The 57016-nt window shown below is 46.1% G+C and carries 57 protein-coding genes (2 of these 57 running past the window's edge); 36 read left to right on the top strand and 21 right to left on the bottom strand.

Annotated features, from left to right (window positions below; translation table 11 throughout):
* The 6 genes from sdhA to sucD form a co-directional block, all read left to right on the top strand.
* Positions 1 to 1550, top strand: partial view of a succinate dehydrogenase flavoprotein subunit gene (gene sdhA / locus CWE13_RS02605; RefSeq protein ID WP_126805772.1) — the 3' portion only. It extends 211 nt beyond the left edge of the window; 1550 of the gene's 1761 nt are visible here — the last part of the coding sequence; the start codon falls outside the window, past its left edge; it ends in the stop codon at positions 1548 to 1550.
* 12 nt (positions 1551 to 1562) lie between these two features.
* A complete protein-coding gene (locus CWE13_RS02600; protein WP_126805771.1) occupies positions 1563 to 2279 on the top strand; it encodes a succinate dehydrogenase iron-sulfur subunit in 717 nt (238 codons plus the stop codon).
* Positions 2280 to 2425: 146 nt separating this feature from the next.
* Entirely contained in the window at positions 2426 to 5230 is a 2805-nt protein-coding gene (locus CWE13_RS02595) for a 2-oxoglutarate dehydrogenase E1 component (protein WP_126805770.1), read from the top strand.
* A 16-nt stretch (positions 5231 to 5246) separates the two neighbouring features.
* Complete coding sequence (gene odhB, locus CWE13_RS02590) at positions 5247 to 6851, top strand: 2-oxoglutarate dehydrogenase complex dihydrolipoyllysine-residue succinyltransferase (protein ID WP_126805769.1); 1605 nt, start codon at positions 5247 to 5249, stop codon at positions 6849 to 6851.
* A 130-nt stretch (positions 6852 to 6981) separates the two neighbouring features.
* Positions 6982 to 8151 carry an ADP-forming succinate--CoA ligase subunit beta gene (gene sucC, locus CWE13_RS02585; protein WP_126805768.1) on the top strand — a complete coding sequence of 390 codons (1170 nt, stop codon included), beginning with the start codon at positions 6982 to 6984 and terminating at the stop codon, positions 8149 to 8151.
* Positions 8151 to 9023, top strand: a complete 873-nt coding sequence (gene sucD, locus CWE13_RS02580) for a succinate--CoA ligase subunit alpha (RefSeq protein ID WP_007420516.1) — start codon at positions 8151 to 8153, stop codon at positions 9021 to 9023. The genes sucC and sucD overlap by 1 nt, the downstream gene beginning before the upstream one ends.
* Positions 9024 to 9121: 98 nt before the next feature.
* Here sucD and CWE13_RS02575 read toward each other — a convergent pair whose 3' ends face one another.
* Entirely contained in the window at positions 9122 to 10096 is a 975-nt protein-coding gene (locus tag CWE13_RS02575) for a tetratricopeptide repeat protein (protein ID WP_126805767.1), read from the bottom strand.
* A 200-nt stretch (positions 10097 to 10296) separates the two neighbouring features.
* Here CWE13_RS02575 and CWE13_RS02570 point away from each other — a divergent pair, with 200 nt between their 5' ends.
* Complete coding sequence (locus tag CWE13_RS02570) at positions 10297 to 11619, top strand: YncE family protein (protein WP_126805766.1); 1323 nt, start codon at positions 10297 to 10299, stop codon at positions 11617 to 11619.
* A gap of 103 nt (positions 11620 to 11722) precedes the next feature.
* On the opposite strand, the gene CWE13_RS02565 is transcribed toward CWE13_RS02570, so the two are convergent.
* Entirely contained in the window at positions 11723 to 12634 is a 912-nt protein-coding gene (locus CWE13_RS02565; protein WP_126805765.1) for a LysR family transcriptional regulator, read from the bottom strand.
* Between the two features lie 80 nt (positions 12635 to 12714).
* On the opposite strand from CWE13_RS02565, the gene CWE13_RS02560 reads away from it, so the two are divergent.
* The 6 genes from CWE13_RS02560 (at position 12715) to CWE13_RS02535 (ending at position 18354) form a co-directional block, all read left to right on the top strand.
* Positions 12715 to 13944, top strand: coding sequence for an acyl-CoA dehydrogenase family protein (locus tag CWE13_RS02560; protein WP_126805764.1), 1230 nt, complete (start codon positions 12715 to 12717; stop codon positions 13942 to 13944).
* Positions 13941 to 15014, top strand: a complete 1074-nt coding sequence (locus CWE13_RS02555) for a phosphotransferase family protein (RefSeq protein ID WP_126805763.1) — start codon at positions 13941 to 13943, stop codon at positions 15012 to 15014. Before CWE13_RS02560 ends, CWE13_RS02555 begins: the two co-directional genes overlap by 4 nt.
* Before the next feature lies 1 nt (position 15015).
* Complete coding sequence (locus CWE13_RS02550) at positions 15016 to 15708, top strand: histidine phosphatase family protein (protein WP_126805762.1); 693 nt, start codon at positions 15016 to 15018, stop codon at positions 15706 to 15708.
* Between the two features lie 45 nt (positions 15709 to 15753).
* Entirely contained in the window at positions 15754 to 16506 is a 753-nt protein-coding gene (locus CWE13_RS02545; RefSeq protein ID WP_126805761.1) for an SDR family oxidoreductase, read from the top strand.
* 24 nt (positions 16507 to 16530) lie between these two features.
* The gene (locus CWE13_RS02540) at positions 16531 to 17331 is read left to right on the top strand and encodes a PhzF family phenazine biosynthesis protein (RefSeq protein WP_126805760.1); all 801 of its coding nucleotides are present in this window, start codon (positions 16531 to 16533) and stop codon (positions 17329 to 17331) included.
* 84 nt (positions 17332 to 17415) lie between these two features.
* Positions 17416 to 18354: an alpha/beta fold hydrolase gene (locus CWE13_RS02535; RefSeq protein ID WP_126805759.1), complete on the top strand. Its 939-nt coding sequence runs from the start codon at positions 17416 to 17418 to the stop codon at positions 18352 to 18354.
* Positions 18355 to 18432: 78 nt separating this feature from the next.
* On the opposite strand, the gene CWE13_RS02530 is transcribed toward CWE13_RS02535, so the two are convergent.
* Positions 18433 to 19131: an OmpW/AlkL family protein gene (locus CWE13_RS02530; RefSeq protein ID WP_126805758.1), complete on the bottom strand. Its 699-nt coding sequence runs from the start codon at positions 19129 to 19131 to the stop codon at positions 18433 to 18435.
* Positions 19132 to 19453: 322 nt separating this feature from the next.
* Here CWE13_RS02530 and CWE13_RS02525 point away from each other — a divergent pair, with 322 nt between their 5' ends.
* From CWE13_RS02525 to glnS, 5 genes are all read left to right on the top strand, one after another.
* Positions 19454 to 19855 (top strand): hypothetical protein, encoded by a 402-nt coding sequence (locus tag CWE13_RS02525; protein WP_126805757.1) that lies wholly within the window; start codon positions 19454 to 19456, stop codon positions 19853 to 19855.
* A complete protein-coding gene (locus CWE13_RS02520; RefSeq protein WP_126805756.1) occupies positions 19845 to 20594 on the top strand; it encodes a 5-oxoprolinase subunit PxpA in 750 nt (249 codons plus the stop codon). The genes CWE13_RS02525 and CWE13_RS02520 overlap by 11 nt, the downstream gene beginning before the upstream one ends.
* On the top strand, positions 20591 to 21457 hold the full coding sequence (locus tag CWE13_RS02515; RefSeq protein WP_126805755.1) for a 5-oxoprolinase subunit B family protein: 867 nt from the start codon (positions 20591 to 20593) through the stop codon (positions 21455 to 21457). The genes CWE13_RS02520 and CWE13_RS02515 overlap by 4 nt, the downstream gene beginning before the upstream one ends.
* Entirely contained in the window at positions 21454 to 22380 is a 927-nt protein-coding gene (locus CWE13_RS02510; RefSeq protein WP_126805754.1) for a 5-oxoprolinase subunit C family protein, read from the top strand. The genes CWE13_RS02515 and CWE13_RS02510 overlap by 4 nt, the downstream gene beginning before the upstream one ends.
* Before the next feature lie 117 nt (positions 22381 to 22497).
* Positions 22498 to 24165, top strand: coding sequence for a glutamine--tRNA ligase (glnS, locus tag CWE13_RS02505; protein ID WP_126805753.1), 1668 nt, complete (start codon positions 22498 to 22500; stop codon positions 24163 to 24165).
* Positions 24166 to 24270: 105 nt separating this feature from the next.
* Here glnS and CWE13_RS02500 read toward each other — a convergent pair whose 3' ends face one another.
* From CWE13_RS02500 to CWE13_RS02475, 6 genes are all read right to left on the bottom strand, one after another.
* A complete protein-coding gene (locus CWE13_RS02500) occupies positions 24271 to 25314 on the bottom strand; it encodes a saccharopine dehydrogenase family protein (protein WP_126805752.1) in 1044 nt (347 codons plus the stop codon).
* A complete protein-coding gene (gene fur / locus CWE13_RS02495) occupies positions 25311 to 25778 on the bottom strand; it encodes a ferric iron uptake transcriptional regulator (RefSeq protein ID WP_126805751.1) in 468 nt (155 codons plus the stop codon). Before fur ends, CWE13_RS02500 begins: the two co-directional genes overlap by 4 nt.
* Positions 25779 to 25941: 163 nt before the next feature.
* On the bottom strand, positions 25942 to 26466 hold the full coding sequence (fldA, locus tag CWE13_RS02490) for a flavodoxin FldA (protein WP_126805750.1): 525 nt from the start codon (positions 26464 to 26466) through the stop codon (positions 25942 to 25944).
* A 47-nt stretch (positions 26467 to 26513) separates the two neighbouring features.
* Positions 26514 to 26789 (bottom strand): LexA regulated protein, encoded by a 276-nt coding sequence (ybfE, locus tag CWE13_RS02485; RefSeq protein ID WP_126805749.1) that lies wholly within the window; start codon positions 26787 to 26789, stop codon positions 26514 to 26516.
* Between the two features lie 13 nt (positions 26790 to 26802).
* Positions 26803 to 27021 (bottom strand): DUF2788 domain-containing protein, encoded by a 219-nt coding sequence (locus CWE13_RS02480; protein WP_126805748.1) that lies wholly within the window; start codon positions 27019 to 27021, stop codon positions 26803 to 26805.
* Between the two features lie 151 nt (positions 27022 to 27172).
* The gene (locus tag CWE13_RS02475; RefSeq protein ID WP_126805747.1) at positions 27173 to 27976 is read right to left on the bottom strand and encodes an alpha/beta fold hydrolase; all 804 of its coding nucleotides are present in this window, start codon (positions 27974 to 27976) and stop codon (positions 27173 to 27175) included.
* Positions 27977 to 28248: 272 nt separating this feature from the next.
* Here CWE13_RS02475 and seqA point away from each other — a divergent pair, with 272 nt between their 5' ends.
* Positions 28249 to 28788: a replication initiation negative regulator SeqA gene (gene seqA, locus CWE13_RS02470; RefSeq protein WP_126805746.1), complete on the top strand. Its 540-nt coding sequence runs from the start codon at positions 28249 to 28251 to the stop codon at positions 28786 to 28788.
* Positions 28785 to 30422: a phosphoglucomutase (alpha-D-glucose-1,6-bisphosphate-dependent) gene (pgm, locus tag CWE13_RS02465; protein WP_126805745.1), complete on the top strand. Its 1638-nt coding sequence runs from the start codon at positions 28785 to 28787 to the stop codon at positions 30420 to 30422. Before seqA ends, pgm begins: the two co-directional genes overlap by 4 nt.
* Before the next feature lie 106 nt (positions 30423 to 30528).
* Here pgm and CWE13_RS02460 read toward each other — a convergent pair whose 3' ends face one another.
* Complete coding sequence (locus tag CWE13_RS02460; protein WP_126805744.1) at positions 30529 to 31824, bottom strand: MFS transporter; 1296 nt, start codon at positions 31822 to 31824, stop codon at positions 30529 to 30531.
* Positions 31825 to 31988: 164 nt separating this feature from the next.
* Here CWE13_RS02460 and CWE13_RS02455 point away from each other — a divergent pair, with 164 nt between their 5' ends.
* Both CWE13_RS02455 and hda read left to right on the top strand, forming a co-directional pair.
* Positions 31989 to 33140 (top strand): DUF2066 domain-containing protein, encoded by a 1152-nt coding sequence (locus tag CWE13_RS02455; RefSeq protein ID WP_126805743.1) that lies wholly within the window; start codon positions 31989 to 31991, stop codon positions 33138 to 33140.
* Positions 33128 to 33853, top strand: coding sequence for a DnaA regulatory inactivator Hda (gene hda / locus CWE13_RS02450; RefSeq protein ID WP_126805742.1), 726 nt, complete (start codon positions 33128 to 33130; stop codon positions 33851 to 33853). Before CWE13_RS02455 ends, hda begins: the two co-directional genes overlap by 13 nt.
* 40 nt (positions 33854 to 33893) lie before the next feature.
* Here the strand turns inward: hda and CWE13_RS02445 are convergent, their stop codons facing one another.
* From CWE13_RS02445 to bepA, 3 genes are read right to left on the bottom strand one after another with little or no spacing between them, the layout of a single operon-like run.
* The gene (locus CWE13_RS02445; protein ID WP_126805741.1) at positions 33894 to 34319 is read right to left on the bottom strand and encodes a DUF2069 domain-containing protein; all 426 of its coding nucleotides are present in this window, start codon (positions 34317 to 34319) and stop codon (positions 33894 to 33896) included.
* Entirely contained in the window at positions 34316 to 34672 is a 357-nt protein-coding gene (gene arsC, locus CWE13_RS02440) for an arsenate reductase (glutaredoxin) (protein WP_126805740.1), read from the bottom strand. The genes CWE13_RS02445 and arsC overlap by 4 nt, the downstream gene beginning before the upstream one ends.
* Before the next feature lie 44 nt (positions 34673 to 34716).
* Entirely contained in the window at positions 34717 to 36207 is a 1491-nt protein-coding gene (gene bepA, locus CWE13_RS02435; protein WP_126805739.1) for a beta-barrel assembly-enhancing protease, read from the bottom strand.
* Positions 36208 to 36469: 262 nt separating this feature from the next.
* On the opposite strand from bepA, the gene CWE13_RS02430 reads away from it, so the two are divergent.
* The gene (locus CWE13_RS02430) at positions 36470 to 37549 is read left to right on the top strand and encodes an AI-2E family transporter (RefSeq protein WP_126805738.1); all 1080 of its coding nucleotides are present in this window, start codon (positions 36470 to 36472) and stop codon (positions 37547 to 37549) included.
* Positions 37550 to 37628: 79 nt separating this feature from the next.
* On the opposite strand, the gene bcp is transcribed toward CWE13_RS02430, so the two are convergent.
* Positions 37629 to 38093, bottom strand: a complete 465-nt coding sequence (gene bcp, locus CWE13_RS02425) for a thioredoxin-dependent thiol peroxidase (protein ID WP_126805737.1) — start codon at positions 38091 to 38093, stop codon at positions 37629 to 37631.
* A gap of 220 nt (positions 38094 to 38313) precedes the next feature.
* Between bcp and dapA the strand changes: the two genes are divergently transcribed.
* Genes dapA through purC form a run of 3 tightly spaced genes read left to right on the top strand, consistent with a single transcriptional unit; the run spans position 38314 to position 41049 of the window.
* Positions 38314 to 39192: a 4-hydroxy-tetrahydrodipicolinate synthase gene (gene dapA, locus CWE13_RS02420; RefSeq protein ID WP_126805736.1), complete on the top strand. Its 879-nt coding sequence runs from the start codon at positions 38314 to 38316 to the stop codon at positions 39190 to 39192.
* Between the two features lie 10 nt (positions 39193 to 39202).
* Positions 39203 to 40321, top strand: a complete 1119-nt coding sequence (bamC, locus tag CWE13_RS02415) for an outer membrane protein assembly factor BamC (protein WP_157980923.1) — start codon at positions 39203 to 39205, stop codon at positions 40319 to 40321.
* Positions 40322 to 40335: 14 nt separating this feature from the next.
* A complete protein-coding gene (purC, locus tag CWE13_RS02410) occupies positions 40336 to 41049 on the top strand; it encodes a phosphoribosylaminoimidazolesuccinocarboxamide synthase (RefSeq protein ID WP_126805734.1) in 714 nt (237 codons plus the stop codon).
* 72 nt (positions 41050 to 41121) lie between these two features.
* Here the strand turns inward: purC and CWE13_RS02405 are convergent, their stop codons facing one another.
* The 4 genes from CWE13_RS02405 to CWE13_RS02390 are packed head-to-tail and all read right to left on the bottom strand — an operon-like array spanning position 41122 to position 43601.
* On the bottom strand, positions 41122 to 41373 hold the full coding sequence (locus tag CWE13_RS02405) for a DUF2897 family protein (protein ID WP_126805733.1): 252 nt from the start codon (positions 41371 to 41373) through the stop codon (positions 41122 to 41124).
* On the bottom strand, positions 41370 to 42086 hold the full coding sequence (locus CWE13_RS02400; protein ID WP_126805732.1) for a M15 family metallopeptidase: 717 nt from the start codon (positions 42084 to 42086) through the stop codon (positions 41370 to 41372). Before CWE13_RS02400 ends, CWE13_RS02405 begins: the two co-directional genes overlap by 4 nt.
* Before the next feature lie 20 nt (positions 42087 to 42106).
* Complete coding sequence (gene dapE, locus CWE13_RS02395) at positions 42107 to 43240, bottom strand: succinyl-diaminopimelate desuccinylase (protein ID WP_420837033.1); 1134 nt, start codon at positions 43238 to 43240, stop codon at positions 42107 to 42109.
* A 10-nt stretch (positions 43241 to 43250) separates the two neighbouring features.
* Positions 43251 to 43601, bottom strand: coding sequence for a Spx/MgsR family RNA polymerase-binding regulatory protein (locus CWE13_RS02390; protein ID WP_126805730.1), 351 nt, complete (start codon positions 43599 to 43601; stop codon positions 43251 to 43253).
* Positions 43602 to 43876: 275 nt separating this feature from the next.
* On the opposite strand from CWE13_RS02390, the gene yfbV reads away from it, so the two are divergent.
* Entirely contained in the window at positions 43877 to 44302 is a 426-nt protein-coding gene (yfbV, locus tag CWE13_RS02385) for a terminus macrodomain insulation protein YfbV (RefSeq protein WP_126805729.1), read from the top strand.
* Between the two features lie 71 nt (positions 44303 to 44373).
* Here the strand turns inward: yfbV and xthA are convergent, their stop codons facing one another.
* Positions 44374 to 45186 carry an exodeoxyribonuclease III gene (gene xthA / locus CWE13_RS02380; RefSeq protein WP_126805728.1) on the bottom strand — a complete coding sequence of 271 codons (813 nt, stop codon included), beginning with the start codon at positions 45184 to 45186 and terminating at the stop codon, positions 44374 to 44376.
* 231 nt (positions 45187 to 45417) lie between these two features.
* Between xthA and CWE13_RS02375 the strand changes: the two genes are divergently transcribed.
* The 5 genes from CWE13_RS02375 to CWE13_RS02355 all read left to right on the top strand — a co-directional run bounded on the left by CWE13_RS02375 (position 45418) and on the right by CWE13_RS02355 (position 49362).
* Positions 45418 to 45744, top strand: coding sequence for a DUF3392 domain-containing protein (locus CWE13_RS02375; protein WP_126805727.1), 327 nt, complete (start codon positions 45418 to 45420; stop codon positions 45742 to 45744).
* Positions 45745 to 45762: 18 nt separating this feature from the next.
* Positions 45763 to 46824: an alpha/beta hydrolase gene (locus CWE13_RS02370; RefSeq protein WP_126805726.1), complete on the top strand. Its 1062-nt coding sequence runs from the start codon at positions 45763 to 45765 to the stop codon at positions 46822 to 46824.
* 199 nt (positions 46825 to 47023) lie between these two features.
* Positions 47024 to 47230 carry a DUF3185 family protein gene (locus CWE13_RS02365; protein ID WP_126805725.1) on the top strand — a complete coding sequence of 69 codons (207 nt, stop codon included), beginning with the start codon at positions 47024 to 47026 and terminating at the stop codon, positions 47228 to 47230.
* Between the two features lie 87 nt (positions 47231 to 47317).
* Positions 47318 to 48190, top strand: a complete 873-nt coding sequence (locus tag CWE13_RS02360; RefSeq protein ID WP_126805724.1) for an AAA family ATPase — start codon at positions 47318 to 47320, stop codon at positions 48188 to 48190.
* A 5-nt stretch (positions 48191 to 48195) separates the two neighbouring features.
* Positions 48196 to 49362, top strand: coding sequence for a vWA domain-containing protein (locus CWE13_RS02355; RefSeq protein WP_126805723.1), 1167 nt, complete (start codon positions 48196 to 48198; stop codon positions 49360 to 49362).
* A gap of 25 nt (positions 49363 to 49387) precedes the next feature.
* Here CWE13_RS02355 and CWE13_RS02350 read toward each other — a convergent pair whose 3' ends face one another.
* Positions 49388 to 50197, bottom strand: coding sequence for a TlpA disulfide reductase family protein (locus CWE13_RS02350; RefSeq protein WP_126805722.1), 810 nt, complete (start codon positions 50195 to 50197; stop codon positions 49388 to 49390).
* Between the two features lie 41 nt (positions 50198 to 50238).
* Positions 50239 to 51111 carry an MBL fold metallo-hydrolase gene (locus CWE13_RS02345; RefSeq protein ID WP_126805721.1) on the bottom strand — a complete coding sequence of 291 codons (873 nt, stop codon included), beginning with the start codon at positions 51109 to 51111 and terminating at the stop codon, positions 50239 to 50241.
* Positions 51112 to 51297: 186 nt separating this feature from the next.
* Between CWE13_RS02345 and CWE13_RS02340 the strand changes: the two genes are divergently transcribed.
* The 4 genes in view from CWE13_RS02340 to CWE13_RS02325 are tightly spaced (each overlapping or abutting the next) and all read left to right on the top strand, a layout consistent with a single transcriptional unit that may run on beyond the window.
* Complete coding sequence (locus CWE13_RS02340; protein WP_126805720.1) at positions 51298 to 52701, top strand: cytochrome ubiquinol oxidase subunit I; 1404 nt, start codon at positions 51298 to 51300, stop codon at positions 52699 to 52701.
* The gene (gene cydB, locus CWE13_RS02335; protein WP_126805719.1) at positions 52698 to 53705 is read left to right on the top strand and encodes a cytochrome d ubiquinol oxidase subunit II; all 1008 of its coding nucleotides are present in this window, start codon (positions 52698 to 52700) and stop codon (positions 53703 to 53705) included. The genes CWE13_RS02340 and cydB overlap by 4 nt, the downstream gene beginning before the upstream one ends.
* Positions 53692 to 55383, top strand: a complete 1692-nt coding sequence (locus CWE13_RS02330) for an ABC transporter ATP-binding protein/permease (protein WP_126805718.1) — start codon at positions 53692 to 53694, stop codon at positions 55381 to 55383. Before cydB ends, CWE13_RS02330 begins: the two co-directional genes overlap by 14 nt.
* Positions 55373 to 57016 carry the 5' portion of an amino acid ABC transporter ATP-binding/permease protein gene (locus CWE13_RS02325; protein WP_198677877.1) on the top strand. 12 nt of this gene lie beyond the right edge of the window, so 1644 of the gene's 1656 nt are visible here — the first part of the coding sequence; it begins with the start codon at positions 55373 to 55375; the stop codon falls past the right edge of the window. Before CWE13_RS02330 ends, CWE13_RS02325 begins: the two co-directional genes overlap by 11 nt.

The raw sequence follows: 57016 nt of genomic DNA, 5'->3' as shown, positions 1-57016 counted from the left end.
TTAAAGGTTCTGATTACATCGGTGACCAAGATGCCATTGAATACATGTGTAAAACCGGCCCTGAAGCTATTTTAGAGCTTGAGAATATGGGTTTGCCATTCTCACGCTTTGAAGATGGCCGCGTATATCAGCGTCCGTTTGGTGGCCAATCAAAGAACTTTGGTGGTGAGCAAGCAGCGCGTACCGCAGCAGCAGCTGACCGTACCGGCCATGCGTTATTACACTTGTTGTATCAGCAAAACGTGAAAAACAAAACAACCGTTCTTTCTGAATGGTACGCCCTTGATTTGGTGAAAAACCAAGATGGTGCGGTTACTGGTGTAACTGCATTAGACATCGAGAGTGGCGAAGTTTTTCATATTAAAGCGAAAGCGGTAATTCTTGCTACCGGTGGTGCAGGCCGTATTTATGCCTCTACTACCAACGCGCACATCAATACCGGTGATGGTGTTGGTATGGCGCTACGTGCGGGTGTTCCTGTACAAGATATGGAAATGTGGCAATTCCATCCAACTGGCATCGCCGGTGCAGGTTCTTTGGTAACGGAAGGTTGCCGAGGCGAGGGTGGTTATCTACTGAATAAAGACGGTGAACGCTTCATGGAGCGTTACGCGCCGAATGCGAAAGATCTTGCCGGCCGTGATGTTGTGGCTCGTGCAATGATGACAGAAATTCGCGAAGGCCGTGGTTGTGATGGTCCTTGGGGTCCACATATTAAGTTAAAACTGGATCATTTAGGGCGTGAAACCCTTGAATCGCGCCTTCCTGGCGTGTGTGATTTAGCAAAAACCTTTGCTCACGTTGATCCAGCAGAAGAACCGATTCCAGTAATTCCAACCTGCCATTATATGATGGGTGGTATTCCTACTGATGTGAACGGCCAATGTTTACAGGTAGATGCAGCAGGTAAAACATCACCTATCCAAGGCTTGTTTGCTTGTGGTGAAATCGCGTGTGTATCGGTTCATGGTGCTAACCGCCTTGGTGGTAACTCGTTACTTGATTTGGTGGTGTTTGGCCGTGCAACAGGTTTGCATTTGGCGGACGCACTGGCTGCGAATACGGAAGCGCGTGAAGCTTCGGCCTCTGATGTTGATGCCGCGATGGCGCGCGTGAATCGTTGGAACAACACGCAGAAAGGCGAAGACCCGTTCAAAATCCGTAAAGACCTACAAAACTGCATGCAAATGAACTTCTCGGTATTCCGTGAAGGCGATGCAATGAAAGAGGGTTTACAAGAGCTTCGTGAAATTCGCGAACGTTTGAATCATGCCCGTTTAGACGACACCAGCATGGATTTCAACACCACGCGCATTGAATGTTTAGAGCTCGATAACTTAATGGAAACGGCATATTCAACTGCTGTTTCAGCAAGCTATCGTGAAGAGAGCCGCGGAGCTCATAGCCGTGCCGATTTCCCAGAGCGAGATGATGAGAAATGGTTGGTACACACCGTGTATCGCCCTGAATCAGAAAGCATGGTTAATCGTGAAGTGAATATGGCGCCTAAGCTGCGCGAGGCGTTCCCGCCAAAAGCGCGCACTTACTAAAAGGTTCAAACGATGAAAAAAATTACATTTTCGATCTATCGTTACAACCCTGAAGTGGATAAAAAGCCCCACATGAAGGATTACACGTTAGAGCTTAAGGACGACCAAGATTTAATGGTGCTTGAAGCACTTATTAAAATTAAGGAAGAAATCGATCCAAGCCTATCGTTCCGTCGTTCATGCCGTGAAGGTGTTTGTGGCTCAGATGGTTTTAATATTAATGGTAGAAATGGCTTAGCCTGTATTACCAGTTTATCTTCATTAAAATCAAACAAGATTGTAGTGCGCCCATTGCCTGGGTTGCCTGTAATTCGTGATTTGATTGTAGATATGACACAGTTCTACAAGCAATACGAAAAAGTGAAGCCGTATCTGATTAATGATGATAAAGCACCACCTGCACGTGAACGCTTACAGAGCCCGGAAGAGCGTGAAAAGTTAGATGGCCTGTACGAGTGTATTCTTTGTGCTTGTTGTTCAACATCATGCCCATCGTTCTGGTGGAATCCTGATAAGTTTGTAGGGCCTGCGGGTTTATTACATGCGTATCGATTCCTTGCGGATAGCCGTGATACGGCTACTGAAGAGCGTTTAGACGACTTGGATGATGCGTTCAGCGTATTCCGATGCCACGGTATTATGAATTGCGTAAACGTATGTCCGAAAGGGTTGAACCCGACCAAGGCTATTGGGCACATCAAATCAATGCTACTCAGCCGCGCAGTTTAGCGAAACCGCAGGTTTTCTGATATAGTAGTGGTGAGTTGTAAAGATAGCCATCCCGCTACGGATGGCTATTTTTTTAAAAAAGAAACCTTTTTTATCAACGCGTATCTGCTGTTTTTTCGCAGTTCAAACCAGTGAAAGGAAAAGCAATGCAAGAAGGCGCAATGCAAGCCTGGATTGAGTCCTCGCAGTTTTCTGGAGGAAACGCAGCTTACATAGAAGAACTATTTGAGCTGTATTTAGATGACGCCGAAGCAATACCTTCGGAATGGCGTGAGCTATTCGATAGTTTACCTCGTGAAGGTTCTGCTGCCGACGTTAAACATAGTGAAGTACGTGATCAATTCCGTGAAGCTGCGAAACAGAAGCTAAAACAAGCGGGCTCAGGTTCGTTTAATTCGGATATAGCTGAGAAGCAAGTTCGCGTATTACAACTAATCAATGCTTACCGCTTTCGCGGGCATCAACACGCCCAGCTCGATCCTCTCGGGTTATGGAAGCAAGAAACAGTGCAAGATCTCGACGCACAGTTTCATGGCCTCACCAAAGACGACATGGACACTGAGTTCAATGTAGGCTCTTTAGTGATCGGCAAAGATACCGCCAAATTAAAAGATATTCAGCAAGCCTTAGAAGCTATTTATTGTGGCTCTATCGGTGCTGAGTATATGCATATTGTTGATACCGAAGAGAAAAGATGGATTCAACAGCGCTTAGAATCGCAACTCGGCAAACCGAAGTTTTCCGAGGAAGAGCGCAAAAAAGCATTGAAAGAATTAGTCGCTGCAGATGGCCTTGAGAAATACTTGGGCTCGAAATTCCCAGGGGCGAAACGATTTTCGCTTGAAGGTGGTGATGCACTTGTTCCACTAATGAAATCTTTAATTCGCCGAGCAGGTGCTAATGGCGCGAAAGAAGTTGTTATTGGTATGGCGCACCGTGGCCGTTTAAATTTATTGATCAACGTGATGGGCAAACACCCAAATGAGTTGTTTGATGAATTTGCCGGTAAGAACACCACAGATAAAGCCGGTGACGTTAAATATCACATGGGCTTTTCTTCTGATTTCGAAACTGAAGGTGGCAATGTTCACTTGGCCTTGGCCTTTAACCCTTCGCATCTTGAAATCGTTAACCCGGTTGTGATTGGTTCGGTGCGCGCGCGCATGGATCGTCGTGGATGTAAAGATGGAAGCCAAGCGCTACCTATCACGATTCATGGTGATGCCGCTATTGCCGGCCAAGGTGTGGTGCAGGAAACCTTTAACTTATCAAAAACACGCGCTTATCAAGTGGGTGGTAGCATTCGCATCGTAGTAAACAACCAAGTTGGTTTTACTACATCGAAACGTGAAGATGCGCGTTCTACTCAATACTGTACTGATATCGCAAAGATGGTGCAGGCACCGATATTCCACGTGAATGCCGATGATCCGGAAGCGGTGATGTTTGTATCTCAGCTTGCTATTGATTATCGCAACACCTTTAAGCGTGATGTCGTTATCGATTTAGTATGCTATCGCCGTCATGGCCATAACGAAGCCGACGAGCCGAATGCAACGCAACCGTTGATGTACCAGAAAATTAAGAAGCATCCTGTGCCGCGCGAAATTTATGCGCAGCGCCTACTTGATGAAAAAGTAGTTGATGAAGATCAGGTTAAGAAATTGGTAGCTGATTACCGCGATGCGCTTGATAAAGGCGATTGCGTGGTAGATGAATGGCGGCCAATGAAAGCGCACTCGGTTGATTGGAGTCCATTTATTGGCAACGAGTGGGATGTTGACTACGATTCCAGTATCTCGAAAGATGAGTTGCAAGCGCTAGGTGAAAAAGTAAGCTTTGTGCCGAAAGATTTTAAACTGAACTCACGAGTGGGCAAGGTTTATGAAGAGCGCGCGAAGATGGCGAAAGGTGAGCGAAGCCTTGATTGGGGTATGGCGGAAACGTTGGCGTATGCTTCACTGGTGAAGCAAGGACATCGGATTCGCATGACTGGCCAAGATTGTGGCCGTGGTACTTTCTTCCACCGGCACTCGGTACTGCACAATCAAAAAGACGCAGGCACGTTTTTGCCGCTAACAGCGATCGATAAAGATCAGGCTCCGATTGAGATTTACGATTCGGTGCTATCGGAAGAAGCCGTTATGGCGTTCGAATATGGTTATGCAACTGCTGAACCGAATACGATGGTAATTTGGGAAGCGCAATTTGGTGATTTTGCAAATGGCGCGCAAGTAGTCATAGACCAGTTCTTAAGCTCAGGTGAGCAAAAGTGGGGCCGTTTATGCGGTTTAACACTGTTGCTTCCTCACGGTTACGAAGGCCAAGGGCCAGAGCATAGCTCGGCGCGTTTGGAGCGGTTCTTACAGTTATCAGCTGATCATAACTGGTCGGTATGCGTACCAACAACACCAGCGCAGGTATTTAATATGCTGCGCCGTCAACAGCTTCGCCCAGTGCGCCGGCCGTTGATCGTGATGACGCCAAAATCGTTACTGCGTCATCCTGATGCGGTATCAAGCTTGGATGAGCTAGCCATTGGCAAGTTCCAAAACGTTATCGGTGAAATCGATGACCTTGATTCGAAAAAAGTAAAACGCGTCGTGTTCTGTAGTGGTAAAGTTTACTACGATCTGCTTTCTGCTCGCCGTGAGCGTGAGCAATCTGATGTGGCGATTATTCGGGTAGAACAGCTATATCCGTTCCCACATGAAGAAATGGCAGAAATTCTGAAAGATTACCAACATGTGAAAGATTTTGTTTGGTGTCAGGAAGAACCACAGAACCAAGGCGCCTGGTATTGTAGCCAACATCATTTCCGGGAAGCTATTCCGGATGGTGCCAAGTTACAGTATGCCGGACGGGCTGCTTCTTCATCACCTGCGGTAGGTTACGCATCGGTGCATAAAGAACAGCAAGAAAAACTCGTTAACGAAGCGTTAAGTATTTAACAGGTGAGATGACATCATGGCGATTGAAATCAAAGTACCAGAATTACCGGAATCCGTAGCGGATGGCACTATCGCAACTTGGCACGTGAAGGAAGGCGATAAAGTAAGCCGTGACCAAAACCTGGTAGATATCGAAACCGATAAAGTTGTGCTCGAAGTAGTTGCAGAAGCCGACGGCGTAATCGGCAAGATCTCTGCAGAAGAGGGCGCAACGGTTAAAACTCAAGAAGTTATCGGTAGCATTGAAGAAGGTGATGCTGCGGCTAGCTCTGATGCGGACAAGAAAGAAGCATCGAAGAAAGAAGAAGCTGACGAGAGCGACGATTCTGAAGAGAAAGAGAGCTCAGAAAAAGAAGCCGCTGAAGATAACAGCAGCGACGAAGAATCAAGTGATGCCTCTGGCGAAGAAATCGAAGTAAAAGTTCCTGAGTTACCTGAATCGGTATCAGAAGCAACGATTGCAGCATGGCACGTGAAAGCAGGCGACAAAGTAAGCCGCGATCAAAATCTTGTGGATATCGAAACCGACAAAGTAGTGCTGGAAGTAGTCGCTGAAGCCGATGGCGTACTGGGTGAGATTATTCACGATGAAGGTGCGAATGTTGGTGCTAAAGATGTGATTGGTAAAATCGTGAAAGGCGGTTCGGCAAAATCTTCAGGTGGCTCGGCAAGCAAATCGGAAAGCAAAGAAGAAAGCTCAAACGATAGCGGTTCAGATAAAGATTCTGATGCAGTAAGCCCGTCAGTACGTCGTTTATTAGCTGAAAACGATTTAAGCGCCAGTGATGTAAAAGGCACGGGTAAAGATGGTCGAATCACTAAAGAAGATGTTGAAAAGCACGTGAAGTCAGCAGGTGATAAGAAATCTGAAACGAAGTCAGAAAGCAAATCTGAGAGTAAGCCGGCAGCCGTAAGTGGCGATCGCACTCAGAAACGTGTAGCGATGACGCGTTTACGCAAAACTATTGCGAAGCGTTTACTCGAGGCGAAAAACTCAACTGCTATGCTTACCACGTTTAACGAAGTGAACATGAAACCAATCATGGATCTACGTAAAACGTACCAGAAAGAATTTGAAGAGCGCCATGGCATTCGCTTAGGCTTCATGTCTTTCTATGTGAAAGCAGTTGTTGAAGCGTTGAAGCGTTTCCCAGAAGTAAATGCATCAATCGATGGTGATGAAATTGTTTATCACAACTACTTCGATGTCAGCATTGCCGTATCAACACCGCGTGGCCTAGTAACACCGGTATTGCGTGATTGCGATAAGTTGAGCTTGGCTGAGATTGAAGCGGGGATCAAAGAGTTAGCGATTAAAGGCCGTGATGGCAAGTTAACCATGGATGAAATGCAAGGCGGTAACTTCACCATCACCAACGGTGGTGTGTTTGGTTCACTGCTCTCAACGCCAATCTTGAATCCACCACAAAGCGCTATCTTGGGCATGCACAAAATCCAAGATCGGCCAATGGCGGTAGATGGCAAAGTTGAAATTCTGCCAATGATGTATCTGGCGATGTCGTACGACCACAGAATCGTTGATGGTAAAGAATCGGTAGGCTTCCTAGTTACCGTGAAGAACCTGCTAGAAGATCCTCAGCGTTTGTTGCTGGATATCTAAAGCACTGCGGCGGTAGTCATTTAAGGCTACCGCTGTCATTTTGAGCGCGGAAAATGTATAATTCCGCGCGAAAATTCGGGTAAGCAGCCTCGGCTGCTTTCGTTTTGAATGAACAAACGGAATAAGCATAATGAATTTGCATGAGTATCAAGCAAAACAGCTTTTCAGAGAGTTTGGATTACCAGTATCTGAAGGGTACGCGGTAGACACTGCTGATGAAGCCGTAGAAGCAGCCAAAAAAATTGGCGGCGACAAATGGGTAGTTAAATGTCAGGTGCACGCAGGTGGACGTGGTAAAGCTGGTGGTGTAAAGCTAGTTTCTTCCCTTGATGAAGTACGCGCATTCGCAGATAACTGGGTTGGCAAAAACCTAGTAACTTATCAAACAGATGCAAACGGTCAGCCGGTTGCAAAAATCTTGGTTGAAAGCCTCACCGATATCGATAAAGAACTTTATCTTGGTGCAGTAGTAGACCGTGCAACTCGTAAAATTGTTTTCATGGCTTCTACTGAAGGCGGCGTGGAAATTGAAACCGTTGCAGAAGAAACACCAGAAAAAATCTTGAAAGCTATCATCGATCCAACGGTTGGCGCGCAAGCTTACCAAGGTCGTGATTTAGCGTTCCAACTGGGCTTAAACCCAGAACAAGTGAAGCAGTTCACTAAGATTTTCTTAGGCTTGGCGAAAATGTTCGAACAGTACGATTTCGCGCTGTTAGAAATTAACCCGTTGGTAATCACCGACGAAGGGAACCTGCACTGCTTAGATGGCAAAATCAACATCGATAGCAACGCAATTTACCGCCAGCCAAAAATCAAAGAAATGCACGATCCTTCACAAGAAGATTCGCGCGAAGCGCATGCAGCTAAGTTCGAGCTTAACTATGTAGCACTTGATGGCAACATCGGTTGTATGGTTAACGGCGCTGGCCTAGCAATGGGCACCATGGATATCGTGAAGTTAAGTGGTGGCGAGCCAGCGAACTTCTTAGATGTTGGTGGCGGAGCTACCAAAGAACGTGTTTCTGAAGCATTCAAAATCATCTTATCTGATGAAAATGTGAAAGCCGTATTTGTGAACATCTTCGGTGGTATCGTGCGTTGCGATATGATCGCTGAAGGTATCATTGGTGCTGTTGAAGAAGTTGGCGTTAAAGTACCTGTGGTTGTGCGCCTTGAAGGTAACAACGCTGAATTAGGTACAGAGAAGCTAGCGGAAAGCGGTTTGAACATTGAAGCTGCTACCAGCTTATCTGACGCAGCTCAGAAAGTTGTAGCTGCTGCGGCTGGAGGTCAATAATGAGCATCCTGATTAATAAAGACACCAAAGTAATCTGTCAGGGTTTCACTGGCGGCCAAGGCACGTTCCACTCAGAGCAAGCAATTGCTTATGGAACAAAAATGGTTGGTGGTGTTACTCCGGGTAAAGGCGGTCAAACGCACTTAGGTTTACCTGTATTTAACACCGTAAAAGAAGCGGTAGCTGAAACAGGTGCAACTGCATCAGTTATCTATGTACCGGCTCCTTTCTGTAAAGATTCAATCATCGAAGCTGCTGATGCAGGCATCGAATTGATTGTATGTATTACTGAAGGTATCCCAACAATTGATATGCTTTACGTGAAAGAATACCTAACGCATAAGGGCGTTCGCATGATCGGCCCTAACTGCCCAGGTGTTATCACGCCAGGCGAATGTAAAATCGGTATTATGCCAGGCCACATTCACAAGCCAGGTAAAGTAGGTATCGTTTCACGTTCTGGTACGCTTACTTATGAAGCGGTTAAGCAAACTACAGATGAAGGCTTTGGCCAATCAAGCTGTGTTGGTATTGGTGGTGATCCAATCCCAGGCTCTAACTTTATCGATATCCTTGAGATGTTCGAGAAAGATCCAGCAACTGAAGCTATCGTGATGATTGGTGAAATTGGTGGTACTGCTGAAGAAGAAGCGGCTGAGTACATTAAAAACAATGTAACTAAGCCAGTTGTTTCTTACATTGCAGGCGTAACTGCTCCTCCAGGTAAGCGCATGGGCCATGCCGGTGCAATTATCTCTGGTGGTAAAGGTACTGCTGATGAGAAGTTTGCGGCGCTTGAAGCTGCAGGTGTAAAAACTGTTCGTAGCCTTGCTGATATCGGCAAAGCATTACGCGAGAAAACAGGTTGGTAATTAGCATTTATTGCTAAACCAATGCCTTTTTGAAAGGCGAACCAAATAAAAACGCTTCCCTTGGGAAGCGTTTTTTTATTCATTTAATGACTACTTACTTAATTTACGGGTTCTGAAAGCATATCCATTAAGCTTGAGTGCTGGGAGTTCGGCCTTACAGCCACACAACCTGTTTCAAAACCACATGTTTGCGTTCTAATGCGCGACATGGCTCCGCGGGTAAAGGTTCGATCCATTTCAAAAGTAACCGCCGAAACTGCCGAGTAAGTTCTGCCGAAAGACATTGGCGTAACTTGAATACGCTCCATGTTGGCAAATGTGTGCAATCTATCAGCAATCTCTTTGGTATCACTATCGAGTTCCCCATTTTCCGATGCTGTTCTATCTAACTCAGCCACTAACTGTCTCGATAGGGCTCGCGCATCTTCATGGCCTTCACGGCTTAGCCGAGCCAGTAAATTCGAAGCACCTTCCAAATCATACTCAACCCATTCACCCATTAGCTTCAATCGAGCCAAAAGGTACATGGCTGGCGATGAACCTTTGCGTGCCGCGTTTTCTAATAACTCGGTGGCATCACCAATCAGTTGTTCATCTTCGCTAGCAAATAAATACAGCGCTTTTTGATATTGCGCAGGTGGGTATTCCAATTCAACGGCTCTATCTAATAATTCATCAGCTTTCGCAGTATCTTTTTCTACATTTAAGCCCTCGCGATGCCATTTTGAAAGGCTGAATAATGCCATGGCGCCATCGTGCTTGGCTGCGCTTTGCATTAAATAAACGCCATGCTCTATATCTTGCTCAACGCCATCGCCCGATACGTACATCACGGCTAATATCGATTTGGCATCTTGATATCCCCAACGGGAAAGGCGGTGCAGCATTATAATATGTGGATCGCAGGAGCCATCAGCGCAAAGTTTCTCCTCCGACGAGGTTTGATTTTCCGTTACTGACGATTGGTCAGAAGTATTTGTATTTGCAGACGCAGAGAAGCTAAAGGCAACAAAAAATGCGCCGACCAGCAATGTAGTTCGTTTTAATTTCTGTAACGCAATGATGGAGCTCATATTTTACCCTCATTTAGATACTGTACTAATCATAGTAGTTCTAATGCTGAAAAAGTAAACAACGGCATGTAGAGAAAATGTAACGAAATGTGTTTTGGCGGAAACTGAGAGGAATTGCACTTGTTACTTAATGTGTAACAATATAACATAACACTTGCTTTGTTTTGACAGTCATTGTTTCACGATAGGAACGAATAAAAATGAAAAAATCAAACCGCTCGATGTTTAGCCTTTCAGTAGCAGCGATTGCTGTTTCACTAATTTTAACGGGTTGTGGAGAAAACCTTGAAATTGTGGCGGATGTACCGCCGGCTTCAGATCATGACCACGATCACGATCACGATCATGATCACGAAAACGGATTTAGCGGCCGCTTAGTATTTACTAATAGCAGCGATGACCATGCCTATGTTTACGATTTAGAATCTGAATCAGTTATAGATGATTTTCACTTGAGTAGCGAAAGCGCGGCCTTGTATGCCAGCCCTGATTATCGGTATGCGATTGCTATTCAACGCTCCGCAGGGGTTGTTAACTTCATTGATAGCGGGTTCGAGAGCGAAGCCCATGGCGATCATTATCATTACAATGAGCTCGAACCTGCACTGCTTGACTTTGCGCTCTTCGGTGAGTTACCTACCCACTACAATCAACATGAACATCGGGGAGTTGTGTTCTTTGATGGCACCGCAGGTGTTCCAGCGAAACTCTATGCCGTTTCAGATTTTAGTTTAAGTGAAGGTAGAGAAATGGCTAGCCACGAGTTTACGCGTAACCAACATGGCGCGGCTGAAATTCGTGATAACTATTTATTCACGAGCTTTCGCAGTGGCGAAGCGGAAGGTGTTCTACCCGAATATGTAGAAGTTCATGAAATACATAGTGACCATTTCGATTTCGTTCAGCGTTTTGAAGAAACTTGTCCCAGTTTGCATGGCAGCGCCATAACCGATGTGTACGTTACTTTTGGTTGTTCCGATGGCGTGCTGGTTATTACTGAGGTAGAAGCAGGCTTTACTGCCAGCAAGCTTGCGAACAGTAGCACGATAACCGCTGCGGAATCCCGAATTGGCAGCATTTACGCGCACGATGAAACCGGCGTATTTATTGGCAAAGCAGGGCAAGAGCTGCATTGGCTAGATCTTGCTGAAGAAGCGATGGTTCAGCTTGATTGGCGTGGCGAAGAAAATGCTGATGCTGCCATTGCCCACGTCGGTTTTAATTATACTGGCAACCGATTAGCTATTCTTGATGATAGTGGAATGCTCACGATTGTGCGTTTTAGTAGCGATACGTACGAAGTACAAAGCCAATTTTCAGTGCTGGCAGAATTAGGTGATAGTTTGCCGAATATCACCTTTAGTGCGGCAAGCCATGAAGCGTTCATTGCGGACCCCGTTGCGCAAGAAATCATTGTTGTTGATTTGCACGATGGCGAAGTGGTTGAACGCTTAGCTTTAGATGTGGCTCCGGGAAGTTTAGTTTGGCTAGGTTTCTTGGCAGAAGATGAGCACGCTCATTAAAAGTTCCCTGTTGTGTGAGTGCATATACTGTTTTGATTGAACGGAAGTGCACTATTTTTGGCGGCGAGTATTCCTCGCCGCTTTTTTATTTAATCTAATGTACTTAGTTTAGCGCTAAATCATCAAACTCCGCTAATAGCCAGGTAAGGGCGGCATCGTTTTGGTATGCAGAATGCCAATACAGCTGCAAACGAGTGGCTGGCACATCAATCGGCATGGCCCAACGGCGGAGGCCATATTGGGTTACTAACTGCTTAGCGATACGCTCCGGCAACGTAAGTAGGGCACCTGTTTGGCTCACTAGCTGTGCAGCGGTTTGGTAGCTTTGCACACGCGCCAGTATTTCACGCTCAACCCCGATTTCTTTAAGTAACAAATCTTCCAACACTGAACCACGTGCTCGCGTGGATACCGCAATATGTTTGTGCGCAAGATATCGCGCTTGCGTGAGCTGGTATTTGTCCTGCTTTCTACTTAGCACTGCAAAAGGCTCTTTGAGCAGCGGCTTCTGCATAACGGGCGCGCGAGCGGCAATTGCAACATCAATCACCACATCGGCATTACGATTTAACAGGTAATCACCAATCTGCGAATGCGGTACGGCCAAGCTTTCAAACTTGGCGCTCGGCGCAATTCGTTGCAGATGGCGATACAGACGCGGGTAAAGTTCGGCTTCAATCGCTTCTGGCATACCAATCCGAAATACACGCTGCGTAGTGGCTGGGCTGAAGCTTACACCACGGCTAATAAGCCCCTGCATCCGCGCAAGCACTTCATTTAGTTCGGGCGCTAGTTTATCGCATAACGCGGTGGGCCGCAGAAAACGGCCACTGCGAATAAACAGTTCATCATCGAAAATATCTCGGAGACGCCGAAGCGCATGGCTAATGGCTGAAGGCGTGAGTGAGAGCTCAGCAGCAGCCCGTGCTAGCTGGCGTTCACGGTGAATAGCTACGAGAACGCGAAGCAAGTTTAAATCGATCTTACTAAGTAAATTTGAATGAATTTGATTCATGTTAAACCTTTAATAACTTTCACTTCATTCATGTTAAGAAAATTCGTAGGATGTAGCCACTCATTTTTAGGAGATCAACCATGTTTGGATTATCAGAACGTTCGCAGCAATATTTAGGGCGCGTAAAAGCCTTCATGAAAGAGCATGTTTATCCCGTTGAAGCGGAGATACTGGCGGAAATAACCCAGAAATATGGTCATGCGAATTGGCGTGAGTGGCAGGTTCCTTCAAAAATAGAAGCCTTGAAAGAGAAAGCAAAGGCAGAAGGTTTATGGAATTTATTTTTACCCGATAGTGATTTGGCGGCGGGTCTTTCAACTAGCGAATATGCGCCCTTAGCCGAAGAGATGGGGCGGAGCGTTATTGCACCTGAAATTTTTAATTGTAATGCGCCGGATACCGGTAATATGGAAGTGCTTTATCACTTTGGCACTGAAGCACAGAAAGAAACTTGGCTTGCCCCTTTGTTACGCGGCGAAATTCGCTCTGTGTTCGGGATGACCGAGCCTCAGGTCGCTTCTTCTGACGCCACGAACATGGAAACACGTATTATTGCCGATGGTGATGAAGTGGTGATTACTGGCCGTAAATGGTGGACAACCGGCCTTGGGCACCCGAATGCGAAAGTAGCGATTGTAATGGGATTAACCGACCCCGATGCAGATCGCCATCAGCGCCACAGTATGGTGCTCGTGCCCTTGGATGCTGAGGGTGTGAATATTGAGCGGATGTTGAGCGTTTTTGGTGATTACGATGCGCCGTATGGCCATGGTGAAGTGAGTTTCGATAATGTGCGGGTGCCGAAGAGTAATGTAATTGGTAAGCTAGGGGCAGGGTTTGCGATTGCGCAAGGGCGTTTAGGCCCAGGGCGTATACATCATTGTATGCGTGCACTAGGCGCAGCCGAGCGTTCGTTAGAGCTGATGATTACACGTGGCATGAGCCGCGTTGCATTTGGCCAGCCGTTGTTAAAGCTTGGTGATAACGGTACGCGGGTAGCGAAACATCGAATGGCAATCGATCAAGCGCGGCTTTATACCATGTATACTGCGGGTGTGATTGATTCCGCCGGCGTGCGTGCGGCTGCTAGCGAAATTGCGGGCATAAAAGCAGTGGTACCTACGGTACTACAAAATGTGGTTGATGATGCGATTCAAATACATGGCGGTGGTGGCTTGAGCCACGATTATATGCTCACCGCTTTTTACGCGGTAGCGCGTGCATTGCGGTTAGCCGATGGCCCCGACGAGGTGCATCAAGCAATGGTGCTTCGTGAAGAATTAAAGAAATATCGACAGGATAAATCATGAGCAAGAGATCAGTAATCGACACCGGCGTTGCCGTACGAGAACAAGAGGCTTTTGATATTGCTGCGGTGGACGCATGGATCAAAGGCAAACGCCCTGATATCGAAGGTGAACCCGAGCTTACTCAGTTTCCAGGCGGCGCCTCAAATTGGACGTATCGGTTAGCTTACCATAATGCCGATTTGATTCTACGTAGGCCGCCAGCGGGTACGAAAGCAAAATCCGCGCATAACATGCAACGTGAGCATGATATTCAGCTGATGCTTAAAAAGCACTACGCAGTTGTGCCGAATATGGTGGGCTATTGCGAAGATACAAGCTTAATCGGAACTGATTTTTATGTAATGGAGCGAGTAGAAGGCATTATTCCGCGCAAAAACATGCCACGTGATCTTGAGCTGAGTGAAGCACAGGTGCGCACGCTGTGCACCAATATGTTAGATCAGCTGATTGCTTTGCATAAGGTAAATTACATTGAGGCTGGGCTTGATGCTATCGGCAAAGGCGAAGGATATATCGATCGCCAAGTATCGGGTTGGAATCAACGTTACAGTAAGGCAAAAACGTGGAATGTGCCTTCGGGAAAGAAAATCATGCGATGGCTTGAAAATAATAAGCCGAAGCAAGAAATGTTGTGTGTTACCCACAATGATTTTCGCTTTGATAATTTAGTGCTGAATCCGGACGATCCAACTGAGATCTTGGCGGTGTTGGATTGGGAGTTAGCGACAATTGGTGATCCGTTAGTAGAAATTGGCAACTTACTCGCTTATTGGGTGCAAGCCGACGATGACAAGGTAGCGAGAGCAACACGCCGCCAGCCTACGCATTTAAAAGGTATGCTGAGCCGCGAAGAAGTCATCGATTATTATTGTGAGAAAATGGATCTCGGTAAGGTTGATATGACGTTCTACCAGGTATTTGGTTTATTTCGTTTATCGGTTATCGCGCAACAAATCTACTATCGTTATTATCATAAACAAACGCGGAATCCAGCGTTTAAAAACTTTTGGTTTGTGGTGCATTATTTGCACCGTCGTTGCCGCAAGCTAATGCGCGCGCAGCGAGGTTAATATGGCATTGGTTACCTTGATTCGTCATGGGCAAGCTTCATTTGGCGCTGCGGATTACGATCAGCTTTCGCCCTTGGGTTTTAAACAGTTGAAGCATTTGGGAGCGGTACTCAATGAGCAAGAAGAACATTTTGATGTGCTGGTGCGCGGTGGGCTGAAACGCCATAAACAAAGCGCCGAAGCATTCTTGCAAGGCTACGCAAACCCGTTAGATGTAGTGGAAAAAACAGATTGGAATGAATTTGATCATCGCGCAGTAATGCGGGCCTTGGCGAATGATGAACCGGATCTGCGTTCGCTGTTTGCCAGCGATGGCAAAGCCAATATTAGTGAAACCGAGGTGTTGGCGCTATTTATGAAGGCGGTATCGCGTTGGCAATCTGGTGCGCACGATAACGATTATCATGAGCCCTGGCAGCATTTTGTAGCGCGGGTCGAGTTAGCATGGCAAAGTTTAGCTGAATTAGCCGAACACAAACGCATAGCGGTTATTACCTCAGGTGGGCCCATCGCTCTTACGACTATGGGGAGTTTGGGAATGCCATCGGCGCAAATGATGGAAATTAATGCACGGTTGGTAAATTCGGGCGTGAGCCGGTTTCTTTATAAGCCGGAACAAGCACCGCGTCTATTGAGCTTAAATGAGCACCATCATGTTACCGGCCGCTACAAACATTTATTAAGTTATCGCTAACGCTTTTTTAAGCGGGCGATAAAAACGATTAGGAATAAGAATAATATGCGTAAACGTATTTTAATTACTGGAGCAAGCTCTGGGCTCGGCGAAGAGATGGCGCGGCAATTTGCCGCTAAAGGCCATGATTTAGCACTGTGTGCCCGCCGGGTAGAGCGTTTGGAGGCGTTAAAAACTGAAATTGCGGAAAAATACCCAAACGTAAAAGTGAGTTTAAAAGCTCTCGATGTGAATGATCACGATGCAGTTTTTCGGGTGTTTAATGAATTTAAAGATGAGTTCGGTGGCCTCGATCGCGTGATTGTAAACGCAGGCATGGGTAAGGGCGGTTCGCTAGGAACTGGATTATTCAAATACAACAAGCTTACCGCTGAAACTAACTTTATTGCGGCCTTAGCGCAATGCGAAGCCGCATTGGAAATTTTCCGCGCGCAAAATGATGGCCATTTGGTAACCATTTCATCGGTAAGTGCGCTACGCGGAATGCCAAGAGCGCTCGGCGCTTATGCTGCGAGTAAAGCGGCTTTAGTGAACTTAACCGAAGGTATTCGCGCTGATATGTTGCGCAGCGGTACTCCTATTGCGGTTAGTTGTATTATGCCTGGCTTTATTCGCTCGGAAATCAATGAGAAAGTAAAGAATACGCCGTTTATGTGCGATACTGTGCCCGGTGTTAAATCAATGGTTCAAGCAATTGATAAAGAAAAGAAAACCGCTTATGTACCGGGCTGGCCTTGGAATTTGTTAGCTTTTTTAATTAAACGTTTACCCCTAAGAATCGTGATGAAAATGGGGTAGTAGGTTAATTTTTGCGAGGATATTATGGAAGTAAAGCTATACCAAGTGGATGCGTTTACCGACCACGTATTTGGTGGAAATCCTGCTGCGGTTTGTCCGCTTGGTGGTTGGCCGGAAGATTCCTTGTTACAGAAAATAGCCGAAGAAAATAACCTTTCGGAAACTGCGTTCTTTATTGCTGATGGTGCCGCGTTTCATTTGCGCTGGTTCACGCCTGAAGCCGAGGTGGATTTGTGTGGCCACGCTACGCTAGCCACCGCGCACGTGTTGTTTAAACACTTGAACTACAATAAGCCAGAGCTCGTTTTTCGCACCCGTAGCGGTGAATTGCGGGTGCAGCAAAGTGAACATGGTTTAAGTATGAATTTTCCAGCGTCTATGCCTGAACCGGTGAGTAATATTCCAGAAGCACTACTAAGCGGATTAGGCTTAGAGAGCGCTAAGGTATTTGCCGCCTATGATTATATCGTTGAGCTCGATTCGGAAGCACAAGTGGCGGCGTTAAAGCCCGATTTTGCGTTACTAGCTGAACTTGATGGCCGTGGTGTGGTTATTACCGCACCCGGTGAAAAATATGATTTTGTGAGCCGTTGTTTCTTTCCTAAACTGCGCGTGAACGAAGATCCGGTAACAGGCTCTGCGCACTGTGAACTTGCGCCATTTTGGGCCGAGAAGCTCGGTAAGCACACACTCGAGGCTGCGCAACTGTCGAAGCGCGGGGGTATTGTGCATTGTGAGGTTATTCCGGGTAACGAAAATAGTGGCCGCGTAGTATTAACAGGGCAGGCCGCCGATTATTTACAAGGTATGATTTCGATTAGCTAATGCTTATACATAAATAATCACCGGGCGCGCATGGTCGCGTACTTATGGCTGCGTGCGTAAGGCCAGTTAGCAAAGGGAATAATAATGAAAATTTTAAAGTGGTTCGGTATTGGGCTAGTGGTGCTTTTACTCGCGGTATTAATCTACGTATTCATAGCCCATCAGCAGAACTTTGCGGAATCGAAGCGCCTAAACGTTGAAACGCGCGCTGAGGCACCTGGGCAATTTGTGGAACTTCCCAGTGGTTTCACTCACTACGAGTTGGCTGGGCCGGAAGATGCGCCAGTAGTTGTACTGGTGCATGGATTCAGTATTCCAATGGAAATCTGGGGCGGTACGTATCGTGCGCTGCGTGATGCGGGCTACCGAGTACTACGCTACGATTTACTAGGCCGCGGTTATTCCGATAGACCTCGTGTGCAATATAATGGTCAAGTATTTGAAGAGCAGCTCATAGCGCTTTTGGATGCCTTAGATATTCAACAGCCCGTGGTTCTTGCAGGCCTTTCTATGGGCGGGGCGGTAGTTATGCGCACTGCAGCAAATCATCCAGAGCGAGTGGCGGGCAATATCTTAATTGCACCTTTGCATCAGCCGCTGCAGCCACCGCCAATGCCAGAACGAATCGGTTACTATATGCTTTCTGGCTTTTATGTACCGACGATTCAGCAGAGCCTAGAAGCGCCTTATCTACTTGCCGAAGATTCAGCGGCGATGCAAAAGGCGTATAGCGCACAGATAAGCTTCCGCGGCTTTACGCAAGCGCTTACCTCGTCGTTTTATGCCTTTACTACGGAAAACCACCCGCAATATTATCGGCAAACGCGCGAGAATAACCAGCCAACGCAATTGATTTGGGGTACACAAGATGCGGTTGTGCCTTACAGTTACTCGGAGGGTGTGTTGGCCGATGCTAACGTGGTTGATTTCTTAACCGTTGAAGGTGCAGGGCATACCCCTCATTTAGAGCAAGCTGAATTAGTAAATCAACGTATTCTCGAGTTTCTTCGAACGATCGATTAACCCATGTACATAAAAACGCGCCAACGTGGTAATAACGTTGGCGCGATTTTATTTATGTTCGAGCACATACCGAAATAACTAGATTTTCCAGCGGAAACCTAGCATCGCTACGAGTGGATCGATATCTACGTTTACACTTTGTACGGTAGCACCATTCACTTTTACTTTACCTGTGGTATCGATGGCCATTTTACTTACCATAAAATGAACACCCATGCGTTCGTTAATCGCGTAGTTGAAGCCCGCTTGAACCGCTAAGCCCCAAGATTCAGATAGGCTTAAGCTAACATCGTCATTGGCGGTAGTAACATCAAGTGCGATTAGTGCACCTTCAAGATCGCCATTTACTTTTTCATCAAAGAATGTGGTGTAGTTTAAGCCCACGCCAACAAACGGCTGAAACTTAGCATGTTGGGTGAAGTGATATTGTGCCATTAAGGTAGGTGGCAAATGTTTTGTTTTACCAATGTTTAGGCCATCGATAGCCGAACCTTTTACCTTTAAATCATGGCTAAACGGGGTAGCGGCAATAAGTTGCAAGCCAAAATTCTCAGTGAACTTATAATCAAAGGTGAGGCCGAGCTGGGTATTGTTATTTACCGCAACGCCTGTTGAGCCAGCTGGCAGGCCAGCAACGGTTTCAATTACGTTTAAGTTGCTGCTACTTTCATCTGGCATCACGTTGATAGCGCCAACATTGATAGAAAAATCGGCCATTGCCGGAGCGGCTGCAAATGCAGAAAGGGCGATAGCGATTAACGATAATTTAGTTTTCATAATGTTTCTCCAGTTGGTAACTGAGGCCATTATGAAAGGGTTTTGCATGCGGTTATTGCGCGAGATCAATATTCCGCTTGGGTTTGTGAATCTGCAGGGGCAAAGTTTGCGCTAGCGCAAATTTTAGTGGCTTTCGGTGCCCATGCTTTACTGATTAAATATATTGCGGTGTTCATTACTAACGCGTTTGCTCCCGAGTTCATCATCATTGTATGGCGAAAGTTACATATTTGAATTATTACATTAACCCCTACCATGGTCTGGTTTGTTTCTGATTTTGTATCTGGCATTATCAGACATGGGTTTAACAGATGGATATAAAATGAACATACAACGAATTATTGCATTGGTTACCGCCCCGATTGGGTTGATTTTATTGTTATCGAATCCGCAAGATTTATTGGAGCTTATCGCGAATACAGGGCTGAACTGGTATCAGGCCTTTAACCCTATAGCATGGGGAATTATTTTAGGTACGATAGCTGGCTTAATGCGCCTCGATGCGGTGCAAAAAGGCGCAGTTTACGGCACCTATGCGGCCACAGCGCTTACTACCTTTGGTTTGGTAGGAACGATTGCGATTTTCTTTGAGCATCGGCTTTGGTACCTCGGTTGGCCAACTATGTGGATAGCGGCACTAGGGATCGGTATTTATACGTTCTTTTTGATGCAAGTGCGCTTTTCTGAGAAATATCAAAAAGGCAACGAGAACGATGGCAAATAAACGAATACTCCTCAATTGTGATCTTGGTGAAGGTCTTGGGCCATGGCGCATGGGGAATGATGCGGAAATTATGCCCTATATTGATTGTGCCAATGTAGCGTGTGGGTTTCATGCAGGCGATCCGCTTATTATGCAACAAACGGTGGCAATGGCGCTGAAGCACAAAGTTTTGGTGGGTGCCCATCCAGCGTATCCGGATTTGTTAGGTTTTGGCCGCCGTTCTATGGCCTTGAGCCCCGCGGAAGTTGAAGCTACGGTGCTCTATCAAATAGCCGCTCTTGATGGTTTTTGCCGAGCGGAAAACAGCAAAATTGCCTATGTAAAACCACACGGTGCGCTGTATCACGATATGTTGCAAAACGATGCTACCTTTAAGGCAATTTTGCGTGCTGTTAAAACATTTGATAGTAGTTTGCCACTGGTAATATTGGCGCAAGAAAACGTTGTGCATTGGCAAGCGTTAGCCGCAGAATTTGGTGTGAAACTCTGGTTTGAAGCGTTCGCTGATCGTGCTTACACGGATAGTGGGGCATTAGTATCGCGCAGCGAGCCCGGATCCGTAATCCACAATGCCGCAGCGATGAAAGCGCAAGCATTACAGCTTGCTCGCTCAGGCACAGTAACGAGTGTCTCGGGTAAGGTGATCACTTTGCAGGTTGATACCTTGTGTGTGCATGGTGATACACCAGAAGCATTAGCTGCAGTGCAGAGTATTCGTAGTAGCAAGGAATTTTCATGAATAAAAAAGCAAAGGTATCGGAACATAGCGGGAATGCCGAAAATGTACGTGATACCAGCCGTGTAGAAACACCAAAACGGCCGCAACCCACTTTTGTGAATGCGGGTGTAGATGCCTTGCTGATGCAGTTTGGGCAAGAACTTGATCCCTGTATGCCGGGCTTCTTGGCAAGTATTCGCGCTGCAATTATCGCGGAGCTGAGTGATGTGGTGTATGAAGTAGTGCCTTCGTATGCGAGCTTATTGGTGTATTACGAACCGCGAGCTGTACGTACCTATGATTTAGAGCAAGCGCTCGAAACTATTGCAGAACAAACCCCGTGGCTATGTAGCCCTTGGTCGGCTGATGCCGAAGCGCCGGGCAAATTAGTGGAAGTGCCGATTTATTATTACCAACCCGATGACGCTATTGAAGAAAATGATATGGCGCGAGTGTGTGAACAATCTGGGTTAAGCTTCGATGAAGTAGTGGCCATTCATAGCGGCCGTGATTATCAAGTATACGCGCTCGGTTTTGCGCCGGGTTTTGCATACTTGGGCGCACTTGATGAACGAATTCAATTGCCACGGTTAGCAAACCCAAGAAAAAACATTGCTGCTGGTAGTGTTGGAATTGCCGAGGGGCAAACGGCCGTTTATCCACAGGAATCACCGGGTGGCTGGAATATTTTAGGCTTTAGCCCGTTCGTTTGGTTCGATGTGAATGGCCATGCTAATGGAAATGTAGATAAGAATACGCCCGCGCAACAAGCTGCGTTAACACCTGTTCAGGTGGGTGATCGTATTCGTTTTAAGCCGATGAGTAAATCAGCGTATGAACAAGCTAAAGCGAAGTTTTTTGCTCAGCAAGGAGATTCAACATGACCGGTTTTCGCGTAATTAAGGGTGGGATTTTAAGCCTTGTGCAAGATACCGGACGTTTACGTTATCAACACCTTGGCGTAACTCGGGGTGGCCCATTAGATGCGAAATCTGCGAGTTGGGCCAATCGTTTGTTAGATAATGATCCCGATGCGGCAGTGATTGAAATAACGGCGGGTGGATTAGAGCTAGAATCGCGTACGCAAATCATGGTGGCGGTAACGGGCGGTGATTTAAATTTAACCTTGAACGGTGAGCCTCAGCCACCTTGGCGCAGTTTTTGGGTGCGCCAAGGCGATCGTTTAAAGTTCGCTACCCCCCGATATGGTTTTCGGGCTTATTTAGCGGTAAGTGGTGGTTTTCAAACTACGCCTATTCTCGGCAGCCGTGCAACCGTGCAACGCGATCATTTGGGTGGCGTTGATGGTAAAGGTTCAGCATTAAAAGCGGGGGATGAATTGCCCTGCGGCCATTTGCAGGAAGAAACCCTGAGCCGCGAAATCCCCATGCAATATTTGCCAGAGATTAGCCAAGATTTGGTATTGCACTTGATTCCGGGGTATCAACAACACGAATTTAGCAAAGAAGCTTGGCAAACGCTTTGGCACAATGAATATACCTTAAGCCAAAATAGTAATCGTATGGGAGCAAGGTTGGAAGGGATGGAAATCGCCACACCGAATAAAACCTTTCTCTCTGAGGGCGTTAGCTATGGTGCTGTGCAGGTGCCTGCAAATGGGCAACCGATTATTATGCTCGAAGATCGGCAAACGCTTGGCGGTTATCCGAAACTTGGGAATATTCTGCCGCTTGATGGATTTCGGCTGGCGCAATGCATGCCCGGAGCAAAAATTCGATTCAAACCGATGAGCCTAGCTGAAGGCCAACAACAAATGCGCCGATATCTTCGTTTTTTCGGCTTGTAAGCTGCGCATAATATTGCGATCATAACGGCCATTTTATGATGTCTTGCCAACGGGGTTTATGTTCGCTGTATTGGCAACACACGATTTCAGTATTTTAGATTTTTGGAGTATACCTGAATGGCCGAAAGTGCCTCTCGCTCAACCAATTTTATTCGTAAGATCATCGATCAAGATTTGGCATCGGGTAAGCATGCAACTGTGCATACTCGGTTTCCGCCGGAACCGAATGGTTATCTGCATATTGGTCATGCAAAATCGATAGTGTTGAACTTCGGTATTGCGGGGGATTATCAGGGCACCTGTAATCTACGTTTCGATGATACCAATCCGCTAAAAGAAAGCATGGAATATGTAAGTGCTATCAAAGCTGATGTGCGTTGGTTAGGTTATGAGTGGGAAGGGAAGGAACGTTATTCTTCAAACTACTTCGATGCCTTGCACGGCTTTGCGGTAGAGCTGATTGAAAAAGGCTTAGCCTATGTTGATTTCTCGCCGCAAGAAATGATTCGCGAGTTGCGTGGCACGCTGAAAGAGCCAGGTAAAAACAGCCCTTATCGAGATACTTCTGTAGCTGAGAATTTAGCTGAATTTGCGAAAATGACCGCTGGCGAATACCCAGAAGGCCATTGCTCACTGCGCGCTAAAATCGATATGGCTTCACCGTTTATGTGCATGCGCGACCCAATTATTTATCGTATTCGGCATGTGCATCATCACCAAACAGGTGATAAATGGTGTGTGTACCCGATGTACGATTTTACCCATTGTATTTCTGATGCTCTTGAAGGTATTACGCATTCGCTTTGCACCTTAGAGTTCCAAGATAATCGCCGCCTGTATGATTGGGTGTTGGATAACATCAGCATTCCTTGTCATCCGCAGCAAATTGAGTTTTCGCGGCTGAATTTGGAATACACGGTAATGAGTAAGCGTAAGCTAAACTTGTTGGTTACTGAGAACTACGTAAGTGGCTGGGATGATCCTCGTATGCCTACGATTGCGGGCTTACGCCGCCGTGGATATACGCCAGGCTCTATTCGCGAGTTTGCGCATCGTATTGGTGTTACCAAAATGGATAACATGGTTGAGATGGGCATTTTAGAATCGTGTATTCGCGATGATTTAAACGAAAATGCACCGCGCTCGTTAGCTGTATTAGATCCGGTTAAAGTAGTGATTGAGAACTTTGCTGAAGGCAGTACAGAAACGCTGCAATCACCAAATCACCCGAATAATGAAGCCATGGGTACACGCGATGTGCCGTTTACCCGCGAGCTGTATATTGAGCGTGAAGATTTCCGTGAAGAAGCGAATAAGAAATTTAAGCGCTTGGTGTTAGGAAAAGAAGTTCGTTTGCGTAATGCGTATGTAATTAAAGCTGAGCGTGTAGAGAAAGATGCGAATGGTGAAATAACCACTATCTTCTGTAGTTACGATCCTGAAACTCTGGGTGTTGATCCTTCCGATGGCCGCAAAGTGAAAGGCGTTATTCACTGGGTATCGGCAGAACACGGCGTTCCAGCTGAAATTCGCTTATACGATCGTTTGTTTAGTATTCCGAATCCGGGTGCTGCAGAAACCCTTGATGAGGCGCTAAATCCAGATTCGTTAATTGTGATGCATGGTTTTGTAGAGCCTTCGTTAGCAAAAGCCGAGCCGGAGCAGGGCTTCCAGTTTGAGCGCATGGGGTATTTTTGTTTAGATAGCAAAGATTCCACAACTGAAAAATTGGTATTTAACCGCACGGTTGGTTTGCGTGATAGTTGGGCGAAAATCGCTGATTAGTGGCTTATTTAAGCGCTCAAGTAAGCACTTAAACAAGTAAAAGTTGAAAAAAGGGGCCTTAGAAAGGCCCCTTTTTGTTGTTATGTTTGTGCTTAATAAACGTATTTATTCAGCTTCAGGTGTATATAAAAACTGTTCTACCAAATCAGCACCATAAAGTTTAGAAGGGGTACTGAAGCCGCCTTCATGCTCAGTGGTAAGCACATGTTTGGCCATGGTTACTGCGCCTTTTGCGGTTAATGTATAGCCGTTCAACACTTGCTTGCGCATGGTTTCAACATCACCTTTGGCATTGCGGGCTTCGCCCCATACCCAAGTGTAGTATTTCGCACGCTCTTCGTCTTTCGGGCCGGCTGGTTGTGCATCGATTTTCTTCATCAGCCAGTTTTTCATAAATTCCATGCGGAATAACCAACGGAACCAGTTCATTTTGCGCATGCGGCTTACAAGTTTTGGGCTTGCTGGAATAAATACTTCAATGTTACCAATGCCGGTGCTGTGATATGCAGTGGAAACATCGCCCCACGGGATTGTCATCGCCAGTTTCTCGCCGCCACCAAAATCGATTTTCTTCGATTTATATGCCAAAGGAACATTGGTGATTTTACCATTTTTACGAACCGCGCCACCTTCACCAATACGCCGCGCACTTGTTTTAGCCGTGCCTCGGCTCATACGTGAACGAGAATCAAAACCTAATTGCAGATGCGTAGCATCAGGCATTTTTGCTTTTAATTGCGCAGCAACGCAATCGGTTGGAATAACATCGAAACCAACACCAGGGCAGAGAACCACACCAGCAGCTTTGGCTTGTTCATGAAAGCTGAACGCGAGTTCGAAAATATCAAGCTCGCCGGTAATATCTAAGTAGTGGGTTTTGCTCTCGATGCAGGCTTTCATCATGATTTCTGCAGTAAGCTCGAATGGCCCGGCGCAATGGATAACTAAATCTACATCGGCAAGCTCGGCGGCAATTTGCGATACGCTCTCTAAAGCAAACGATTTGTGCGCTAAACCTAATTCTTTAGCCATAGCGGCCACTTTTTCGGGGTTACGGCCCGCCAATAGCGGTTGCTGACCTTGTGCACTCGCTTCTTTGGCAATCAATTCACCGGTATAACCGGTTGCGCCATAAATCATATATTTCATTGCGATAACTCAATTCTTTGGTGATTGGCATCTTCAGTGTTGTATTCACAGGTGTCTGGTTTTTTGCATTCACCATAAAGATATAAACTGTGATTTGTGAGCTTGATTCCGTGCTCTTTAGCCACGGATAGCTGCCGGCGTTCAATCGTATCGTCTTCGAACTCGATAACACGGCCGCAGGTAAGACAAACCAAATGGTCATGATGGTCTTTGGCGCTCAATTCAAATACAGAGCGGCCACCTTCAAAATGGTGGCGGGTAACAATACCAGCATCATCAAACTGATTTAAAACCCGATATACAGTAGCAAGGCCAACTTCATCACCTTGCTCAAGAAGAATTTTATACACATCTTCGGCACTGATATGCTGGTGATCTGGGTTCTTCATAACATCGAGAATTTTAATTCGTGGCGATGTTACCTTTAAACCGGCTTTTTTGAGTTGAACATCAGCATTGCTCATTTCAGTTCCTCTTTAATAACAATCTGGCAACAATTATAGCCACATCTTGATGTGGAATGAAACGCTTATTAACTGCGCCATCAAGCTTATCTAATGTGTTGAACACTTATTAATATGCAGCGATTTACGCCATGAGCCTGCGTATTTGCCAATGAGGCTGGGTTCACTCGAGTTGATCGAGGCCCATTTCATCGCGAAGTTGTGCACACCATTGTTCAACACGCTCTTTCGTAAGTTCCGGTTGACGATCTTCATCGATACCTAAACCTACAAAATGGTTGTCGTCGGCCATGCCTTTCGATTCTTCAAAGTGGTAGCTATCAGTAGGCCAATGGCCAATAATAATGCCGCCACGGGCTTCTACGATATCGCGAATCATGCCCATCGCATCAAGAAAATACTCGGCGTAATCTTCTTGGTCGCCACAACCGAATATAGCTACGATTTTGCCTTCGAAATCGATCTCTTCAAGTTCCGGGAAGAAATCATCCCAATCGCACTGGGCTTCACCGTAGTACCAAGTTGGAATACCGAATAACAATAAATCGTATTCGGCGATCTCTTCTTTACTGGATTTTGCGATATCTTGAACATCAATCAGATGCTTACCCAATTCTTTTTGAATCATGTGGGCAACAGCTTCGGTATTACCGGTATCGCTGCCAAAGAATAGTCCAACAGTTGCCATAGTTAAGTTGTTCCAATCTGCTTAAGTGGATAAATATTGGTTGATAATTACTTGCTTGCCAAAGCTTGCTTCAATAAGGTTTCTATTAATGCACTTCGGCTAAGGCCAAGCGCTTCAGCTTGACGATTCAATTCTTCATACATGGAGGCTTCGAGCTTTAATTCAACGCGGCGAAGCCCTTTTTCTCTATCGCGCCGCAGTTGCCTGCGTTTATTTAAACGCATTTGTTCTTCGCGGGTTAACGGGTTACTCCGCGGACGCCCCGGCCTGCGCTCACTTTGAAATAAATCAGGGGTGATTTTATCGTTTGCTTCTTTTGCCATAGGGTATGGTTCTTTAGTGCAAGTTGGCTTCAACGAAAAACTGTATTACGCCTTTCGCAAGGAATCCAGCCATGCCAAGAAACAACACCAGCCAAACAGCATAACGGCCAAACTTTGGCACATCGCCTTTCTTTAATACATCGTGAATAGCTAAGCCGATCAATAAAAACAGCACCGCAATGGCAAGGTTTGTCATTAGTGCTTCTATTTGTTCAAAGTTTTCAGCAAACATTTGGGTTCCTACCGCAGTAGTAAATGCGCCTGTAGCGTAGCATAAAGCGCTGTTTTTCGCGAATATTCTTGAACCTTGAGTATACGTAATTCCGCACTGAAAAAGTGTTAAATTTTAGTGCGAATTCACGGGTAAATAGGCGTCCGCTTTATTATTCGTTTAAGGGGAAATGTTCTTCCAGAAACCGTGCTACCAAACCATTAAACACACTTGGCTTCTCAGCATGTAACCAATGCCCAGTGCCAGCAATAGTTTTTGATTCAGCTTGCGGGAAACGGCTCAAGATGGCATCGCGATGCTGGGTTTGAACATAATCGGAATCCCCACCACGAATAAATAATACCGGCGCATCAAATTCGCCGTCCTGTGCAGGCGCACCTATCAGATCTTCGTAACAATTGCGCAAGCCTTCTAAGTTCATGCGCCATGCCCACTTATCGCCTTCCTTTTGTAGGTTCTTTAACAAAAATTGGCGAACCCCTTTTTCTTTGATTGATTCAGCAAGCGCTTTATCGGCATCTTGGCGGCTATTCACATTGCGAAGATCCACGGCTTCGAGGGCGTCGAGAATTGTATTATGGCGAGCATCGTAAGCTACTGGTGCAATATCAGCTATCACTAGTGAATGCACACGATCGGGGTGTTCTAGAGCAAACTCCATCGCTACTTTACCGCCTAACGAATGGCCCAAAATGTGCGCTTTGTCTAATTTCAGTTTATCGAGAAGGGCTTCAAGATCGGCTGCCATTTCAATGAAGGTCATGGTTTCGCACCATGGCGAATCACCATGGTTTCGCAACTCGATATTTACAACTTGGTAATTCTCTTGAAGCTCGCGGCTAATGCTCTTTAAATTATCTGAATCACCAAAAAGGCCGTGAATAAGCACTACCGTTGCTCGCTCTGCATTTGCTTCACCGGTTACTTCGTAGTTTAGTTCAACTGCTTGCACCATTTATTTACCCTCGGCCAGAAAATTACAATGCAAGTATTCTCCCTTAGTGACCGCGTTGGTGCAAACCTTGTGTTGGTTTTGTTGACATCCCATGCGGTCTGGGAGAACTCGTTATATAATGACAAAGTTGACTTGTCTATTCGCGGAAATAACTACCTGTTCATACAGCCATTACATGAAGATGAGAAACAGTTATAATGGCGGCCTATTTTGGAATAGCGATGTCGTTACTACGCTAGCTATCCTGTCACGTTGTTTTTGAGCCTGCATCTATGAAAAAAATTGATATTGACGACGAACTCTACACTTACATTGCTGCGCATACGCAACACATTGGCGAAAGTGCCTCGAGTATTTTACGGCGTTTGCTGGGTTTTGGCCCTGAATCTGGGGCTAGTGCCACTACTCAGGTTGAACCTGCGAGTAACCTTTCGGTGGGGAAAGCTGGTGAAGTTCGCGCAATGTCGGGTAGCCGTACCTTGTTCGATATTCTTACCTTGGCTGATTTAGCCAATCAAAAGGGTGCTGTAGGCCGCTTTTTGTTTATCCTTTCGATGTTACATCGTTGCCATAGCCATGATTTTTCAAGAGTGTTAGATATTCGTGGGCGCAACCGATTATATTTCGCTGCATCTGAAGCACAGTTATTAGCCGCTGGTAATAGCACGAACCCGAAACAAATTCCGGATACGGATTTTTGGGTAGTAACCAATAACAACACCACGAAGAAGAAGTCGATTCTTACCGAAGTAGCATTAGAGCTTGGCTACAGTACGGTTGATGCAGAAAAAATTAGAGATTTTTTATCATGAGTAAACATCCCCGCGCTGGCCAACCAGCACTTACCGAAGATTTATGCAATATTCCGGCGTTGATGTCGGCGTACTATGTGAATGAACCAAACCCGGGTAAGGCTTCACAGCAAGTTAGTTTTGGCACCTCAGGACATCGGGGTAGTTCCTTAAAACATTCTTTTAATGAAGCCCATATTCTCGCCATTAGCCAAGCTATTGTTGCGTATCGCGAAGAGCAGGGCATTACTGGCCCGCTCATGCTGGGGAAAGATACCCACGCACTTTCAGAAGCTGCATTTATTAGCGCACTTGAAGTGTTTATTGGGAATGGTATTGAAGTGCATATTCAGGCCGATGTTGGTTATACGCCAACGCCGGTGATTAGCCACGCGATTGTTACCTACAACAAAGGCCGTAGCGAAGGTTTAGCCGATGGTGTAGTCATTACGCCTTCGCACAACCCGCCGCAAGATGGTGGTTTTAAATATAATCCGCCGCATGGTGGGCCAGCTGATGGCGATGTTACGAAAACTATCGAAAAATATGCGAATGCTATTTTAAGTGCTGAACTTATTGGTGTGAATGTGGTTTCGTTTGCCCAAGCAAAGAAATCAAAACGTGTTAAAAAGCGCGAGTGGATTACGGAATATGTAGAAGCGCTGAACGAAGTAGTAGATATGCAGGCAATTGCGAAAGCGAATCTTCGTGTTGGTGTAGATGCCATGGGCGGTTCCGGTGGCGCATATTGGCAGGCTATCGCCGAACACTATGCATTGAACTTCGATGTTTTGAATAATGTTGCCGATCCAACGTTCCGTTTTATGAGCTTGGATAAAGATGGCGCTATTCGAATGGATTGCTCATCTCCCGATGCAATGGCGGGTGTGCTTGCGCTAAAAGATAATTACGATTTAGCCGTGGGTAATGATCCTGATTATGATCGCCATGGCATTGTAACGCCCGATGGCCTGATGAACCCGAATCACTTTTTAGCGGTTGCTATTGATTATCTGGCTCGCAATCGAGATTGGAAAAAATCTATTGCGATTGGTAAAACTCTAGTATCGAGCGCCATGATCGATCGTGTAGTTGCTGGCGTGGGTTTATCGCTGATGGAGGTTCCGGTAGGCTTTAAATGGTTTGCACAAGGGTTGGCGGAAGGTTCGCTAGGATTTGCTGGCGAAGAGAGCGCTGGAGCAAGCTTTTTGAACCGCTCGGGCGAAGCTTGGAGCACAGATAAAGATGGCATTATCATGTGTTTGCTAGCGATGGAAATTCAAGCGGTTACCGGTAAATCACCAAGTGCGTATTATCGTGATTTAGAAGCCAAATATGGTAATTCAAGTTATGCTCGCATTGATTGCCAAGCGACTACAGCACAGATGGAAGCTTTTGCTGATTTAGCAGAAAACCCACCTACGTTAACCGAATTAGCTGGCGAAACGGTAACTTCAGTATTGAATAAAGCGCCGGGCAACGATGCTGGTTTCGGTGGTATTAAAGTGAATACGGCAAACGGTTGGTTTGCCGTACGGCCATCAGGCACTGAGCCGGTGTATAAAATTTACGCGGAGAGTTTAACGGGGCCTGAGCATTTGGCGTTGATCCAGCGTGAAGCACAAGCTCTGCTTGATACTTGGCTGGTAAGTTAGTTATCAGAAATTAATGCCCTGTTACTGATTTTTTTAGATTAGTAATAGGGCATTTTCTCTCTTCATCATGCGTAGGCGCTATATAACTCTTATTAGAAAACGCGCACTACACTACACCGTTCGAACCGGGTTTCACCGGAATGCTTCCGCTAGGCTCTTCATAATCTTCGTTCGCTTCTTCTACTATACTTGCAAACAGTTCTTCAGATAGCTGTGAAGGTGCAAGCGCGGTAAGTGGCGAATGTACCTGTTCGATTGCTTTTGCACGTTGCGTTACCCGATAGAAAGCGTAAATAGCCACGAGTAGGGTGAAGCTAGCCATTAAAATGAAGAACATATAGATATCACCAAACTGCATTAAAGCCGCGGCGAGCGGCGCACCAACAATAGCGCCAATGCCACCTACTTTAATAATGGCACCCGTAGCGCCGATCATTTGGTCTTTTTCGAGGTAATCGTTGGTGTGTGCCATGGCCAGCGAATACAGCGGTAACAGTGCACCACCGAGCGCCGCCATGATTAAAAACACCAACAGTGGCTGAGAGCCAGGAATAAACGCCAATAGAATAGCTAAGCCCGAGGCAATTAGGGCGCAAACCGCTAAAACGACACGCCGATCATAGCGATCAGAAAGAAGCCCAATCGGGGTTTGCGATAACATACCACCAAAAATAAATGCAGCCATAAATATGGTTACTTGGCCGACAGATAAACCGATTTGCGTGGCGTAAACGGGGCCTACACCATAGAACATGGCACTACAGGCTTGTACGATAAAAGCGGTAGCAATCCCTAGTGGCGCTTGTTCGATCAGGAATTTTAATGGCACCTTCTTTGATTCGTGTGTAGTGGGTTCTACGGTTACCGTTGCTAAAATCGGAATCAACGATACGTTTATCAGCAAGGTAATAATGGCAAAGGGCACAAAGGTAGCTGGGTCGGCAAAACCAAGAATGAGCTGGCCGGCTACTAAACCACCGTAAATTAATACTAAATATACCGATAGCATGGCGCCGCGATTGCGGTTATCTGCCATAGTATTTAACCAGCTTTCCGATATTACAAATAAGGCTGAAATAGCAAAACCGCTTACAAAGCGCATTACAAACCATACAACTGGATCGATCCAAATGGCTTGCACCAGAACGGCTACTGAGGCGAGTGCTGCTAAGCCGCCAAACGCGCGAATATAGCCTACGCGGCGAATATCTTTTGCAGCGCGGGTACTGCCGAAAAGGTAACCAACAAAATAGGCCGACATAATCAAACCGATGGTAATGGTTGAAAAGCCTTCCATGGTGCCACGTAAACTTAACAGGGTGCTGGTCATGCCCACACAAAGGCCGATGAGTGTCATGGTTGAAAGAAGAGAACTGACGGCGCGAATTTGTTGTCGTAGCATGCTGAGTTCGATCCAAATAACGGGGGTGTGTGATTATGGGCATACTTTATCAGGCAAACTAAGTTTTCGCCAGAATTCCCCCAAGGTTATCCACAGGTTGTCACTTGCCCCAAGCCATGGGGATGTTTATTATCGAGATCTATATTTAATTTAAGGCGAATTGTGTGCGTTATTTAATGTTAATTGTAGTCGCTACCGCTTTGTTTGTGAGCGGTATCTTTTCTGCCCAAGCAAATAATTCTTTTGCTGAACTGCTACAGGCTGAAACAACCGTAGAGAGCCAAACTCGTGCCGAGCGGCAACGTGAACTTCCAAATTTATTTCGGCAGGTTTTAGTACGCGCTTCTGGAACCACACAAATCTTAGAAAACAGCATTATTCGTAATGAAATTGGTTCGTTCAACGATTATTTATTGCAATTTGGCTATCAGAACGATGGCGATATGTTGGTGTTGCAAGCCAGTTTTGATGAACGCCGAGTTCGTGATCTGTTACAACGTGCCGGATTTCCTGTTTGGACCGGTGATCGGCCGCAGCTGTTATTATGGGTGGCAGAGAATAGCGATGATCGTGGTGTTCGCCTCGTAGGAAGAGCAGAAGAGCGCCCATTTCTTGATGGTTTATATAGTGAAGCACGGCGCCGCGGTATTCGCATGCTAATGCCGCTTATGGATCTAGAAGATCAAATGGCGGTGGGCGCTAGAGATGTATGGGGGCGCTTCCAGCGCGAAGTAATGCGTGCCTCGCAACGTTACCCAGTAGCGGGTGTGGTGAGTGCTCGCATGTATACCTCGGATTTAAGTGGTTTAGAGAGTTTCGATGATTTAGCGGAAAATGACCCTGAACTTGTATCTACCGAAGCTGTTGAAACTGGATTAGTTCTGGAAACAACGATTGTTATTGGTGATATGGAGTTTATTGAATATATCACGGCTGCTGATGAAGAAACGTTAGCAAGAAACTTTGTGAATCAAATTACCGACCGAGTTGCAGGGCTATTTATCGCCCAAACCGACGATGGCACCGAAGTTATTTCGGTGCGCTTTAGTGGTTTTAATAACATCGGCCAGTTGCTGGCGGCTGAGCAAATGCTGCAACAACAAGGGCAGGTTTACCGTGTACACCTATCGCGTTATCAGCAGGGTATCGCTGAATTTTCGGTTCAGGTGAATGGCGGAGCCAGTTGGCTGATTCAAGCGTTAGAGTTTGAACGCCGAGTACAACGCATTGCGGGCAATGAACAAATATTAACCACCGATATTCAAAATGAGAGTGGCGAAAGCCAACCAATCTTGGAGTACCAGTGGCTGCGTTAATGTTGCATGAACAGCAGTTGCCATTGCCAGTGCAGTTGCCCGATCACGCTCAGTTTAGTAATTTTGTATTGGGTGATAATGCGCAAGCACATGCTCATCTAGCACGCTTACCAGAGGCTACATGGCAGCCTCAAGATCAATTTACTTTGCTGTTTGGTGGCAGTGGACGAGGTAAAACGCACTTGCTCTGTGCATTGTGCGAAGCGTTTGCTGATGCAGGGCGCTCAAGTATTTATTTACCGCTTTCCGAGCTTGCCAATCCACAAGCGGTTGCGGCTCTAAATGGTATTGAAAGTTATGATGTGATTGCGCTTGATGATATTCATGCCGTTATCGCTATACCCGAATGGGCCAATGCGCTTTTTGCTTTATTTAACCGAGTTACCGATAAACGTGATAGTTACTTAGTGTGTACTTCACTGCAGAGTACGGCGCGTTTACCGATTGCATTGCCGGATTTGCGCTCACGTTTGCAGTTAGCGGTGAGCTTTCACCTAAAAACCTTAAGCGATAGTGAAAAAGTGCAAGCGATGCAGCAGCATGCAAAAGCACGAGGCTTGGAACTGGCTGCTGATGTTGGCGAATATATGATGCACCGGTTAAGCCGCGATATGCATCAACTCATGAGTGTGTTGGATGAGCTGGATAAGGCGTCAATGGCAAGGCAGCGGCGCTTAACCTTGCCATTTATAAAACAGGTTTTAGAATTTTAAGCCATTAGCGATTAACTTGTGTGCCCATGTTTTCGCTACGCTAATCAACTTTACCCGCGTTCGTAACTACCTTTTCATCTTTCTTCTTTTTGATGCCTAATCCTAGCTCTCGGCCTCGGTAACGCGCGTAATACGTAGCGCCAATAAATGCACCGGTGGTTAATAGTAGCTCGATCGCCGCATACCAACGTTCACCTGGATTAGTGTAAATAGCGGTTAAGCTGTGAATAAAGTAGAAGATAAGAATAAAGTTTGCCCAAGCGTGGGTGTATGCATTTCCCTGTAAAATTCCCTTTAACGGCAATAGCAACGGAACGACCCAGATAGCCATGGTTAACCAAACGCTTAAGAATTCATTTGGCGCTAGAACACCGTGCCAAAGTATCACGAATACGAGCAGGCTAGGGTAGCAAATCAACGTGAGCTTACGATGAAAGCTCGCTGTTTTGATAAAATCAGTATTCACAGGAGCTCCAATACAGCTTCAGGCGGGCGGCCAATTCGAGCATGTTGATCGCTCTCACGCACCACGATTGGGCGCTCTAATATTTTTGGATGTCGGCTAACAATTTCTGCAAGCTCTTCATCGGTGCCAGTGAATGCTTTTAAATGTAAGGCTTTGTATTCATCTTCTTTTACCCGGAGCATAGACGCTATTGGTAACGCTAAACCTTTACTGAGTGCGATGATAGTTGCTGCGCTAGGTGGTGTTTGTAAATACTCGATTACCGTGGGCTGCACACCTTTTTCTTCTAGCAGCTTCAGTGTTTCGCGGCTCTTTGAGCAGCGTGGGTTGTGATAGATAGTAAAAGCAGACATTTGGTTCTCCATAATGTTGGGTTGCGAACTCTACAAGGTTTTCGCTAAATGTCAAAAACTCGGTCCCGTTCGGCTTCTAGGGCTCGTAGCTGAAAAATTCGTGCTTGTATGCGTTGGCGATTGCTTTCATCTTCTTCGCTGGTTTTGGCATATGCCGAATGCAATTCTTCAACCGCCATTTGGAAATTACCGCGCAAATTATGAAGCTCCGCTTGCGCTTCGTGCAGCGCTACGGAATTATCTGCGCGCTGATGCAGATCAATAAGCATCTGATAGGCGACAATGTCCGTTTTTTCATGCGAAATGTAATCATTAAGTATGCTTCTTACGAGCGTATATTCGCCCGCTTCAATACCAGCGTACGCAAGATTTAAAGTAACAACTTGATTATTTGGGCGCCGCATGTATTCGCGGGTTAACCAATCAACCGCTTCATCTTCGCGATCTAAGCCTAAAAGAATATCGGTTTTGGTATCGAGATAAAACAAATTAAACGGCGCTGATGTAATCAGTTCATCGATAATGGTGTTGGCTTCTTCGAATTGTTCGAGTTCGAATAATGCCAGTGCTCGGCCATATTGCGCTGCTTGCCGTTTATGCGGATGATTTGCAATTTGTTCATCACGTTCAAAATCGAGTAACAGATCTCGAGGGGCACGGCTGGTGTAGCGTACCAACACGCGAGACCGTGCAAGTTCGAAGTCGAGCACTGGCGGTAACGCAACTGAGCCCAGCGCTTGTGCCCGTGAGCGGGTATCAGCAATACGCGATTCTGGCAGCGGGTGGGTAATCAAAAACTGAGGTACTTGTGTAGCATAGCGGTATCGTGCTTGCAGTTTAGTAAAAAACCGAGGGGCGCCTTCAGGATCATAGCCAGCTCTGGCCAACGCCGCCATACCAACACGGTCGGCTTCTCGTTCAAATTGGCGCGTGTAGTTGATTTGCCGTTGCTGGGCGCCGGCAATACCTGTTGATAATACCGCCATTCCCAGCGTGGGGTTAATTAAACCAACAACGATGCCACCTATCATTTGCGCCATGGTAAGCGGTGCGGCGGCGGTCATGCGCTCCATATTCCGAGCAATGTGCCGTTGCGTTACATGCGCAATTTCGTGAGCAAGCACGGCTGCCATTTCCGATTCATCGGATGCCTCGAGTAATAAACCCGTATGCATACCTACATTGCCGCCTAAAAACGCGAAAGCATTAATGCTATCGTCGCGAACCCAGAAAAAGTGAAAAGGATACTGCACGTTATCGGCATGGCGCACTAGGCGATTGCCAACCGTATTTAGGTACTCTTTAAGTACAGGATCTTCCACAATAGGTGCCAAGCGGCGTATTTCACGCAGATAGTGCTCGCCATACAAGCGCTCGCGCTCAATTGACATAAAGGCACCGCCCGCAGTTCCTATGGTAGGCACTTCAGTTCTGCTTTGGGCATTGGCTGTGTTTAGGCTGCTAGTGCCGAGGGTAAACGCAAGTATAGCGGTGCACAACATGGTGCCAGTAACACTGGGCAATGTTTTCAACATGTATTGATACTACTCCATAGCAACGCGATAAATTCAAGAGTAACGCGATAAAGGTATAACTATCTTAGCCTACCGAACACGAGCTTTATTGTATATTACATAGGATTGTAAAATTTAGGTCAGGTTCCGTTAAAAAGTATTTAAATTACTTAGGTATACTGCCGTTCACGTGGGCTTTAATGGTATAAAGGGCACCGGCTTGATACTATCAAGTACTATACACTGTTTGCTTATTCTTTATTTCTGGAGCTAATGGATAGCTATGCTGAGATATTTACGTAATTGGTTTCAACGTCGCTTTTCGGATCCAAATGCAGTAACACTTACGTTACTTCTCGTTATCGGCTTTGCGTTGATTGCTTTTGCCGGGCAAATACTCGCGCCTATTTTGGTTGCTGTGGCACTTGCATACCTTCTCGAATGGCCAGTAGCGCGCATGCAACGCATTGGTTTTGGCAGGCTGTATGCCGTATTGATTGTGTTTTTACTCTTTATTAGCTTTGCTCTGTTGTTGGTGTTCTTCCTTGTTCCTGTCATTTGGCAACAAAGCGTTAATTTACTGAGTGAGCTCCCTCTAATTGCGCAAGCTTGGCGTGATTTAATGGAAAGTGCAGAAGAAATAGCGCCGGCATTTATTGATGGTTCTCAGATTCAAATGTTTACCGATAAAGTAAACGACAGGTTGCTACAATTTGGCCAAGGAATACTTGAGCGCTCATGGAACACGATTGTGTTATTAGCAGTATTCTTGGTGTACATGATTATCGTGCCTTTACTTGTATTTTTCATGTTGAAAGATAAAGAGTTGCTACTTTCTCACTTTAGCCGTGTACTTCCCGAGCAGCGTCGCTTAATAAGCCAAGTGGGCACTGAGATGAATTCACAGATTATGAATTATATTCGCGGGAAGTCTGCAGAAATCGTTATTGTGGGTGTTGTAACCTTTATTACCTTCAGTTTCTTTGATTTGCGTTATTCTGCGTTACTTGCCACGTTGGTGGGTTTATCAGTTCTGGTGCCATACATTGGCGCTGCAGTGGTAACGCTTCCGGTTGCATTAGTTGGCTTATTCCAATTCGGTATTTCGCCAACACTGTTCTGGCTTATTTTTGCCTACTTAGTTATTCAAGCACTCGATGGTAATGTTCTCGTACCCATATTGTTCTCCGAAGCGGTGAGTTTGAACCCGGTATACATCATTGCGGCGGTGCTAGTGTTTGGCGGTATCTGGGGCTTCTGGGGGGTATTCTTTGCGATTCCACTAGCCAGCTTGGTAAAAGCAGTTATCACGGCGTTATCGCAACAGAATGAAATCTTAGACGAAGGCTCGGCGAGTAATTAGCTTGCGTGTGCGTGAATCACAAACAAATAAAAACCGCCTGATATAACTAGGCGGTTTTCATTTACGTTCAAAAAATTAATTAGTTAAGGGCGTTCAGCACTACTTCGTGGTGATCTTTAGTTTTGAATTTATCGAAAACATGCGCAACTTTGCCATCTTTACCGATTAAGAAACTAATGCGATGAATACCATCGTACTCGCGGCCCATGAACTTCTTCGGACCCCATACCCCAAATGCATTTGCTACTTCGTTTTGTTCATCAGCGAGTAGGGTGAAATTTAGTTCATCACGCTCGGTAAACTTCGCTAACCGTTTCGGAGCATCAGGGCTGATACCAACAACAGTAACGCCTTTAGCTGCTAACTCATCGCGGGTATCGCGAAGCTTTTGTGCTTGTACCGTACAACCCGGAGTCATCGCTTTTGGGTAAAAATAAACGAGCACTTGCGCTGATTTCAATAAATCAGCAAGGCTAACAGCTTCACCGTTTTGATCGGGTAGTGTGAATAGCGGCGCTTTATCACCGACTTGCAAGGTTTTCATAATAATGGCTCCACTTCTAAGTTGATTTCATAACATGACTATGAGCATAGCTGATAAAGCATCAATACGTGCGTTATTCGGGATATCGATCGATATCAGAGAACGATATCGATGTTATTTTTTATGAAACCATAGATTGTAGCGAATCGCCAGTGCTGTACACTTGTCATTCATTGGCTGCACGAGTAAGATTGTGGCCTTAATTTCTGAGGGAGAACCTATGCTGACCGGCAGTATGGTGGCGCTTGTCACCCCATTTACCAGCAACGGTAACGTTGATTACAAACTCCTCGCTGAACTTGTTGAGTTTCACGTTGAATATGGCACCGATGCCATTGTTTCCGTGGGAACTACCGGGGAATCACCAACCTTAAGCCATGACGAACATGTTGATGTGGTGCGGGCAACGGTAGAGCTCGTAAACAAACGCGTTCATGTAATTGCGGGAAATGGCTCAAATTCAACGCATGAAGCCGTTCAGCTTACTGAGCGTATCGCGCCGCTTGGTGTTGATGGTTTTCTCAATGTAACACCGTACTATAATCGACCGAGCCGCAAAGGCCTGATCGAGCATTACCGATACGTTAGTGAAGCCAGTGATCTTCCGCAATTTCTTTATAATGTTCCCGGCAGAACTGGCTGTGATATGCTTCCTGAACTCGTAGCCGAACTCGCTGAGTTTCCTAATATTATTGGTATTAAAGAAGCTACGGGCGAAATTGGGCGCGTTGCGGAATTGCAGAAATTATGTGGCCCTGATTTTCTTTTGTTAAGCGGCGATGACCCAACCTCACGAGAATTTATTCTCGCCGGTGGTCACGGTGTTATTAGCGTTACCGCAAATTTAATGCCACAAACCATGAAGCGTATGGTAGATGCCGCCCGCCGTGGTGATATTGATTCTGCCGCTGAATTTGATAAGAAATTAGCATCGTTGCATCATGCCTTATTCGTTGAAGCAAACCCAATTCCAGTGAAGTGGGCGATGGCGAGGTTGGGCTGGATTCAACCTAATTATCGATTACCTTTAACGGCTCCGGAACTTGAGAACGAAAAAGTTATCGAACAAGCACTCAAAGATGCTGGATATTTACAATAACGGAGTTTTGATGAAGTTTAATAAAGTTTGGATAGTAGCCCTTGGCGCCCTAGTGATCAGCGGTTGCGCTGCACAACGTGATTTGGCCGAGGGTAGTTTCGATTACTTGGAAGTTGAAGATCATGGTGCATTAAATGCCCCTGAAAACCTTGATGTTCCACAGCAACGTGCACAGTATCGGCTACCAACGCTGTCGTCTGAGCAGCGAGAAGGCTCGATTGGCCAAGCTGTGAGTGTGCGTTCACCGCGGCAGGTGCTTACGCTTGCGCCTGGAAGCCGGGTAGATGAAGGCTCAAACGAAACGCGTTTGGCGTTTGATGCGGTAGAAGGCATCACCGACCTCCCTGATTGGGTATGGCGAGCCGTTGTTGCGGTTGTGGGTGATCTTGATGCTGAGATTATTGAGAATAACCCGCAAGAACGGATTGTAACTGCGCGTTTTACCAAAGAACAATATAGCCTTGGCCGTGAAGGCTTTATCAACCGGTTACGCCGCGTTCGCGACGTATACGCTTCCGAGCAAGTTCTCACTATTGAAATGCAAGCGGCAAGCCACCGCCGCAGTGCCGTTATTGATGCCCGCGCTTCAGAAATCACCTGGCTCGAGAATGGGAACCCTGTATCAGCACAAGATACGCCAGTGATGTTACAACGTGAGCTGGAAGCGGGTATTCTGAACGACATTTCTGCCTATCTCGCCCGTAATTATGCGAACGAACAAATTGCTGATGCACGCCGTGGTGTCGAAATACGCCAAAGTGAAACCGCTGATGGTTTTGCGGCAATCGTGTTTGATAGTACTTTCAATGTTGCGTGGAGCTTAATGCCAGGAGTTTTAGAGAACTCCGGTTTCGTCATCGACGATTTCAATCAATCTGAAGGTGTTTACTACACGAGCTACGAACCTGCTGGAAAACGCAGTTTCTTCCGTCGGTTAGCGTTCTGGACAGACACTGAACGTGGCGAGCTACCGCTCACTGTAGGTACCGAAGTTGAATTTAACGTTGATGACCGTGATGGCGTAATTTACGTGATTCCATACATCGACGAAGAACCGGCCTCAGCCGAGCAAGTAGCAGAATGGATGCCCGTATTTGCTCGTGCATTTCGTGAACAAACTGAAGATTAATCGAGATTAGATTGATGCAAAAATTAGATGAGCTTTATCGCGGCAAGGCCAAAACAGTATTCACTACGGAAAATCCAGATTATTTAATTCTGCAATTTCGTGATGATACGTCGGCATTTGATGGTGAGCGTATCGAACAACTCGCTCGCAAAGGAATGGTGAATAATAAGTTTAACTTTTTCATTATGGAAAAGTTAGCTGCCGCTGGTATTCCAACACAAATGGAATCACTGCTTTCCGATACCGAGTGTGTGGTGAAGAAACTAGATATGATTCCAGTTGAGTGTGTGGTGCGGAATATTGCTGCGGGCTCTTTGGTGCGCCGTTTGGGTGTAGAAGAGGGGATTACGTTAACGCCGCCTACGTTTGAGCTGTTCCTGAAAAATGATGCTTTGCACGATCCAATGGTGAATGAAAGCCATGCTGTGGCTTTTGGTTGGGCTACTGAGGCTCAGCTAGCGGAAATGAAGCGCCTAACTTTTGCGGTGAATGAGGTATTACAGCCATTGTTCGCGGAAGGTGGCATGCTTTTGGTCGATTATAAACTCGAGTTTGGTGTATTCAATGGGCAGGTTGTTTTGGGCGATGAGTTTAGCCCTGATGGTTGCCGGTTGTGGGATAAAGAAACTCGCACTAAGCTTGATAAAGATCGTTTTCGCCAAGGGTTGGGCGGCGTTGTAGAAGCCTATGAAGAAGTTGGTAAGCGTTTAGGTATGCAGTTCGATTAATTTGGCTTTTTCGCTAAATTCTTCGATTTCGCGAGCATAAAATAGCGGTTAACTCTAGAGAGGGGTTAAGCGCTATTTTTTATTCTGCTCTTCCGTATTATTGTCTTTTTGCCAATCCTCATCACCCCAATCGTCTTTCTCCCAATCGTTCTTGTCCCATTCATCTTTTTCCCAATCATCGGCTGCTTTTGAACCGTCCTTGTGCTTCCGAAGCAAATTCGGCATTTTCATGTGAGCGGTTTTCTTCACCAACATTACGTTGCTAAAAATAATTGCGAGTACGAGAACGATAATTGAAATTACTGCCCATAATGGCATTGTCATTGTGTTGCCTCGGGTGGTGGCGTTTCAACCTGCAGGCTATAGCGCTGAATAATGTTGTTTAAGCGCGATTCAACGAGCGAAAAGCCTACCAAATTTTGTTCGCGGATAAATGTACGTAAGTAATCTTCTTGTTCCGCTCGCTGCCAGAGCGCCTGGTAGTGAACGGCTAAAGGTGCATAGCTAAGATGCCATGGCTCAGCTGCAACGCCATTACCACGGCCTTTATAGGGCCAATAAAAGCCAAATTGTGCAGCGTGCTCGCGCAACCATTGGTAAAGCTGATAGCATGGCCCACCTAGATTATATTCATTGGCTACCAATTGCAGTTTCTTGTCCGTATCTTTATGGGGAGGAAATTCTCTTGCATCGAAGAAATCAAAATCTGTGCCCCAATGATGCCGGCTCGTGCCGGGAAAGGCTGACCAATGCAGTATTTGCTCAAGCGCGCGTTCACTTTCATTGCTTGCCGCTAGTTTTTTGGTCCAAATTCCTTGTTGGCGCTGGAAATCTCGAAAACCACTGGCAATTTCTAACTCAAATCCGGCACGCTTTGCTTCGTCACGCAGGCGTGAGTAGGCTTCAACAACAATAGGTTGTAGCTTTATCTTATCTGAATCAGCAGTAGGAACCGCCACAACGTGTTCCTCGGTAGCTCCGATAAGTTGCGCGGAGCGGATTGCGGCTATGGCATGTTCCAGCGAAGAATTACTCAACTACCGTTACCTCGTTATAGTTAATTCACCAACATTTGAATTAAAATTTCTTCATACATATCGGTAAGATCAATTAAATCACGGTGGCTAACATTCTCGTTAACTTTGTGAATGGTCGCGTTTACTGGGCCTAATTCAATTACTTGCGCGCCAGTTGGGGCGATAAAGCGGCCATCGGATGTGCCACCCGCCGTGGATAGCTCGGGTTCTTCGCCAGCTATCTTTTTTACAGCGGCCTTTGTAGCTGTAACTAATGGGCCATGCTCAGTAAGGAAAGGTAATCCGTTGAGGGTCCAATCAATGCTGTAGGTAAGCTCATGCTTATTAAGTATATGCAAAATTCTTGATTTTAGCGTTTCTGCGGTAGATTCCGTGCTAAAACGCAGATTAAATGCAATTTTTACCTTGCCAGGCACCACATTGGTAGCCCCGGTTCCTGCTTGGACATCAACAATTTGAAAGCTCGTGGGTGGAAAAGCTGCGTTGCCTTCATCCCACACCTCTGCGGCGAGCTCAGCTAGAGCAGGCGCAACTTGATGCACTGGGTTACGCGCTAAATGCGGATACGCAACATGTCCTTGAATGCCATTTACGGTAAGGTAACCGGTAAGGCTACCGCGGCGGCCATACTTAACCACATCACCACAGTAATTGGTGCTTGAGGGCTCGCCAACGAGACACCAATCAATTTTTTCATTACGCGCTTCTAAGGTTTCAATCACTTTAACAGTACCGTTGATAAACGGGCCTTCCTCGTCGCTGGTGATTAAAAAAGCAATACTGCCGGCATGGTCGGGATGTTGTTCAATAAAGCGTTCGGTTGCCACGATCATAGCCGCGAGGCTGCCTTTCATGTCGGCCGCGCCACGGCCATAGAGCACGCCATCTTTATCAACTGGTTGAAACGGTGGGGTATCCCAATCGTTTTCATCACCGGCAGGCACCACATCGGTGTGCCCAGCAAAACAAAACAAGGGGCCTGTTTTCTTGCGCCTTGCCCACATATTGGTGGTATCGGAGAAAACCATGGATTCAATATCAAACCCCAGCGGAGCTAAACGTTCAGCCATTAGCTTCTGGCACGCCGCATCGTTCGGGGTAACGGAACGACGGCTTATCAGATCTCGAGCTAAAACAAGAGTAGGGTGATTTATATCGTACGCTTTAGCCACCAAAACGCTCCTGCCACTCAGCTTCGTTAAAGCCTACGGTAATCTCACTGCCTTTCACAACCACCGGGCGTTTTAACAACGTTGGATGACTTTGAATCAAATGAATAGTACGCGGTAGGGTAAGTTCACCTTTGTCGTCGTCGGGTAATTGCCGCCACGTAGTGCCACGTTTATTCACTAACACGTCTATTCCAACGGCGTTAACCCAATGCTCAATTGTGCTGCCAGCCAATTGCTCAGTTTTTAGATCGGCAAACTGATAATCCACATCATGTTCTTTTAGCCATTTAAGGCTTTTACGAACGGTATCGCAATTTTTAATACCAAAAACTACAAGGCTCATGGTTGTCTCTCACCGGTAAATTAACAGGAAATGATAGGCTTACAGTGCCACATAACTAAAAAAAACGGAAGCCTAGGCGAGTTTGTTCCAGGTTGTTCAATTCCATCCACTTTTTCTGTGGATAACCTTGTTAATTAGCTGGAGTGAAGTCGCTATATAATTGAAATTATTTAATAAAATTGATTGTGCGAGTTTTCATCACATGCTGTTTTTTTGATCTTATTTACCAGTTTGTGCGAATATAGCTATATGTTAAGCAAATAGGTGAGTGCTCCATGTGGACAACTTTAAAACGCGGGGCTGATTACTTAAAGCTATGGCCAAATCATGCTGTAGTGGGCAATCTTCCGGAAAGCAAATTTATTCCCGCAACTAAACTTGGGCTAAAGGTATTGCCGTTGGCAGCGGTAGCCAACTTTTTTGTTCAAATTCAGTATCTAGGGGCTGATTTCTTACCGCAAATTCTTGGTGCTTCACTGTTTTTATTGCTACTACCAGTGCAAGGCTATTATTGGCTCGGTAAGCGTGCCTATCAAATATTGCCGCCAGCGCTGAATAGCTGGTATTTCGAATTACAGAATAAATTGAATGCCGCTGGTGAGGATGTTCGTTTGCCAGGTCATCGTAAAGGCCCGTGTTATGTCGATTTAGCGCGAGTATTGCGCAAGGCATTGGCGGTTTTACCACCAGAAGAGCAATAGAGTAGAAGTAGGTATTCAAATAAAAAGGGCATCTCAATGAGATGCCCTTTCTTGAAGCCTTTAAATCAACGTTATTCGGGCTTGAACGTACTCCAAATTGGCGCATGATCCGAAGGCTTCTCGATGCCCCGTAGCTCGTAATCAATGCCCGATTCGATGCACCGGCTCGCGAGTGGTGCAGTAGCGAGGATTAAATCAATGCGTAGTCCACGATTATCATCGAAACCACGTGAACGATAATCAAACCAACTGAATTGATCATCGCGTTCTGGATGTGCAGCGCGATAGGTATCGGTGAATCCCCAATCCATTAGCCTTTGCATCCATTCTCGCTCTTCCGGCAAAAAGCTACACTTACCGGTTTTCAACCAACGCTTGCGATTTACTTCGCCAATACCAATATCAAGATCGGTAGAAGAAATATTCACATCACCCATGAGAATAAGTGGCTGATCCGGCGATTGTGTAGTTTCTAAATAATGCATTAAATCTTGATAGAATTTTTCTTTTGCTGGAAATTTTAACGGATGATCGCGTGATTCACCTTGCGGAAAGTAGCCGTTCATTACGCGAATTTTTTCACCCGTAGGGCTGGTTACCGTTGCCATAATCATGCGGCGCTGAGCATCCTCATCATCACCCGGCCAGCCATAGCATACATCTTCAAATGGCAATTTGGTTAGCATAGCCACGCCATAATGGCCTTTTTGCCCAAAGTACAGTACCTGGTAGCCCATTGCTTCAACGTCAGCAAGTGGAAATTGGTCGTCATGAACTTTTGTTTCTTGCAGGCCAATAACGTCGGGTTGGTGCTTATCAATTAATGCCTGTAATTGATGCAAGCGGGCGCGAATACCGTTGATGTTAAAGCTAATTAATTTCATAAAATGATTCTTATTTGGCTCTATGTAGCGAGATTAAAATTTAGGTTGTTAAAAGAATACCATTGCCGCGCCGATGTTGCAGCACTGAAATTTTGCTACGGTGGTGTCTTGGATGTCATCTTTGTCGCCAATGGAATTGCAGCCTTGCATCTGTACATCATGATTGCTCAGGTTATACTGTGCCGCTGTGAATTGTATGTATTTTCAATAACCAGCGTTTGGAATTAAGCAGTGATAAACGAAATACTATTGGAACTTGGTGCATGGATGCGAGGGCATCTGACGTATATAAGTGTGATGATCGCCGCCACATTACTTGTGATTTTTGGAAACGATGTGAACCGTGCGGTTAAACGGCAAATTCGGCATTATCACTTTTTTTTTCGAACCATTGTTTTTGTGCTCCTGTGCGCATTTGGGTATGGCATCTTAATGAATTGGATGTCGCCATTCATTCAATTCCAATTGGGGCTGGTATCAACTCGTTTTCTTGGGCCTTTGGTGATCGGAATCATGTTGGCTTTAGGTATTATTGCTGAACGTAAACACACTTTCTAACTAGGATTTTTGGCTCTCATGATGAAATGGGCAGAGATTAAAGCGGGTGCCGGGGCCCTCGCTCACATTCAAGAAAAAGGCTTAACGGCAGACGATATCAGCACTATGCTAGGTGCCTCTGGAGGCCCCAAGTGGTTTATTTTGCAGGGCTTGGATAATTATCTATTTGGTGATTTTTTCGCAGGCCGCTCGCAACCTTTGCATTTGCTGGGTACCTCGGCCGGCGGTTGGCGCTTCGCCAGTTTAGGCCGAAAAAATGCGGCCGAAGCGAGTGCACTTTTTAGTAAGCTCTATCGCGCTACGGTTTATACGGAAAAGCCGGATATTCGTGAAATCACCGACAAGGCTATCGAGTTATTGCATGAATATGTCCCTGATGCAGCAGTAACTGAAATTCTTGAGCAAGATACCTTTATGCATCACATGATTGCCGTTCGCTGTAAGGGGCTGAATGCCGCTGGTGGGCGTTTGGGCCAAGGTTTGGGGTTATTGAAAGCCGCCGGATTGAATATGCTGTCGCGAAAGACCTTGGGGAGTAGCTACGAGCGCGTGATTTTTCATCACCCGAAAGCCGCTCCGATTATGGGAAAAAATTGGGCTGATTTACCAACAATTCATGTGCCGTTGAGCCAGAGCAATTTTCGCCAGGCGCTATTAGCAACCGGCTCCATACCGATGGTGCTCGATGGGGTGCGCGATATTCCCGGTGCGCCACCTGGTGTATATCGAGATGGTGGCGTTACAGATTACCATTTTGATGTGCCGTTAGATGATCAACCCGGTTTGGTGCTGTATCCCCATTTTCAGCGCGAAGTAATTCCCGGATGGTTTGATAAAAATACAAAGCGGCGAACAACGGGGGCAAATTGGCCGAATACCGTACTAATTACCCCAACGCAAGCATTTATCGATGCCTTACCCTATGGCAAGATTCCTGATCGTTATGATTTCGCGAATCTTGACGTTCCGGCGCGGCAAAAATTTTGGCAAGAGGCCACAGATGCCGGCTATCGCTTAGCTGATGAAGTCGCTGAGAGTATTGCTACGGGGCGTATTAAAGAAGCCGTTCAACCTTGGTAACTATTTGATTGCTTTTATGATTTTATGAACGCTGAGGGTAAGTTTGAAGGTTAAGTAAAGTTCTAGCAACAAACTGGACTTTTAGTAAATTTGCTCTAAGCTAGAAAAGTACTTCAAATGCATTTAGTTGAAAAATGAAGTAGTTACAGAAGCAGTTACAAAAATAAAAATCTTAGAACAACTCAAAGGAGAAGTGTTCATGAATAAATTTGTATCACTCGCTATCTTAGTTGCTGGCTTAATTGTTCTTTATTTTGGGTGGCAGGAACGTGAATCTGCGTTAGGTCAGGCTTCGGAAGCAATTACTGGGCAACCAACTGATAATGCACTCTGGTTTTTAATTATCGGCGCAATACTTACTATTGTGGGTATCGGCGGTGTACTTACAGGCTTGAAGAAGAAATAACACAAGCTGTTTTTAGGATCTGCGATTAGCGCCATGATTTGTTATCATGGCGCTAATTTTTTGGGCGTTTGAAAAGTGAGAGATTGTATGGCAGTAAGTGATACCGGTAACCCAGAGCAACAGGGTTTTCAGAGTACAGAGAATTATATTGTATCCAATGAATTGGCCTTAGCGGTAAACGCAGCCGTTACTTTGCAAAAGCCACTCTTAATAAAAGGTGAGCCGGGCACAGGTAAAACTCGGTTGGCAGAAGAGCTTGCCCAATCATTGGATACTGAGTTACTGCGCTGGCACATAAAATCAACTACTAAAGCGCAACAAGGGTTGTATGAATATGATGCGGTTTCGCGCCTGCGTGATAGCCAACTTGGCAGCGAACGTGTGCACGATATCAGCAACTATATTAAGCCGGGCAAATTGTGGCAGGCTTTTACCGCAGAAAAGCGGCCGGTGCTATTGATAGATGAAATTGATAAAGCCGACATCGAGTTTCCAAATGATTTACTACATGAACTCGATCAAATGGAATTTCACGTATATGAAACTGGTGAACAAATAAAAGCAAAACAACGGCCGATTGTTATTATTACTTCGAATAACGAGAAAGAACTGCCGGACGCTTTCTTGCGCCGTTGTTTCTTTCACTACATTCGTTTTCCAGATGCCGAAACGCTGGCGGCAATTGTAGCTGTGCATTATCCCAACATTCAAAAGAAGCTGTTAGCCACCGCCTTGGAAGTGTTTTTTGATCTGCGAAACGTACCTAACTTGAAGAAAAAGCCTTCTACCTCGGAATTACTGGATTGGTTAAAGCTATTGTTGGTGGAAGATGTTTCGCCAAGTGAACTTGCAAACCAGCAGGGGGGCTTAATGCCAATGTTTGGCGCGCTTTTGAAGAATGAGCAAGATGTTGAGTTAGTGGAAAAACTGGCATTTATGTCGCGCCGGAGCTCGCGTTAAGCCTTATGCTGATTGAATTCTTTTTTCGTTTACGTGCGCACGGCCTAAAGGTAAGTATTACTGAGCTACTCGATCTCTTAAATGCGCTCGAGCAGCAGGTAATATTTGCCAATATCGATGATTTTTACTCCCTTTCAAGAATGATTTTGGTGAAAGATGAAAGCCAATATGATCGTTTCGATCGGGCATTCGCAGAGTATTTTGCAGGTGTGAATGAGGTTGATATTGCCGCTTCGATTCCAAAAGAGTGGCTTGCGAAGAGCTTGCAGCGACAACTGAGTGCTGAAGATAAGGAAAAGCTAAAAGCGCTTGGCGGCTTGGACGAGCTCTTGAAGCAATTTAATGAACGGTTAGCTGAGCAACAAAAACGCCATGCTGGTGGGAATAAATGGATAGGCACCGGCGGAACATCGCCTTTTGGTGCTTACGGTTACAACCCAGAAGGCATTCGTATTGGCCAAGAAGGCAGCAATGCGCGCCGGGCTGTGAAAGTTTGGGATAAACGTGAATTCGCTGATCTGGATACCGATGCGGAATTAAGCAATCGCAATATCAAGTTGGCACTGCGAAAGCTGCGCAAATTCGCCCGAACGGGTGCTGCGGATGAACTTGATTTGCCAGAAACTATTCGCGCTACCGGCAAAAAAGGTATGCTCGATTTAATGTGGCAACAAGAGCGCCACAATGCCGTAAAAGTGCTTATTCTATTCGATGTTGGTGGCTCTATGGACGATTACATCTATGAGTGCCAACAACTGTTCGCGGCCGTTCGTTCTGAATTCAAGCATTTGGAGTTCTTTTATTTCCATAACTGCGTTTATGAGGGCCTATGGAAAAGTAACCAGCGCCGGTTCAAAGAACAAACGCCGTTGCTTGAGGTGTTAAATAAATATGGTAGTGATTACAAGTTAATATTTGTTGGCGATGCCACCATGGGGCCATACGAAATTGCTTATCCTGGCGGCAGTGTTGAGCATTGGAATGAAGAGCCGGGAGAAGTGTGGATGCGGCGTTTACTGAATCATTATCCGAAAGCGGTATGGTTGAATCCGCAACCGGAAAATCGTTGGGATTACTATCATTCAGTGCAAATGATGCGTGAAATCATGCAAGGCCGCATGTTTCCGCTTACGCTCAGTGGTTTAGGCGATGCAATTAGTAAACTGCGCTAGCGCTTAGCCGCTAGCGCAGTGTTTATTACTCTGCTCGAATCTGTTCTATCGCTTGTTGTAGCCTTGCTGGCGAAAACTCACCGACATGAGTATCAATCAACATGCCATCGGCGTTAAAGAACAATGTAGTGGGCAACGCGAATGAACCAATTTCATTGCTTAATCGATTGTTATGATCAAGGAGCATATCGTTTAGGTTCAAGCCTTGTTCGGCCACAAAATCCAACACCTGCTGTTTACTATCCCCTTGGCTCACGGTAACGATGGCAACATCTGGCCATTTCGCTTGTGCATCTTCTAACAATGGCATTTCACGCACACAGGGTGGGCACCAGGTAGCCCAAAGATTAACAACCATAGGTTTTCCAAGATATTCACGGTTAAGATACACCGTGCGGTTATCTAAGGTTTCGAGCTGGACGTTGGGCACAAATAACTCACCGCCATAGCGATATTCGTGATAACCACTCATCGCGGCATAAGCGATAGCCCCCGATAAACAAGTAATAGCAAGCGGCTGCCAGATTTGACGATTGCGGCTAACCTCCCAAACAGCCATGAGTAAACCACCCACAACCCCAGCCCAAAGATCGAAGCCGCCATCGCGAATATTAATGATCTGCCACGGCGCTTCTGTGTAGAGTTCAAAATAACGAACAATAAAACTGATTCGGGCAACAATAATGCCTACAGCAAGCACATGAAATACGGAATCGCCAATAGCTATTTTATAGCGCTTGCCTACCAGCCATGCGGTAACCATGGTGATAATCACTGCTAAAATGAAGATGAACTGCAACATTCCCATTGCAAAGGGGCCAAGTGAAACTGACATAACGTACCTTTTTATTTTTATTGAAGTTTACATGGCCGTAATCATAATTGATTCAGCGGTATTTTTAAGTAAATAGTACCGTTATCCTCGGCAGGCGGCATTTTTCCTGCCCGTATATTTACTTGGATTGCCGGTAAAATAAGTTTTGGCATTGATAGTGTTGCATCCCGTTCTTCACGCATGCGCACGAACTCAGCTTCGCTAATGCCATCGCGCACGTGCTTATTTTTGCTACGTTGTTCAGCCACTGTGGTTACGTATTCATGCTCGCGGCCTTCCGGTGGGTAATCATGGCAAATATAAATCTTTGTATCGGTGGGGTAGCTTAGTAGGGCTGTAATTGATTGATATAAGGTATGCGCACTACCGCCGGGGAAATCGCAACGAGCAGTTCCTACATCAGGCATAAACAGCGTATCGCCCACGAACATCGCTTCATTATTTACTAAATACGTTAAATCCGCCGGGGTGTGGCCAGGTGTGTGGATTACTTTAAAGGTTAAGCTACCAACAGTGAATTCGTCGCCATCATCGAATAGTGCATCGAAATGGCTACCATTGGGTAAAAACTCTTTCTCGAGATTAAAAATAGCCTTAAAGGTTTTCTGCACCTGAGTAATTTGGCTACCAATCCCTATTTTCGCGTTTAGGTTATCGCGCAAATAAGGCGCTGCGGATAGATGATCAGCGTGAGCGTGGGTTTCAAGTATCCAGGGCACGGTTAGGTTTTTGCTTTTTACGAAGGCTAAAATAGCTTCTGCGCCAACGGTTGATGTGCGCCCTGATTTAGCATCGAATTCTAAAACAGGGTCGATGATAACGGCCAAATTGCCATCGTTTTCGTATACAACGTAGGAAAAGGTTTCGCTATCGTTGTCGAGGAACGCCTGTACTTGAAAACTCGTTTTGTTCATCTTAACTCCGTTGAATATTAGCAAAGGCTAATTTGTAAAGTTTTGCTGACATAAATATTAGCAATCTCTAATTTGCCATAGTTGCACGTTCTTTTAAACCTATTAAATCGGCGTATACTTCGTTATGCAAGAATAGTTGGCCAAAATATCCATTCACAATCCTACGTTGTAATGAGGAGCCCGACCATGGATTTAGATCCGCTCTTACTATCGCGAATCCAGTTCGCATTTGTTGTTTCCTTCCACGCAATATTCCCTGTTTTCACCATTGGCTTGGCGTCTTATATTGCTGCGCTTGAGGGGCTTTCTTGGAGGACACAAAATCCAGTATGGGAACGCTTATCAAGGTTTTGGATTCAAGTGTTCGCTGTTGTGTTCGGAATGGGCGTGGTATCCGGTATTGTAATGGCGTTCCAGTTTGGTACCAACTGGAGTAACTTCGCATACGCGGGCGCAAATTTTCTGGGGCCAGTTTTGAGCTATGAAGTGGTTACTGCATTCTTTTTAGAAGCTGCTTTCCTCGGGGTTCTGCTGTTTGGGCGCGGAAAGGTTCCACAAGGTGTACATTTCTTTGCGGCAGTAATGGTCGCCCTTGGCACCTTTATTTCTTCGTTCTGGATTCTATCTGCGAACAGTTGGATGCAAACTCCGGGCGGATACGAACTGCGTGAGGGCATGGTGCATGTTACCAGCTGGTCCGATGCAATTTTCAATGCCAGCTTATGGCCACGGTTTTTCCACATGGCATTGGCATCGTTTCTAACCGGCGGTTTTGTTGTTGCTGGTGTAAGTGCTTGGTATTTGCTTCGTAAAAAGGATGTTGAAGTGCATAAGCGAGCGCTTTCGATGTCGCTATGGTTGCTGCTGTTTATCGCGCCAGCGCAAGTTGTTGTTGGCGACATTCATGGTCTGAATACTTTTGAACACCAACCTACCAAAGTGGCGGCAATGGAAGGCGTTTGGGAAACTGAACGTGGAGCACCGCTGCTATTGTTTGCTATTCCAGATCAAGAAGAGCAAACCAATCATTTTGAAATAGGAATTCCTCGCCTTGCCAGTTATATCTTAACCCATGATTGGGATGGTGAAGTTCAAGGCTTGAATGAAGTGCCGCGTGGTGAGCAGCCTCCGGTGGCGATTGTGTTTTGGGCGTTTCGAATCATGGTTGGGATTGGCATCTTAATGGTGTTGTTCGCGTTTGCTGGATTAATATTACGCCGCAAAGAGGCATACGCGCGCACCGCTTGGTTCTTACAGGGATTACGCTTAATGGCGATCAGCCCATTTATAGCGGTGCTTGCGGGTTGGTTTGTTACCGAGGTAGGGCGTGCGCCTTGGCTAATCTATGAGGTAATGACCCATGCTCAAGGCCTTACTCCTTCGTTAACCGGAGGCATGGCGCTATTTACCTTGGTTGGCTACATCTTGGTGTACTCAGTGGTGTTTGCCGCTGGTTTATATTATCTGATGCGCGTATTGCGAGTAGGTGTTGCACCCGAGCATGAAATGACCACAGCGGAAAACTATCATCGCGCAAAACGCCCATTATCTGGAGCGAGCGCATCTTGGGAAGAGGAGCCGCAACAATGAGTGAACCTATCTTTGATTTAACCATTATTTGGGCAGGAATTATCGCGTTTGGCGTGATTATGTATGTGTTAATGGATGGTTTTGATTTAGGGCTTGGCGTGCTGTTTCCTTTCGCCCCAAGTGAAGAAGCCCGCGATGTAATGATGAACTCCGTAGCCCCCGTCTGGGATGGTAATGAAACTTGGCTGATTCTCGGTGGAGCAGGGTTACTTGCAGCGTTTCCATTGGTGTACGCCGTATTTTTGCCTGCATTATATATAGGTGTGTTTCTGCTTTTAGCGGGTTTAATCTTTCGAGGTATCGCCTTTGAATTTCGTTTTAAAGCACGCACCTCGAAGTATCTGTGGAATTGGTCATTTGCTATCGGTTCAACAGTTGCAGCCTTTGCGCAAGGTGCTGTGGTGGGTGCCTATATTCAAGGCTTCAATGTTGAGAATATGGCGTACGTGGGCGGCGCATTTGATTGGCTGACGCCCTTTACGGTGATGACAGGCCTTGGTTTAGTGGCCGGTTATGCATTGCTAGGTGCTACGTGGCTGATTCTTAAATCGGAAGGCGATATTCAGCAATGGGCATTTAAAATCACCCCATACCTGTTAATTGCAGTATTGGTGATTTTTGCAGCCATTAGTGTGTGGACACCATTCGTTGATGCTTTCGTTGCCGAACGTTGGTTCAGTGGTATTAGCTATATTTGGTTGTTCCCAGTGCTCACATTGCTGAGTGCGGCTTGGCTTGTGCGCGCGCTTTTTCAGCGGCGAGATGGCACGCCGTTTGTAGCTACCATGAGTATGTTTATCTTTACCTACTTAGGCCTACTGGCCAGTAAGTTCCCGTACGTAGTGCCACCTGATTACACGTTATGGGATGCTGCATCGGCACACGAATCGCAGTTGTTCTTACTCCTTGGTTTATTGTTCGTGATTCCAATTGTTTTGGTATATACCGCGTGGACATATTGGGTGTTCCGGGGCAAGGTTACCGCGAACGTTGGCTACCATTAAAAAAGAAAGGCCGTTCGCGGCCGAAAAACGCTATCTTGCAACGTTAGGAGCGGCCACCGGCCGCTCTTTGTTGTGGGCGAAGCTGTTTGGTAGCGTGCAGGCATTGGCGTTAGTTGTGCAAATGGGTTGCTTTGCTTGGCTCGTTTATGCGGTATTAAAAAATAGTACGCTAGCGGAAATCTGGCCAATAGGATTGTTAGCCTTCGCTGCTATCGTAGTGCGTAGTGTATCGGGTTGGCAATTCCAACGAAATTCATTGTTAGCGGCAGATAAGGCTCAAGACGCGGCCCGCTTAGGATTGTTGCAGTACTGGCAATACCGAATGCATAACTTTGGTTGGCAACACTTACGCGAAGCCAGTGCAGCTAATGATTTGGTGGAGCCTGTGGCATCACTTTCGGGGTATTATGCCCGGTTCCGCCCGCAAATCTGGTTGGCGATCTGGCAGCCTTTGTTGATTCTTGTAGTTGTGTTTTATCTTGATTGGCTCGCGGGTTTATTTCTCTTACTCAGTGCACCTTTAATCCCTCTTTTTATGGCGCTTGTAGGTATGGGCGCTGAGCGTGTTCATCAGCAACAAGCGATTGCTGTGCAGCGTTTAGCAAGTTTATTTATCGATCGCGTACGCAATCTAACCTTATTGTTTCTTATGCAAAAGCTACCGATGGCGGAGAAACAAGTAGCGGCCGCTAGTGATGAATACCGAGCGCTAAATATGCGCACGTTAAAAGTGGCATTTTTATCTTCGGCTGTGCTCGAATTCTTTGCTGCTATCGCCATCGCTGCAATAGCTATTTACATTGGTTTTTCATTGTTAGGGTATTACGAAGTAGGGCCTGGGGCTGAACTTACCTTATTCTCTGGTTTATTTATTTTGTTACTCGCGCCAGAATTTTTTCAACCGATACGGTTACTTTCTCAGTTTTATCACGACCGGGCAGCAGCCTTAGGCGCAGCCTCGATATTGGCTTCGCAAAGTGTTAGTGGAGACACCCAAGAATTTAGACCCCAACCCATGCCTAAGCCGCCAGAGTATCTTTTCAATACACCTGAATTTGTTTTTACGTATGCCAATCGTAAACAAGAAATTGTTATTCCAGCACTGCACCTCAAACAAGGTGAAACGCTTCTATTGCAAGGGCCATCGGGTGTGGGTAAGAGTACAGTGTTACAGCTCATTGCGGGGCTATTACCTGGGTTTCCTCGCGATGATAAGAATACACACGCGAACATTGCCTACGTGCCACAAAGCCCTTGGTTAATTTACGGTAGCATTGCTGAGAACCTGCGTTTGTTCGCGCCTTTGGCAAGTGAATCTGATTTACAAAAGGCAATGCAAACCATGGGTTTAGCACCTTTGTTAACACGTTTGCCTCAGGGGTTAAGTACAGTGATTGGTGAAGGGGGCGCAGGTGTATCGGGTGGTGAGGCTAAGCGCTTGTGTATGGCTCGTTGGTTGGTGGCCATAGCGGCCGGTTTTAAACCGCAAATTCTACTATTCGATGAACCTACGGCCGCGCTCGATAGCGAATCGGCCACCTACATTGTTGCAGCTATCAAAACGCTGCAAAAAGATGGAGTTACAATGGTGATCGCTAGCCATAGTGATGATTTCACCAGCCTTGCTGATCGATGTGTGCAATTTGCTTTGCCGCTTGGAGGGCCAGATGCCATCTAATCCTCGAAACAGCAATAGAAAAGCCAACCTAGCGGTGTTTTATAAGGGGTTGCAGCAGGAGCGAAAACGTTTATTGCTGGGCTTTGCATGTATGTTGGTTACTGCCGCAGCTGGCGTTGCGTTATTAACACTCTCGGGCTGGTTTATAACCGCATCGGCGCTTACCGGGCTTGCCACGGCAGCGGGTGTTTTGGTGTTGTTTGATATTTTTACGCCGGGAACCGGTATTCGTGTGTTTGCTTTGCTGCGAACAATAGGGCGCTATTTCGAGCGAATCTTTCATCATGATGCCGTTTTACGTGTGCAAGCACGTTGGCGAGTTGCGCTGTTTAAAACTTTAGGTGCGCAAAAACCAGAACACTTTACCAAGTTGCGCACAGGCACGATTTTACAAAGGCTCACGCAAGATTTAAATACACTCGATGCGCTGTATTTGCGGCTATTGGCACCCCCCGTGATCGCTGCTTTGATGCTCGGTTTAGTATTTACGTTAATTCTGTTAATGAGTTGGCAAGTGGCGCCAGGGCTTTTGTTGGTAGTGGCTGTAATTTTCCCATTGCTTTGGTTGTTAGCGGTACCTGTTGCTCGCAAACTAGGAGAACAGCACGGCCGCAGCGAGTTGCAAACCAGTGCTCGCTTTCGTCAGCAAAGTATGGATTTCTATGAAGGGTTCGCTGAAATTTACGGCGCCGGCAGGCTGCCTGAGTATGCTGAGAACCTCCGCAATATCGGCAGCCAAGTAAATCAACACCAACATCGTCGGTTATCGCGCATGGCGGCCGTAGAAAACGTAATTTTATTGGTATCGCAAAGCTTAGCTTTGCTGATATTACTATGGGGATTAAGCGCTTATTTAGCAGGGCAACTTAGTTTGCCCGTAGTGGTAATGCAGGCCTTAGCGATATTGGCATTGGCGGAGGTATTGCTCCCTCTAGCCGAGCAATCAAGCCAGGCTGGCTTAGTTGATGAGGCCGCTGCTCGTATTGAAGATCTGCAAACGCCTTTACCGGCTGAGGTGATGAGCGGCTTTGCGCTACGTGATATTGAACTACCCATTAAAACAGGTGAAATGACTGCGGTTATAGGTAGCTCTGGCTCCGGTAAAAGTAGCCTCGCTCAGGTATTTGCAGGTATTCGGGAAATTGCTGGAATTCATGTTTTTATTGAAGGCGCAGGGAGCACAGGCGCGATATCGCTTGCGAACCCTACTTGGCTCAACGAGTTGGGGTATGTTCCACAAGCTAATTTAGTGCTAGCCGGCACAATAGCAACCAACTTACGTATCGCTGCACCTCATGCTGATGAATCAATGCTTTGGCAGGCTTTAGATTTCGCGGCACTTGCGAATGAGGTTAAGGCAATGCCAGAACAATTGGAAACATGGGTAGGAACTGCGGGAATGGCGCTTTCTGGTGGCCAAGCGCGGCGTTTAATGTTGGCCCGCTTATATTTGCAAAATACACCGGTAGTCATTCTTGATGAACCTTTTACTGGCCTTGATAAACATACGGCGAGTATAGTTCAGGCAAACCTACAGAACTGGTTAGCCGGCCGAACATGTTTGCTGTTAGCGCACTCTCGCGAAGCGCTGCCGGAAGCAAGTAGCTATTGGCAGATAGAAGGCCAGCAATTA

Source organism: Aliidiomarina shirensis (assembly GCF_003987345.1).
GTDB classification, from domain to species: Bacteria; Pseudomonadota; Gammaproteobacteria; order Enterobacterales; family Alteromonadaceae; genus Aliidiomarina; species Aliidiomarina shirensis.
The sequence above is the reverse complement of the archived record's forward strand: the minus strand, read 5'-3'. Positions and strand labels throughout refer to the sequence as shown.

What these genes read in the sequence shown, in the direction of transcription:
- CWE13_RS02600 (WP_126805771.1), top strand. Translation starts at nt 1,563, where the DNA reads ATGAAAAAAATTACATTTTCGATCTATCGTTACAACCCTGAAGTGGAT.
- CWE13_RS02595 (WP_126805770.1), top strand. Translation starts at nt 2,426, where the DNA reads ATGCAAGAAGGCGCAATGCAAGCCTGGATTGAGTCCTCGCAGTTTTCT.
- odhB (WP_126805769.1), top strand. Translation starts at nt 5,247, where the DNA reads ATGGCGATTGAAATCAAAGTACCAGAATTACCGGAATCCGTAGCGGAT.
- sucC (WP_126805768.1), top strand. Translation starts at nt 6,982, where the DNA reads ATGAATTTGCATGAGTATCAAGCAAAACAGCTTTTCAGAGAGTTTGGA.
- sucD (WP_007420516.1), top strand. Translation starts at nt 8,151, where the DNA reads ATGAGCATCCTGATTAATAAAGACACCAAAGTAATCTGTCAGGGTTTC.
- CWE13_RS02575 (WP_126805767.1), bottom strand. Translation starts at nt 10,096, where the DNA reads ATGAGCTCCATCATTGCGTTACAGAAATTAAAACGAACTACATTGCTG.
- CWE13_RS02570 (WP_126805766.1), top strand. Translation starts at nt 10,297, where the DNA reads ATGAAAAAATCAAACCGCTCGATGTTTAGCCTTTCAGTAGCAGCGATT.
- CWE13_RS02565 (WP_126805765.1), bottom strand. Translation starts at nt 12,634, where the DNA reads ATGAATCAAATTCATTCAAATTTACTTAGTAAGATCGATTTAAACTTG.
- CWE13_RS02560 (WP_126805764.1), top strand. Translation starts at nt 12,715, where the DNA reads ATGTTTGGATTATCAGAACGTTCGCAGCAATATTTAGGGCGCGTAAAA.
- CWE13_RS02555 (WP_126805763.1), top strand. Translation starts at nt 13,941, where the DNA reads ATGAGCAAGAGATCAGTAATCGACACCGGCGTTGCCGTACGAGAACAA.
- CWE13_RS02550 (WP_126805762.1), top strand. Translation starts at nt 15,016, where the DNA reads ATGGCATTGGTTACCTTGATTCGTCATGGGCAAGCTTCATTTGGCGCT.
- CWE13_RS02545 (WP_126805761.1), top strand. Translation starts at nt 15,754, where the DNA reads ATGCGTAAACGTATTTTAATTACTGGAGCAAGCTCTGGGCTCGGCGAA.
- CWE13_RS02540 (WP_126805760.1), top strand. Translation starts at nt 16,531, where the DNA reads ATGGAAGTAAAGCTATACCAAGTGGATGCGTTTACCGACCACGTATTT.
- CWE13_RS02535 (WP_126805759.1), top strand. Translation starts at nt 17,416, where the DNA reads ATGAAAATTTTAAAGTGGTTCGGTATTGGGCTAGTGGTGCTTTTACTC.
- CWE13_RS02530 (WP_126805758.1), bottom strand. Translation starts at nt 19,131, where the DNA reads ATGAAAACTAAATTATCGTTAATCGCTATCGCCCTTTCTGCATTTGCA.
- CWE13_RS02525 (WP_126805757.1), top strand. Translation starts at nt 19,454, where the DNA reads ATGAACATACAACGAATTATTGCATTGGTTACCGCCCCGATTGGGTTG.
- CWE13_RS02520 (WP_126805756.1), top strand. Translation starts at nt 19,845, where the DNA reads ATGGCAAATAAACGAATACTCCTCAATTGTGATCTTGGTGAAGGTCTT.
- CWE13_RS02515 (WP_126805755.1), top strand. Translation starts at nt 20,591, where the DNA reads ATGAATAAAAAAGCAAAGGTATCGGAACATAGCGGGAATGCCGAAAAT.
- CWE13_RS02510 (WP_126805754.1), top strand. Translation starts at nt 21,454, where the DNA reads ATGACCGGTTTTCGCGTAATTAAGGGTGGGATTTTAAGCCTTGTGCAA.
- glnS (WP_126805753.1), top strand. Translation starts at nt 22,498, where the DNA reads ATGGCCGAAAGTGCCTCTCGCTCAACCAATTTTATTCGTAAGATCATC.
- CWE13_RS02500 (WP_126805752.1), bottom strand. Translation starts at nt 25,314, where the DNA reads ATGAAATATATGATTTATGGCGCAACCGGTTATACCGGTGAATTGATT.
- fur (WP_126805751.1), bottom strand. Translation starts at nt 25,778, where the DNA reads ATGAGCAATGCTGATGTTCAACTCAAAAAAGCCGGTTTAAAGGTAACA.
- fldA (WP_126805750.1), bottom strand. Translation starts at nt 26,466, where the DNA reads ATGGCAACTGTTGGACTATTCTTTGGCAGCGATACCGGTAATACCGAA.
- ybfE (WP_126805749.1), bottom strand. Translation starts at nt 26,789, where the DNA reads ATGGCAAAAGAAGCAAACGATAAAATCACCCCTGATTTATTTCAAAGT.
- CWE13_RS02480 (WP_126805748.1), bottom strand. Translation starts at nt 27,021, where the DNA reads ATGTTTGCTGAAAACTTTGAACAAATAGAAGCACTAATGACAAACCTT.
- CWE13_RS02475 (WP_126805747.1), bottom strand. Translation starts at nt 27,976, where the DNA reads ATGGTGCAAGCAGTTGAACTAAACTACGAAGTAACCGGTGAAGCAAAT.
- seqA (WP_126805746.1), top strand. Translation starts at nt 28,249, where the DNA reads ATGAAAAAAATTGATATTGACGACGAACTCTACACTTACATTGCTGCG.
- pgm (WP_126805745.1), top strand. Translation starts at nt 28,785, where the DNA reads ATGAGTAAACATCCCCGCGCTGGCCAACCAGCACTTACCGAAGATTTA.
- CWE13_RS02460 (WP_126805744.1), bottom strand. Translation starts at nt 31,824, where the DNA reads ATGCTACGACAACAAATTCGCGCCGTCAGTTCTCTTCTTTCAACCATG.
- arsC (WP_126805740.1), bottom strand. Translation starts at nt 34,672, where the DNA reads ATGTCTGCTTTTACTATCTATCACAACCCACGCTGCTCAAAGAGCCGC.
- bepA (WP_126805739.1), bottom strand. Translation starts at nt 36,207, where the DNA reads ATGTTGAAAACATTGCCCAGTGTTACTGGCACCATGTTGTGCACCGCT.
- CWE13_RS02430 (WP_126805738.1), top strand. Translation starts at nt 36,470, where the DNA reads ATGCTGAGATATTTACGTAATTGGTTTCAACGTCGCTTTTCGGATCCA.
- bcp (WP_126805737.1), bottom strand. Translation starts at nt 38,093, where the DNA reads ATGAAAACCTTGCAAGTCGGTGATAAAGCGCCGCTATTCACACTACCC.
- dapA (WP_126805736.1), top strand. Translation starts at nt 38,314, where the DNA reads ATGCTGACCGGCAGTATGGTGGCGCTTGTCACCCCATTTACCAGCAAC.
- bamC (WP_157980923.1), top strand. Translation starts at nt 39,203, where the DNA reads ATGAAGTTTAATAAAGTTTGGATAGTAGCCCTTGGCGCCCTAGTGATC.
- purC (WP_126805734.1), top strand. Translation starts at nt 40,336, where the DNA reads ATGCAAAAATTAGATGAGCTTTATCGCGGCAAGGCCAAAACAGTATTC.
- CWE13_RS02405 (WP_126805733.1), bottom strand. Translation starts at nt 41,373, where the DNA reads ATGACAATGCCATTATGGGCAGTAATTTCAATTATCGTTCTCGTACTC.
- CWE13_RS02390 (WP_126805730.1), bottom strand. Translation starts at nt 43,601, where the DNA reads ATGAGCCTTGTAGTTTTTGGTATTAAAAATTGCGATACCGTTCGTAAA.
- yfbV (WP_126805729.1), top strand. Translation starts at nt 43,877, where the DNA reads ATGTGGACAACTTTAAAACGCGGGGCTGATTACTTAAAGCTATGGCCA.
- xthA (WP_126805728.1), bottom strand. Translation starts at nt 45,186, where the DNA reads ATGAAATTAATTAGCTTTAACATCAACGGTATTCGCGCCCGCTTGCAT.
- CWE13_RS02370 (WP_126805726.1), top strand. Translation starts at nt 45,763, where the DNA reads ATGATGAAATGGGCAGAGATTAAAGCGGGTGCCGGGGCCCTCGCTCAC.
- CWE13_RS02365 (WP_126805725.1), top strand. Translation starts at nt 47,024, where the DNA reads ATGAATAAATTTGTATCACTCGCTATCTTAGTTGCTGGCTTAATTGTT.
- CWE13_RS02360 (WP_126805724.1), top strand. Translation starts at nt 47,318, where the DNA reads ATGGCAGTAAGTGATACCGGTAACCCAGAGCAACAGGGTTTTCAGAGT.
- CWE13_RS02355 (WP_126805723.1), top strand. Translation starts at nt 48,196, where the DNA reads ATGCTGATTGAATTCTTTTTTCGTTTACGTGCGCACGGCCTAAAGGTA.
- CWE13_RS02350 (WP_126805722.1), bottom strand. Translation starts at nt 50,197, where the DNA reads ATGTCAGTTTCACTTGGCCCCTTTGCAATGGGAATGTTGCAGTTCATC.
- CWE13_RS02345 (WP_126805721.1), bottom strand. Translation starts at nt 51,111, where the DNA reads ATGAACAAAACGAGTTTTCAAGTACAGGCGTTCCTCGACAACGATAGC.
- CWE13_RS02340 (WP_126805720.1), top strand. Translation starts at nt 51,298, where the DNA reads ATGGATTTAGATCCGCTCTTACTATCGCGAATCCAGTTCGCATTTGTT.
- cydB (WP_126805719.1), top strand. Translation starts at nt 52,698, where the DNA reads ATGAGTGAACCTATCTTTGATTTAACCATTATTTGGGCAGGAATTATC.